General features: G+C 70.6%; 44 protein-coding genes. 12 read left to right on the top strand and 32 right to left on the bottom strand.

Going from position 1 to position 57,671, the window contains the following annotated elements; genetic code table 11:
• Nucleotides 1-51: 51 nt before the first annotated feature.
• The 16 genes from ACIOJD_RS11865 to ACIOJD_RS11790 all read right to left on the bottom strand — a co-directional run bounded on the left by ACIOJD_RS11865 (nucleotide 52) and on the right by ACIOJD_RS11790 (nucleotide 18,702).
• Nucleotides 52-894, bottom strand: coding sequence for a poly-gamma-glutamate hydrolase family protein (locus tag ACIOJD_RS11865; RefSeq protein WP_401911293.1), 843 nt, complete (start codon nucleotides 892-894; stop codon nucleotides 52-54).
• A 4-nt stretch (nucleotides 895-898) separates the two neighbouring features.
• Nucleotides 899-2,497 (bottom strand): PH domain-containing protein, encoded by a 1,599-nt coding sequence (locus ACIOJD_RS11860; protein WP_401911290.1) that lies wholly within the window; start codon nucleotides 2,495-2,497, stop codon nucleotides 899-901.
• Entirely contained in the window at nucleotides 2,494-2,991 is a 498-nt protein-coding gene (locus ACIOJD_RS11855; protein ID WP_401911287.1) for a PH domain-containing protein, read from the bottom strand. Before ACIOJD_RS11855 ends, ACIOJD_RS11860 begins: the two co-directional genes overlap by 4 nt.
• A 4-nt stretch (nucleotides 2,992-2,995) precedes the next feature.
• Complete coding sequence (pgi, locus tag ACIOJD_RS11850; RefSeq protein WP_401911284.1) at nucleotides 2,996-4,648, bottom strand: glucose-6-phosphate isomerase; 1,653 nt, start codon at nucleotides 4,646-4,648, stop codon at nucleotides 2,996-2,998.
• 211 nt (nucleotides 4,649-4,859) lie between these two features.
• Nucleotides 4,860-5,195: an RNA polymerase-binding protein RbpA gene (locus ACIOJD_RS11845; protein WP_161700453.1), complete on the bottom strand. Its 336-nt coding sequence runs from the start codon at nucleotides 5,193-5,195 to the stop codon at nucleotides 4,860-4,862.
• A gap of 171 nt (nucleotides 5,196-5,366) precedes the next feature.
• On the bottom strand, nucleotides 5,367-5,603 hold the full coding sequence (gene secG / locus ACIOJD_RS11840; protein WP_401885872.1) for a preprotein translocase subunit SecG: 237 nt from the start codon (nucleotides 5,601-5,603) through the stop codon (nucleotides 5,367-5,369).
• Between the two features lie 184 nt (nucleotides 5,604-5,787).
• A complete protein-coding gene (gene tpiA, locus ACIOJD_RS11835) occupies nucleotides 5,788-6,582 on the bottom strand; it encodes a triose-phosphate isomerase (RefSeq protein ID WP_401911280.1) in 795 nt (264 codons plus the stop codon).
• A 7-nt stretch (nucleotides 6,583-6,589) separates the two neighbouring features.
• Complete coding sequence (locus ACIOJD_RS11830) at nucleotides 6,590-7,801, bottom strand: phosphoglycerate kinase (RefSeq protein ID WP_401911277.1); 1,212 nt, start codon at nucleotides 7,799-7,801, stop codon at nucleotides 6,590-6,592.
• Nucleotides 7,802-7,926: 125 nt separating this feature from the next.
• On the bottom strand, nucleotides 7,927-8,931 hold the full coding sequence (gap, locus tag ACIOJD_RS11825; RefSeq protein ID WP_401911275.1) for a type I glyceraldehyde-3-phosphate dehydrogenase: 1,005 nt from the start codon (nucleotides 8,929-8,931) through the stop codon (nucleotides 7,927-7,929).
• Nucleotides 8,932-9,149: 218 nt separating this feature from the next.
• The gene (locus ACIOJD_RS11820) at nucleotides 9,150-12,140 is read right to left on the bottom strand and encodes a M14 family zinc carboxypeptidase (protein WP_401911272.1); all 2,991 of its coding nucleotides are present in this window, start codon (nucleotides 12,138-12,140) and stop codon (nucleotides 9,150-9,152) included.
• Nucleotides 12,141-12,398: 258 nt separating this feature from the next.
• Nucleotides 12,399-13,388: a DNA-binding protein WhiA gene (gene whiA / locus ACIOJD_RS11815; RefSeq protein WP_401911269.1), complete on the bottom strand. Its 990-nt coding sequence runs from the start codon at nucleotides 13,386-13,388 to the stop codon at nucleotides 12,399-12,401.
• Nucleotides 13,379-14,413: a uridine diphosphate-N-acetylglucosamine-binding protein YvcK gene (gene yvcK / locus ACIOJD_RS11810; protein ID WP_401911266.1), complete on the bottom strand. Its 1,035-nt coding sequence runs from the start codon at nucleotides 14,411-14,413 to the stop codon at nucleotides 13,379-13,381. The genes whiA and yvcK overlap by 10 nt, the downstream gene beginning before the upstream one ends.
• Entirely contained in the window at nucleotides 14,410-15,366 is a 957-nt protein-coding gene (rapZ, locus tag ACIOJD_RS11805; RefSeq protein ID WP_401885858.1) for an RNase adapter RapZ, read from the bottom strand. Before rapZ ends, yvcK begins: the two co-directional genes overlap by 4 nt.
• Nucleotides 15,359-17,431: an excinuclease ABC subunit UvrC gene (gene uvrC, locus ACIOJD_RS11800; protein WP_401911263.1), complete on the bottom strand. Its 2,073-nt coding sequence runs from the start codon at nucleotides 17,429-17,431 to the stop codon at nucleotides 15,359-15,361. Before uvrC ends, rapZ begins: the two co-directional genes overlap by 8 nt.
• A gap of 61 nt (nucleotides 17,432-17,492) precedes the next feature.
• Nucleotides 17,493-17,921 carry a Rieske (2Fe-2S) protein gene (locus tag ACIOJD_RS11795; RefSeq protein ID WP_401911261.1) on the bottom strand — a complete coding sequence of 143 codons (429 nt, stop codon included), beginning with the start codon at nucleotides 17,919-17,921 and terminating at the stop codon, nucleotides 17,493-17,495.
• Nucleotides 17,922-18,204: 283 nt separating this feature from the next.
• Entirely contained in the window at nucleotides 18,205-18,702 is a 498-nt protein-coding gene (locus tag ACIOJD_RS11790) for a MarR family winged helix-turn-helix transcriptional regulator (protein ID WP_401911258.1), read from the bottom strand.
• Between the two features lie 151 nt (nucleotides 18,703-18,853).
• On the opposite strand from ACIOJD_RS11790, the gene ACIOJD_RS11785 reads away from it, so the two are divergent.
• Both ACIOJD_RS11785 and ACIOJD_RS11780 read left to right on the top strand, forming a co-directional pair.
• A complete protein-coding gene (locus ACIOJD_RS11785; protein ID WP_401911257.1) occupies nucleotides 18,854-19,051 on the top strand; it encodes a ferredoxin in 198 nt (65 codons plus the stop codon).
• Nucleotides 19,052-19,097: 46 nt separating this feature from the next.
• Nucleotides 19,098-20,315: a cytochrome P450 gene (locus ACIOJD_RS11780; RefSeq protein ID WP_401911254.1), complete on the top strand. Its 1,218-nt coding sequence runs from the start codon at nucleotides 19,098-19,100 to the stop codon at nucleotides 20,313-20,315.
• Nucleotides 20,316-20,409: 94 nt separating this feature from the next.
• Here ACIOJD_RS11780 and ACIOJD_RS11775 read toward each other — a convergent pair whose 3' ends face one another.
• Together ACIOJD_RS11775 and uvrA are read right to left on the bottom strand one after the other, a co-directional pair.
• Nucleotides 20,410-21,294, bottom strand: coding sequence for an alpha/beta fold hydrolase (locus ACIOJD_RS11775; protein WP_401911251.1), 885 nt, complete (start codon nucleotides 21,292-21,294; stop codon nucleotides 20,410-20,412).
• 55 nt (nucleotides 21,295-21,349) lie between these two features.
• Nucleotides 21,350-24,337: an excinuclease ABC subunit UvrA gene (gene uvrA / locus ACIOJD_RS11770; RefSeq protein ID WP_401911248.1), complete on the bottom strand. Its 2,988-nt coding sequence runs from the start codon at nucleotides 24,335-24,337 to the stop codon at nucleotides 21,350-21,352.
• A gap of 229 nt (nucleotides 24,338-24,566) precedes the next feature.
• Between uvrA and ACIOJD_RS11765 the strand changes: the two genes are divergently transcribed.
• Complete coding sequence (locus ACIOJD_RS11765) at nucleotides 24,567-25,286, top strand: maleylpyruvate isomerase family mycothiol-dependent enzyme (protein WP_401911246.1); 720 nt, start codon at nucleotides 24,567-24,569, stop codon at nucleotides 25,284-25,286.
• A gap of 42 nt (nucleotides 25,287-25,328) precedes the next feature.
• On the top strand, nucleotides 25,329-25,982 hold the full coding sequence (locus ACIOJD_RS11760; RefSeq protein WP_401911243.1) for an MBL fold metallo-hydrolase: 654 nt from the start codon (nucleotides 25,329-25,331) through the stop codon (nucleotides 25,980-25,982).
• A 114-nt stretch (nucleotides 25,983-26,096) separates the two neighbouring features.
• On the opposite strand, the gene ACIOJD_RS11755 is transcribed toward ACIOJD_RS11760, so the two are convergent.
• The 5 genes from ACIOJD_RS11755 to ACIOJD_RS11735 all read right to left on the bottom strand — a co-directional run bounded on the left by ACIOJD_RS11755 (nucleotide 26,097) and on the right by ACIOJD_RS11735 (nucleotide 33,436).
• Nucleotides 26,097-27,083 (bottom strand): TerC family protein, encoded by a 987-nt coding sequence (locus tag ACIOJD_RS11755; protein ID WP_401911241.1) that lies wholly within the window; start codon nucleotides 27,081-27,083, stop codon nucleotides 26,097-26,099.
• Between the two features lie 222 nt (nucleotides 27,084-27,305).
• Nucleotides 27,306-29,276 (bottom strand): TerD family protein, encoded by a 1,971-nt coding sequence (locus ACIOJD_RS11750; RefSeq protein ID WP_401911238.1) that lies wholly within the window; start codon nucleotides 29,274-29,276, stop codon nucleotides 27,306-27,308.
• 265 nt (nucleotides 29,277-29,541) lie between these two features.
• A complete protein-coding gene (locus ACIOJD_RS11745) occupies nucleotides 29,542-30,156 on the bottom strand; it encodes a TerD family protein (RefSeq protein WP_401885832.1) in 615 nt (204 codons plus the stop codon).
• Between the two features lie 150 nt (nucleotides 30,157-30,306).
• Nucleotides 30,307-32,436 (bottom strand): excinuclease ABC subunit UvrB, encoded by a 2,130-nt coding sequence (gene uvrB / locus ACIOJD_RS11740; RefSeq protein ID WP_401911236.1) that lies wholly within the window; start codon nucleotides 32,434-32,436, stop codon nucleotides 30,307-30,309.
• 103 nt (nucleotides 32,437-32,539) lie between these two features.
• Nucleotides 32,540-33,436, bottom strand: coding sequence for an MHYT domain-containing protein (locus tag ACIOJD_RS11735; protein ID WP_401911233.1), 897 nt, complete (start codon nucleotides 33,434-33,436; stop codon nucleotides 32,540-32,542).
• A gap of 391 nt (nucleotides 33,437-33,827) precedes the next feature.
• On the opposite strand from ACIOJD_RS11735, the gene ACIOJD_RS11730 reads away from it, so the two are divergent.
• From ACIOJD_RS11730 to ACIOJD_RS11715, 4 genes are all read left to right on the top strand, one after another.
• Complete coding sequence (locus ACIOJD_RS11730; protein ID WP_401911760.1) at nucleotides 33,828-34,649, top strand: glycerophosphodiester phosphodiesterase; 822 nt, start codon at nucleotides 33,828-33,830, stop codon at nucleotides 34,647-34,649.
• A gap of 69 nt (nucleotides 34,650-34,718) precedes the next feature.
• Nucleotides 34,719-35,264, top strand: a complete 546-nt coding sequence (locus ACIOJD_RS11725; RefSeq protein ID WP_401911230.1) for a methylated-DNA--[protein]-cysteine S-methyltransferase — start codon at nucleotides 34,719-34,721, stop codon at nucleotides 35,262-35,264.
• 87 nt (nucleotides 35,265-35,351) lie between these two features.
• Nucleotides 35,352-36,296, top strand: a complete 945-nt coding sequence (locus tag ACIOJD_RS11720; RefSeq protein ID WP_401911227.1) for a pseudouridine-5'-phosphate glycosidase — start codon at nucleotides 35,352-35,354, stop codon at nucleotides 36,294-36,296.
• A complete protein-coding gene (locus tag ACIOJD_RS11715) occupies nucleotides 36,293-37,207 on the top strand; it encodes a carbohydrate kinase family protein (protein WP_401911224.1) in 915 nt (304 codons plus the stop codon). The genes ACIOJD_RS11720 and ACIOJD_RS11715 overlap by 4 nt, the downstream gene beginning before the upstream one ends.
• Before the next feature lie 528 nt (nucleotides 37,208-37,735).
• Here the strand turns inward: ACIOJD_RS11715 and ACIOJD_RS11710 are convergent.
• The 3 genes from ACIOJD_RS11710 to ACIOJD_RS11700 all read right to left on the bottom strand — a co-directional run bounded on the left by ACIOJD_RS11710 (nucleotide 37,736) and on the right by ACIOJD_RS11700 (nucleotide 42,117).
• Nucleotides 37,736-38,374 (bottom strand): uridine kinase, encoded by a 639-nt coding sequence (locus ACIOJD_RS11710; RefSeq protein ID WP_401911221.1) that lies wholly within the window; start codon nucleotides 38,372-38,374, stop codon nucleotides 37,736-37,738.
• A gap of 70 nt (nucleotides 38,375-38,444) precedes the next feature.
• Nucleotides 38,445-41,231 (bottom strand): SpoIIE family protein phosphatase, encoded by a 2,787-nt coding sequence (locus ACIOJD_RS11705; protein ID WP_401911219.1) that lies wholly within the window; start codon nucleotides 41,229-41,231, stop codon nucleotides 38,445-38,447.
• Nucleotides 41,232-41,445: 214 nt separating this feature from the next.
• Complete coding sequence (locus tag ACIOJD_RS11700) at nucleotides 41,446-42,117, bottom strand: winged helix-turn-helix transcriptional regulator (RefSeq protein WP_401911216.1); 672 nt, start codon at nucleotides 42,115-42,117, stop codon at nucleotides 41,446-41,448.
• 68 nt (nucleotides 42,118-42,185) lie between these two features.
• Between ACIOJD_RS11700 and ACIOJD_RS11695 the strand changes: the two genes are divergently transcribed.
• Entirely contained in the window at nucleotides 42,186-43,397 is a 1,212-nt protein-coding gene (locus ACIOJD_RS11695; protein ID WP_401911213.1) for a pyridoxal phosphate-dependent aminotransferase, read from the top strand.
• 578 nt (nucleotides 43,398-43,975) lie between these two features.
• Here the strand turns inward: ACIOJD_RS11695 and ACIOJD_RS11690 are convergent.
• Complete coding sequence (locus ACIOJD_RS11690) at nucleotides 43,976-44,707, bottom strand: hypothetical protein (protein ID WP_401911211.1); 732 nt, start codon at nucleotides 44,705-44,707, stop codon at nucleotides 43,976-43,978.
• Nucleotides 44,708-45,043: 336 nt separating this feature from the next.
• On the opposite strand from ACIOJD_RS11690, the gene ACIOJD_RS11685 reads away from it, so the two are divergent.
• Nucleotides 45,044-46,186: a S1 family peptidase gene (locus ACIOJD_RS11685; protein ID WP_401911208.1), complete on the top strand. Its 1,143-nt coding sequence runs from the start codon at nucleotides 45,044-45,046 to the stop codon at nucleotides 46,184-46,186.
• Between the two features lie 392 nt (nucleotides 46,187-46,578).
• Nucleotides 46,579-48,258, top strand: a complete 1,680-nt coding sequence (locus ACIOJD_RS11680) for a translation initiation factor 2 (protein ID WP_401911205.1) — start codon at nucleotides 46,579-46,581, stop codon at nucleotides 48,256-48,258.
• A gap of 17 nt (nucleotides 48,259-48,275) precedes the next feature.
• Here the strand turns inward: ACIOJD_RS11680 and ACIOJD_RS11675 are convergent, their stop codons facing one another.
• From ACIOJD_RS11675 to ACIOJD_RS11655, 5 genes are all read right to left on the bottom strand, one after another.
• Nucleotides 48,276-50,519, bottom strand: coding sequence for a tetratricopeptide repeat protein (locus tag ACIOJD_RS11675; protein WP_401911203.1), 2,244 nt, complete (start codon nucleotides 50,517-50,519; stop codon nucleotides 48,276-48,278).
• On the bottom strand, nucleotides 50,516-50,956 hold the full coding sequence (locus tag ACIOJD_RS11670; protein ID WP_401911200.1) for a hypothetical protein: 441 nt from the start codon (nucleotides 50,954-50,956) through the stop codon (nucleotides 50,516-50,518). Before ACIOJD_RS11670 ends, ACIOJD_RS11675 begins: the two co-directional genes overlap by 4 nt.
• Nucleotides 50,957-51,024: 68 nt before the next feature.
• Nucleotides 51,025-52,281 carry an SWIM zinc finger family protein gene (locus ACIOJD_RS11665; protein WP_401911197.1) on the bottom strand — a complete coding sequence of 419 codons (1,257 nt, stop codon included), beginning with the start codon at nucleotides 52,279-52,281 and terminating at the stop codon, nucleotides 51,025-51,027.
• Nucleotides 52,278-55,259, bottom strand: a complete 2,982-nt coding sequence (locus tag ACIOJD_RS11660) for a DEAD/DEAH box helicase (protein ID WP_401911759.1) — start codon at nucleotides 55,257-55,259, stop codon at nucleotides 52,278-52,280. The genes ACIOJD_RS11665 and ACIOJD_RS11660 overlap by 4 nt, the downstream gene beginning before the upstream one ends.
• A 476-nt stretch (nucleotides 55,260-55,735) precedes the next feature.
• The gene (locus ACIOJD_RS11655) at nucleotides 55,736-56,869 is read right to left on the bottom strand and encodes a slipin family protein (RefSeq protein ID WP_401911195.1); all 1,134 of its coding nucleotides are present in this window, start codon (nucleotides 56,867-56,869) and stop codon (nucleotides 55,736-55,738) included.
• A gap of 240 nt (nucleotides 56,870-57,109) precedes the next feature.
• On the opposite strand from ACIOJD_RS11655, the gene ACIOJD_RS11650 reads away from it, so the two are divergent.
• The gene (locus tag ACIOJD_RS11650; protein WP_401911192.1) at nucleotides 57,110-57,448 is read left to right on the top strand and encodes a hypothetical protein; all 339 of its coding nucleotides are present in this window, start codon (nucleotides 57,110-57,112) and stop codon (nucleotides 57,446-57,448) included.
• Nucleotides 57,449-57,671 lie beyond the last annotated feature (223 nt).

Below are 57,671 nucleotides of genomic sequence, written 5' to 3'. Positions count from 1 at the left end.
CCGGGCCTTCGGCCTCTCGGCCGGACCGGTAACCGGTCCCCTGCCAGAGGATCAGAGGATGATCTGACCGGCCTCGGCCTCCAGCCGCGCCACGGCCGAGCGGGCCGCCGCCACGAAGCGGTCGAAGACCTCGTTGGTGGAGACGGGACGCCCCGGCCGGGTGAACGTGCCGAACATGCTGCGGCGCAGCTCGGTGGTGATCTCCAGCTGGCCGCCCATGCCCAGCACCGTCCGGTTGGCGATGTTCTGGGGGTCGACTCCGGCGAGGTCGCGCAGGGCCGCGCCGTCGATCGTCTGGAAACCGGCCGCCGTGAACTCGCTGATCAGGTGCCGCTTGAACGTGTCGTTGCGGCCGCCCACGACAACGGCCTCGGGTCTCTGCGCGGGGGCGCCGGCCTGATCCGCCTTGCAGCCGTGCAGGGTCAGTACGTTGAGACTGCCGCCCGCCATGGACAGGGCGACCCGGTCGTCGCAGTGTGTCGCCGTGACATGCAGCTCGCCGTTGTCGATGGACCGCAGCCCCTCGAACATCCAGTAGTCGTACAGCGGGGCGTCCGCCGTACGAGGGGTCAGGGTGGCCGGGTGGTAGCCGGCGATCCCGAGGCACAGCTCCGAGGTCCCGGTCTCGATACCGCCCCCGTGCGGAGCCATGACGGTGGTGCGGTGGAACGGGTAGGCCGCCGTGATGCCGGCGTCGGCCTTCTCGTGTCTCTTGTAGCGGCGGGCAAAGTCGGTCCCCTCCCGCCCGGCGAGCTTGGTGTAGAGGTCCGTGTTGGACGCGTAGAGGTCATCGGCGGCGTGGGCGGGGGCGGCGCCGATACCCGTGAGGAGAGGACCGCTCACAGCGGTGGCGGCGAGGGCGGTGAGTACCGTACGACGGCTGGTGGTTGACATGCCGTCATACTCGTCCTGTTCCCGGTCCGCGACCAGGAGGTTCCTCCTCGTTCGTCAGGAACGGCTCCAGCAGACCGGGCACGGCCTGGGCCGCGAAGGCGAGCCCCTCGCCCTGGGCCGCGTCACGCACGTGGTACGCGCCCGAGCCCGCCGCGGTCGTCGCCGTCAGGGTCAGCAGGCCCGCGCGGCGCTGGAAGACGGACTGTTTGACCGTCCAGCCGATCACGCCGTCGCGCTGAAGGGCGGCCGTCGTGCGGCCCACGGAGCCCGAGCGGGTGACCAGGTACGCGCCGCTGAGACCATGGCCCAGGTTGCGGTAGGCGTCGAGCGCCAGCAGGACGGCCACCGGCAGCAGGACCAGGGCGCAGACCGCCGCGCACCACAGCAGAACCGTGCGCGCGGAGTCGGGCAGCAGCAGGCCGAGGACCGTGAGGACCAGGACCGGCGACAGGGCGCAGGCCACGGACCAGCGCAGTCGGCGTCCTCGGGCCGCGCGGGGATGCGGGGTCAGGGTGACCGCGTTCGTCGGCGACACGGACTCGCGCAGGACCTGGGCCGCCACTTCGTCCGCCACCGCGCGCGGCGCCACGGGCAGCAGGGTCTTGTTCTCGGTCCGCTCCTCGTCGTCGTGGGCGATGCCGGTGGCGATCGCGTCCACCCTGGCCGCGCCGGACAGCCGGACGCCGAGTGGCTCGACCACCTCCACGCCCCGCAGCCGGCGCTCCTCGACGGAGACCGAGCGGGAGGTGAACAGTCCGCGCCGGACCCGCAGGGTGCCGCCCGGCTCGCGCTCCAGCCGGTAGTTCCACCACATCTCGATCCACAGGCCGAGCGCGCCGACGACCCCGGCGAGCCCTGTCCCTCCCAGCAGGATCAGGACCGCCCAGAGGACCGAGGTGTCCCGGAAGAGGTCGGCCACCCAGCCGAACAGCCGTGCCTGCGCACCGAACCATTCGCTGACCTGTACCAGACCGCCGGCCGCCGCGCCGCCGAGCACCGGGGTGAGGAAGGAGACCGGCGCGTACCGGATCCAGCCGGGATCGAGAACGGCCAGTGTGCCTTCGCGGTACGCGCCCGGCGCCTCTGGGGCGCGGTCCAGCAGTTCCGTACGGAGGCGTTCCCCCTCGGCCCGGGTGACCGGGTCGAGTTCCAGTGTGGACTCGCCGCCGGACTGCTCTCCGGTTCCGATGCGCACCTTCACCAGGCCGAGGATCCGGAGCAGGAGGTGGGCTGTCAGGTCGACGCTGCGGATCCGCTCGCGGGCCAGCGACCGGCGTTTGACCAGGACCAGGCCCGTGTGCAGCTCGGCGCGCTCGGGCCCTATGCGGTAGCGGGTGCGGCGCCAGCGGACGTACTCCCCGCCCGTACCGCAGACGATCAGCAGCAGCGCCCCGGCCAGCACCCACGCGAGTGCCTGCCAGAGGGGCATGGCACCCGCCAGACCGAGGGTGGTCGGCACCCCGGCGCCCACGACGACCCCCGTCATGACCACCGCGGTGACCAGGAGGGTACGCCGGTCCAGCCGCCGCCACTCCCCCTCAGCTCCCGGCTCCTGGCGCCACTCCCGGGTCGAGGGGTCCGGGGCCACGGCGGGCTCGCTCATGTGGCGTCCCCCGGGGTGGCCTGGGTGATGTGCGTCAGCTGCCCGGCCAGCTCCGCCGCCAGCTCATGGTCGAGCCCCTTGATCCGTACCGCGCCCTTGGACGACGCGGTCGTGACGGTCACGGTGGAGAGCTTGAACATCTGCTCCAGCGGACCGCGCACGGTGTCCACGGTCTGGATGCGGGACATCGGCGCGATCCGCCACTCCTGCCAGAAGAAGCCGGTACGGACATAGACCGCCTCGTCCGTCACCTCCCAGCGGTGCACCCTGTACCACCACGCCGGTATCAGCGCCGTACAGGCCAGCCCGATGACCGCCAGCACGACGGCGGGGCCCAGCAGCCACAGCCGTGCCGGGGCTATGAGAGCCCCCAGCACGGCGAGCGGCACGACCGGAGCCGCCGTGAGCAGCAGCCATTGTGTGCGCCACCAGGTGGTGGCGCGTTCGTCCAGCGTGTTCTCCGGCGGCCGGAGCCGCCGTTCCCCCTGTGCCATCGGTTCAGCGTCCTCGCAGCGAGCGGTAGGCGGAGACCAGCGCCGCGGTCGATCCGTCCAGCTCGTCCCCCGCCTTGTCGCCGGTCAGGACGGGCTCGATCCTCTTGGCGAGGACCTTGCCGAGCTCGACGCCCCACTGGTCGAAGGAGTCGATGTTCCAGATGGCGCCCTGGACGAACACCTTGTGCTCGTACAGCGCGACCAGCTGACCCAGGACGGACGGGGTGAGCGTGGAGGCGAGGATCGTGGTGGTCGGGTGGTTGCCCTGGAACGTCTTGTGCGGCACCAGTTCTTCGGGCACGCCCTCGGCCCGTACCTCCTCCGGCGTCTTGCCGAAGGCGAGCGCCTGGGTCTGCGCGAAGAAGTTGGCCATGAGCAGGTCGTGCTGCGCGACGAGACCGGGCCGCAGGTCGTCGACCGGCCGGGCGAAGCCGATGAAGTCGGCCGGGATGACCTTGGTGCCCTGGTGGATCAGCTGATAGTAGGCGTGCTGGCCGTTGGTGCCCGGGGTGCCCCAGACCACGGGTCCGGTCTGCCAGTCCACCGGATTGCCGTCGCGGTCCACCGACTTGCCGTTGGACTCCATGTCCAGCTGCTGGAGGTACGCGGTGAACCTCGACAGGTAGTGGCTGTACGGCAGGACCGCGTGCGACTGGGCGTCGAAGAACGCCCCGTACCAGACCCCCAGCAGCCCGAGCAGCAGCGGCGCGTTGTCCTCCGGCGCCGCCGTGCGGAAGTGCTCGTCGACGAGGTGGAAACCGTCGAGCATCTCGCGGAACCGGCCGGGTCCGATCGCGATCATCAGCGAGAGGCCGATGGCCGAGTCGTACGAGTAGCGGCCGCCGACCCAGTCCCAGAACTCGAACATGTTGGCCGTGTCGATACCGAACTCGGAGACCTTCTCGCCATTCGTGGAGAGCGCCACGAAGTGCTTGGCGACAGCCTCCTGACCGGCCCCGAGCCCGGTCAGCAGCCAGTCGCGCGCGGACGTCGCATTGGTGACGGTCTCGATGGTGGTGAAGGTCTTGGACGCGATGACGAACAGCGTCTGGGCCGGGTCCAGGTCCCGTACGGCCTCGTGCAGATCGGCGCCGTCGACGTTGGAGACGAAACGGACCGTCAGCTCGCGGTCGGTGAAGGACCGGAGCGCCTCGTACGCCATCGCCGGGCCGAGGTCCGAGCCGCCGATGCCGATGTTGACCACGTTCTTGATGGGACGGCCGGTGTGGCCGGTCCACTCGCCGGACCTGACCTGGTCGGCGAAGGCGCTCATCTTGTCGAGGACGGCGTGCACCGCCGGTACGACGTTCTCCCCGTCGACCTCGATGACGGCGTCGCGCGGCGCGCGCAGCGCGGTGTGCAGTACCGCGCGGTCCTCGGTGGTGTTGATCTTCTCGCCGCGGAACATCGCGTCCCGCAGCTCCGCCACCCCGGCGGCGGCGGCCAGCTCGCGCAGCAGCGCCAGCGTCTCGTCGGTCACCAGGTGCTTGGAGTAGTCCAGGTAGAGGTCACCGACCTGGAGGGTGTAGCCGGTGCCGCGCGCCGGGTCGTCGGCGAACAGTTCCCGCAGACGCGTCTGCCCCAACTGCTCACGGTGCTTGCCCAGCGCGCTCCACTCAGGCATCCGGTTGAGCCTGGTACGGCTTGCTGCGTTCATTCGGAGATCAGCCCACTTCCACTCGTGCCTGCACGCATGCCCTGCTGCCTGTCCAACCTAATTGATCAGGGTGGCCGACGAGGCGGCGGCGAGCGCGAAGAGCCCGGCGGCCGGCGGGGCCGGGACGCTGAGCCCGGACACGGGAAATGGCGGAGACGCCACGGGCGGAAACGGTACGGCCGGACACCTGTCAGGTATCCGGCCGGAAGTTCTAGATCTCGCCGCGCAGCTTGGCGAGTGCTTCGGCGAGGATCGCCTCGCCGTCCGCGTCACTACGCCGCTCCCGCACATAGGCGAGATGGGTCTTGTACGGCTCGGTACGCGGCGGGTCCGGAGGGCTGTCCCGGTCCTGACCGGCCGGGAATCCGCAGCGTGGGCAGTCCCACGTGTCCGGAACCTGCGCGTCACTGGCGAAGCTCGGCACCGTCTCGTGCCCGTTCGAGCACCAGAAGGAAATGCGCAGGCGGGGCGCGGACTCGCCGCGCTCGGCCTCACCCATCGGCCCCGCTCCGACCCGGCTTCCCCGGATCGCGTTGCCACTTGCCACGGTCGTAACTCCCTGCGTGATGGTGCCGCAAAGCATCGATAGGCAGCTCCGCTGCCGGGCGCCCCAGTCTACGTAAGGCCCAACGCGCGTCCAGTGAAGGGAGTTACCCCCTGCCGCCCGGCGCGGACCCTCATGATAGGCCGCGCCCGCGGCGCCGTACCGTACGTACGATCAGCTGTCCAGCTTGAGCAGCAGACCCAGGACGACGATGCACGCGAACCACGACAGGCCGACAACCACGGTGATGCGGTCGAGGTTACGCTCGGCGACCGAGGAACCACCGACGGACGACTGCATTCCGCCACCGAACATGTCGGAGAGTCCGCCGCCCTTTCCCTTGTGCATCAGCACCAGCAGCATCAGCAGCAGGCTGAAGACGATAAGGGCGATCGAGAACCCCATAACCACGGCTGGACCAACTTCCTCGGACTGACAGAACCGACAGGACTGAAAACCGACAGGACTGAAACGGGACTGAGAACGGACAACGGGGGCCGGGCCACGTCCTCCGGAACACATGGTCACGCCATGCGTTCCCGGAACATGCTTCTCGGCCCCCGCCAGGGTACGACGGATCCGTGCTACCGCATACTCACTGGTCGCGGAACCGTACGATCTTGACGAACTCGTCGGCGTCCAGTGCCGCCCCGCCCACCAGTGCGCCGTCCACATCGGGCTGCGCCATGATCGCGGCGACGTTCCCGGACTTGACCGAGCCGCCGTACTGGATCCGGACCTTGTCGGCCAGTTCCTGGGAGTACAGCTCCGCCAGCCGTCCGCGGATCGCTCCGCAGACCTCCTGCGCGTCCTCCGGGGTGGCGACCTCGCCGGTGCCGATGGCCCACACCGGCTCGTAGGCGATCACGACGGATTCGGCCTGCTCGGCCGGGATGTCCGCGAGGCCGCCGTCGAGCTGGCTCAGCGTGTGGGAGACCTGCTCACCGGCCTTGCGGATGTCCAGGCCCTCGCCGATGCAGAGGATCGGGGTCAGACCGTGCCGGTAGGCGGCCTTCACCTTCGTGTTGCAGACCTCGTCGGTCTCGGCGTGGTACTGCCGGCGCTCGGAGTGTCCGATGGTCACGTACGTGCACTTGAGCTTGGCCAGCATGGGGCCGGAGATCTCACCGGTGTACGCGCCGGAGTCGTGCGCCGAGATGTCCTGGGCGCCGTACTTGATCTTGAGCTTGTCGCCGTCGACCAGGGTCTGGACGGACCGCAGGTCGGTGAAAGGCGCCAGCACGGCGACCTCGACGGCGTCGTAGTCCTTGTCGGCCAGGGCGAAGGCGAGCTTCTGGACGTGGGCGATGGCCTCGAGGTGGTTGAGGTTCATCTTCCAGTTGCCCGCCATCAGCGGGGTCCGGGCGGTGTTGTCGGATGAAGCGGTCATGGAAAGGTCAGTCCTCCAGTGCGGCGAGCCCGGGAAGCGTCTTGCCCTCGAGGTATTCGAGGCTCGCGCCGCCACCGGTCGAAATATGGCCGAATGCCTTCTCGTCGAAGCCCAGGATCCGGACGGCGGCGGCGGAGTCGCCACCGCCGACGACCGAGAAGCCCGAGGAGTCGACGAGCGCCTGGGCGACGGCCTTGGTGCCCTCGGCGTAGTCGGGGTGCTCGAAGACGCCCATGGGACCGTTCCAGAAGACGGTCTCGGCGTCGGCGAGCTTCGCGGCGTACAGGCGGCCGGTCTCGGGGCCGATGTCCAGGCCCATCTGTCCGGCCGGAATGGCGTTCGCGGCCACCGTGGTGGGGTGGGCCGGGGCCTTGGTCCTCAGGTCCGGGAACTCCGCCGCGACCAGCACGTCCACCGGCAGCACGAACTCCACGCCGATTTCCGTGGCGCGCTTCAGATACTCCTGGACGGCCGGGATCTGGTCCTCCTGGAGCAGCGAGGAGCCGATCTCGTGGCCCTGCGCCTTCAGGAAGGTGTAGACCATACCGCCGCCGATCAGGATGCGGTCGGCCTTGCCCAGCAGATGGTCGATGACACCGAGCTTGTCGGAGACCTTGGCGCCGCCGAGCACGACGGCGTACGGGCGCCGGACATCGTCCGTGAGCTTCTTCAGGACACCGACCTCGGTGGCGATCAGACCGCCTGCGGCGTGCGGCAGGCGGGCCGGCAGGTCGAAGACCGAGGCGTGCTTGCGGTGTACGGCGCCGAAGCCGTCGCCCACGTACACATCGGCCAACTCGGCGAGCCGGTCGGCGAACGCGCCGCGCTCGGCGTCGTCCTTCGAGGTCTCGCCGGCGTTGAAGCGGAGGTTCTCGATGACGGCGACCTGGCCATCGGCCAGGCCCGCGACCACGGACGTGGCGGAGTCGCCGACCGTGTCGGTCGCGAACGCCACGTCGGCACGGAGGAGTTCGCCGAGGCGGGCGGCGGCGGGCGCGAGCGAGAAGGCCGGGTCCGGGGCGCCCTTGGGGCGGCCCAGGTGGGAGGCGACGACCACGCGGGCGCCGGCCCCGGCGAGCCGGGCGACCGTCGGCTCGACGGCGCGGATGCGGCCGTCGTCGGTGATCGTGGTGCCGTCGAGCGGCACATTGAGGTCGGCGCGGACGAATACCCGCTTGCCGCCGACCCCTTCGGCGAGAAGTTCGTCGATCGTCTTCATCTGCTGCTGGACTCCTTGGGATGTCTGAACAGGCCAACAGGGCTCGAACAGCGCCACAGGTGCGCCGACCGAACCCTGTCACTCATATCGAGATGCCTACCGGCCCTGAATTCAGGGGCCTGGTCTCAGAGCCGGCCGCCGACGAAGACGGTCAGGTCGACCAGACGGTTGGAGTAGCCCCACTCGTTGTCGTACCAGCCGATGATCTTGACGCTCTTGCCCTGGACCATGGTCAGGGAGGAGTCGAAGGTGCAGGAGGCGGGCCAGTTGACGATGTCCGAGGAGACGATCGGGTCCTCGGTGTAGTCCAGGTAACCCTTGAGCTCGCCCTGTGCGGCCTTCTGGAACGCGGCGTTGACCTCTTCCTTGGTCACCACGCGCTCGGTCTCGACAACCAGGTCGGTGACGGACCCCGTCGGGACCGGGACGCGCATCGCCATGCCGTTGAGCTTGCCCGCCAGCTCCGGGATGACCAGGCCGAGGGCCTTGGCCGCACCGGTGCTCGCCGGAATGATGTTCTCGGCGGCGGCACGCGCGCGGCGCAGGTCCTTGTGCGGGAAGTCCTGAAGACGCTGGTCGCTGGTGTAGGCGTGGACCGTGGTCATCAGGCCCGAGACGACGCCGAAGTTCTCCAGGAGAACCTTGGCCATCGGCGCCACACAGTTGGTGGTGCAGGAGGCGTTGGAGATGATGTGGTGGTTGGCGGCGTCGTACTTGTCCTCGTTGACGCCCAGCACGATCGTGATGTCCTCGTCCGAGGCCGGAGCCGAGATGAGGACCTTCTTGGCGCCACCGGCGATGTGCTTCGCGGCGTCGGCCTTCTTGGTGAAGATGCCGGTCGACTCGATAACGATGTCGACGCCCAGCTCACCCCAGGGGATGTCGGCCGGGTCGCGCTCGGAGAGCACCTTGATGGTGTGGCCGTCGACCGTGATGGTGTCGGCGGTGTGTGACACCTCGGCCTTGAGGCGGCCGAGGATCGTGTCGTACTTCAGCAGATGCGCCGTGGTCGCAGTGTCACCCAGGTCGTTGACAGCCACGATCTCGATGTCTGCACCCTGCTCCAGCAGCGCGCGGAAGTAGTTACGACCGATGCGGCCAAAGCCGTTGATGCCTACGCGGATCGTCACGAACCGATCTCCTCGTTAGGTACGCCGGGTGTTCGACGCCGGCGAGTTGTATGGGATGTCCCCGACCGCTTATGACCCTACATCTCCACAGGCCACCCGGTGACATCGGCGGCAGTGCCCGCACAGGGCCGTCCGCACCGGCGGTCCGCACCCGCGGATACGGGTGCGGACCGCCGCGTCACCGGGGCGGGCGGGGCCCCTATACCAGACGTACGGGGTCAGCGCCGCAGGGCCCGCAGCGCCTTGCCGAGCAGCGCCGCGCGCTCCGCCGCGTCCGGCACATGTTCCAGGCCGAATCCGAGCAGCACGGTGTCGCGCGTGGCGACCGAGGCGTACGACGTGAACAGCTCCTGGGAGCGCGCCCAGTTCCCCGCCACGACGGGGCTTCCCTGCGGCGGTCCGGTGGTGGTCCAGGCTCCGAGCGAGGTCTCGAAGCCCTCGGACTCCTTGTCCGCGCCGCCCACCGCCAGCCGCGCGCTGTCCGCGAAGACACCGCGTCCGCCGGTGCCGGGATCGGTCATGTAGCTGAGCGACAGCTCCACCTTCGTGCCCGCGTAGTCGCTCAGGTCGAAGGCGAGCTGCTTCCAGCCGTCCGAGCTGCCGGTGAGGCTGTTCCAGGCGCCGCTGGTGCCGGTCGCGGCGCAGCCGTCGTTCCGGAGGGTCAGGTAGTGGCCGAGGAAGGGGTGGTCGTCGAGGAGGAACCCGGCCTCGCACTCGGTGGGGACGGTGGAAGCGCTCGCGCCACCGGCCTCGGGGAGCGTGGTCCAGTCCTCGGCCCCGGCTGTGTGGGCCTCCAGGACGGCGTGGTCGTAGCCCTGCTCGGTGTCCCAGTTCAGCGCGAGGCGGAGTTCGGGCCGTTCGGCCGCGCCGACACCCGTGAGGTCGACGGTGCGGGTGAGGCGGCGCCAGGCGTCGTCCTGGTGGACGGTGGCCGCCATCCACTGCCCCTCATAAGGGGAGTACGGATTGGCCGCGCCCGTGTAGGTGCCCGCCTCGGCGCTCTTGAACTGCGGATAGGTCGCCGGGTCCAGGGTGTCGGAGGTGACCGTGTAGGCACCCGCCGGGTTCAGCGGACTGCCGGGCGCCGCACCGAGCGCCCCGGCCGCGCCGGCGAGCGCTCCGGTGCCGGTGAAGCCGGTGGCGCCGGGGTGGGACGTACGCGTGTACGCACCCAGGTAGTACTGGCTGAAGTCATTGGTCAGCGCCCGGCCCACCTGGACGTTGCCGCCGGCCGGACGCCCCGCCTCGATCAGCTTGCCGCCCTCGTTGAGGAAGTCCCGCAGAGCGAGCTGGGTGGCGCCGCCCGGGGCCGTGGCGCCCGTGTAGTGGACCACGGTGGAGAAGTGGCCGAGGACCCCCAGCGGGTGCGGGGTGCCCCGGGTGGCGACGTCCCAGACTGCGGCGGTACGGCCCTGGGCGCGCAGGGCGTCGACGTACACCGCGGTCTGCCGGGCGGGTGCGCCTTCCTCGGCGATCACGAGGGTGTCGGCTCGGGGGCGCTGCGCCACGGTGTAGGTGAAGTGCTCGCTGGAGGTGGCCTTTTGGGACCTGGTCCGTGCGGTGAACCAGACCTCGACCGTGTCACCCGGACGAGTGTTCCCGATCTCCGCGCGGTACTGGTCGAAGTGCAGGTTGTCCTCGCCGCCGTAGGTCTCACCGCCCTTCCACGCCCGGAGGTCCTTCTTGTGCGGGCGCCCGCCGTTGACGCGGTAGTTGAGTTCCTTGTCGCGGAGCGCCTTACGGGCGGTTACGGAGACCTCCTGGTCCTCGCCGCGCGCGTACGAGGTGGTGAAGGGGTCGAGGGTGAAGTCGGGGGCGGTCAGACCGACCGAGGAGGACGGCCGGTCGGGGTGGGCGGCGGTCTCCGCGACGGACAGCGCGAAGGGGATGTTCTTGGCGAACTCGTCCTGGATGAGCTTCTCGTCGTCGGGGAAGTTGAAGCCGGACCGGCAGTCCCGGGCCTCCCACGCGTCGTCCGGGTCGAGGCCGGACGCGGTCTGGCAGGTGGTCATCTCCGGGGTGAACATCATCGTTCCGTTGACATTCGCCGCGTGCCCGTCGGCCTCACCGTTGGTGGTGTACAGCTCGGAGGAGACCTGCGGGTAGTAGCCGGGGATCGCGGATTTCCCGGGGGTGCCGGCGAGCGACTTGTAGAGCACGTCGTCGGGGGTCGGGGTGGCGACCTGCCAGCCCACTCCGTACAGCAGCAGCTCGGCGGCGGAGTGGTAGTTGATGCCGTAGTCGAAGCCGACGCGCTTCTGGAAACGGTCGATCGCCCGCGTCTCCGGCTCGGAGGCCGGGCCGGCGCCCCGGTAGGTCTCGCTGGTGGAACGAGGGGACGAACCCTCGTCGTCGTAGCCCCACTTGTAGCCGAAGTTGCGGTTGAGGTCCACGCCGTCGGCGGAGGTCAGCTTCCCGTCCCCGTCGACGTCCCGGACGTTCTTGCGCCAGAGCCGGGCGCTGTCCGCGCTGTGGGTGTAGTCGTAGCCGTCCGGGTTGGCGGACAGCACGAACCACAGTTCGGTGGAGTCGACGATCTTCGTGATCCGCCGGTCCTTGCCGTAGTTGTCCACGAAGTGGTGCATCAGCCGGCGGGTCATCTCGGGAGTGATCCACTCCCGGGCGTGCTGGTTGGACATGTACAGCACGGACGGCTTGGCCCCGTCCTCGGTCTTCCGCGCTCCCTTGCTGAGCTTGAGGGCCAGGATGTCCTGGCCCTTGACCGTCTTGCCGAGGGAGACGACCTTGGTGATACCGGGGTTGGCCTGCCCGGTGCTGACGATCTCCTCCTGGAGATTGCCCTTGCCGCTGTACGGGCGGAAGACGCCGTCGCCCGCCGCCCGCACCCGGGCCTGGGCCTGCGCGGAGATCTTCCGTTCGGTGACGTCGACGCCCTGCTTCGCCAGGGCGCGCGCCTGGGCGTCGGTGAGGAACAGCTCGACCTTGGCGGGCCTCTTCTCCGAGGCCCGTTCGGTCAGTTCATGGGCGTCCTGACCGGCCGCGAGGAGCAGCGGTACCTGCTCCTTGACGACCTCCGCGTCGAAGACCTTCACCGCGTCCGCGCCCGGTCCCGCCTCGGGCCGGGGCGCCTGGGTCCCGCTCTCCCGCGTCTGGGCGTCCAGCCCTCTCGCCTGGGCGGCGGGCGCCGCCGTCATCGCGCCCAGCAGTAACGCGCCCGCCGCGAGGATCGATCCCGTTCTTCGTCTCATGTGCGCCCCATGCTGTTGTCTGTCATGGCCGTGGACAGACGCCAGGCTCACCACCCTTCATGACCGTGTCAAGGGCGACTCAAGGCCACGCGAACTGCCTGCTGCCGACACCTTTCAGGGGTCGGCAGCAGGCAGTGGAGCGCGGGGCGCGGGGGTCCGGGAGGGAGCCGTGCGCGAAGGAGCGGTACGGGTCGGCCCAGCGGTACGGACCGGGGAAGCGGACGGGTGTCCGTGCGCGGTACGGGGCGGGGCGCCCGCTCAGCCGACGAGACCGTCCGCCAGCTCCTCGCTGAGATTGGACTCCGTACCCGGAATGCCGAGATCCTGCGCCCGCTTGTCGGCCATGGCCAGCAGCCGGCGGATGCGGCCCGCGACCGCGTCCTTGGTGAGCGGCGGGTCGGCGAGCGCGCCCAGCTCCTCCAGCGAGGCCTGCTTGTGCTCCATGCGCAGCCGTCCCGCGGCGGCGAGATGCTCGGGCACCTCCTCGCCGAGGATCTCCAGCGCGCGCTGCACCCGGGCACCGGCGGCGACCGCGGCGCGGGCGGAGCGGCGCAGGTTCGCGTCGTCGAAGTTGGCGAGGCGGTTGGCCGTGGCGCGGACCTCGCGGCGCATCCGCCGCTCCTCCCAGGCCAGCACCGAATCGTGCGCGCCGAGCCGGGTCAGCAGCGCGCCGATGGCGTCCCCGTCCCGTACGACCACGCGGTCCACCCCGCGCACCTCACGGGCCTTGGCGGCGATCTGGAGTCTGCGGGCCGCGCCGACCAGGGCGAGGGCCGCCTCGGGACCCGGGCAGGTCACCTCCAGCGAGGAGGACCGGCCGGGCTCGGTGAGCGAGCCGTGCGACAGGAACGCGCCGCGCCAGGCGGCCTCCGCGTCGCAGGTGGCACCGGAGACGACCTGCGGGGGCAGGCCGCGGATCGGGCGCCCCCGGCCGTCGACCAGACCGGTCTGCCGGGCCAGCTGATCGCCGCCGGTAATCACCCGTACGACGTAACGGCTGCCGCGGCGCAGCCCGCCGGGGGCCATCACCACCAGCTCCGAGTTGTGCCCGAAGATCTCCAGGATGTCCTTGCGAAGCCGGCGCGCGGCGACGCTGGTGTCCAGCTCCGCCTCGATCACGATGCGGCCGCTGACCAGGTGCAGCCCGCCCGCGAACCGGAGAATCGCCGAGACCTCGGCCTTCCTGCAGCACGTCCGGGTGACGGGGAGGCGGGCGATCTCGTCCTTCACCGCTGGCGTCATCGCCATGGGCCGATCCTTCCATGCATCCGAAAAATACGGTCGTACGCGGCTGCCAACAGCTCCGGATCATGGACCGGGGAACTGTCGGGCGCTGCCACCGGCGCCAGCTCGACCGCGGCACCGAACCGCTTGGCGGCATCGGCGAGTGACTCGCTGTCGGGCACGGCGGCCTCATCGGCCAGCACCACGTCCAGGGCGAGTTTAGGGGCGTGTCGCCTCAAAACCTCCAAATGACGCTGCGGTGAGAAGCCACTGGTTTCGCCGGGTTGCGGCGCGAGGTTCAGGGAGAGGACCCGGCGGGCCTTGGTCTGGAGGAGCGCGTCGAGCAGTTCGGGCACCAGCAGATGCGGGATCACGGAGGAGAACCAGGAGCCGGGGCCGAGCACCACCCAGTCGGCGTCCAGCACGGCGGCGACGGCTTCGGGGACCGCCGGCGGGTCGTTCGGCACGAGATGCACGGACCGCACCTCGCCCCGGGTGAGCGCGACCGTAGCCTGGCCGCGCACCGTCTCCACCTCGTCGGGGCGCGCCGGGTCATGGCCCCGTACGAGCGCCTGGAGCTCCAGCGGTACGGCGGACATGGGCAGCACCCGGCCGTGTGCGCCGAGGAGCTTGCCGACCAGGTCGAGGGCCTGGACGTGGTCGCCGAGCTGCTCCCACAGGGCGACGATCAGCAGATTGCCGACCGCGTGCTCGTGGAGCTCGCCCTGGGACTGGAACCGGTGCTGGATCACCCGGGCCCAGGTCTGCCCCCAGTCGTCGTCGCCGCAGAGCGCCGCCAGGGCCTTGCGCAGATCGCCGGGCGGCAGCACGCCGAGTTCGTCCCGGAGCCGGCCGCTGGAGCCGCCGTCGTCGGCGACGGTGACCACGGCGGTCAGATCCCCGGTGATCCGGCGCAGCGCCGTGAGGGAGGCGGACAGCCCCATGCCGCCGCCGAGGGCGACGACCTTCGGCTGGGCGCCGCGACCCCGCGCCGACAGTACGGGGCCGCCCCGGCGCAGCCGGCGCATACGGAAGGTGCGTCCGGTCACTCGCGCCCCATGTCCCGGTGGACGATGACGGTCTCGATGCCCGCGGCGGCGAGGCGCGCGGTGAGCTTCTCGGACATGGCGACCGAGCGGTGCTTGCCTCCCGTGCAGCCGACGGCGACCGTGACGTAGCGCTTGCCCTCGCGGCGGTATCCGGCGGCGATCAGCTGGAGCAGCTCGGTGTAGCGGTCGAGGAACTCCTTGGCGCCCGGCTGGTTGAAGACGTACGCCGACACCTCCTCGTTGAGCCCGGTGAAGGGGCGCAGCTCCGGGACCCAGTGCGGGTTGGGCAGGAAGCGGCAGTCCACGACCAGGTCGGCGTCGACCGGCAGGCCGTACTTGTAGCCGAAGGACATGACCGTGGCCCGCAGCTCCGGCTTCTCGTCGCCGGCGAACTGGGCGTCCATCTTGGCGCGCAGCTCATGGACGTTGAGGCTGGAGGTGTCGATCACCAGATCGGCGTCGCCGCGCAGCTCGCGCAGCAGATCGCGCTCGGCCTCGATGCCGTCGACGATGCGGCCGTCGCCCTGGAGCGGGTGCGGGCGCCGGACGGACTCGAACCGGCGGACCAGTGCCTCGTCGGAGGACTCCAGGAAGACGATCCGCCGGGTGACCTGCTTGGCGTCGAGGTCGGCGAGGGACTCGCGGAGGTTGTCGAAGAACCGCCGGCCTCGCACGTCGACCACGACGGCGATCCGCGCCACATTGCCCTGCGAGCGGGCGCCGAGCTCCACCATGGTGGGGATCAGCGCGGGCGGCAGGTTGTCCACGACGAACCAGCCGAGGTCCTCCAGGCACTTCGCCGCCGTACTGCGGCCCGCGCCCGACATGCCGGAGATGATCACCAGCTCGGGGATGGCCGCCTCGCCGGTCTCACCGGCCTCACCGGTCTCCTTGGTGGTGCCCGTACTGCCCGTACTCACGTGCCCTGCTCCGTCCCGGTCGTGCTCAGTCATGCCTGGTGCCCCCGTTGTCTTCCATGATCTCTCCTGTTGCCGTGTTCACGGCGGGTGCGGCCGGGGCCGCCTGGGTCAGGGCCACGACGACGGACTCGGCCGTCTTGCGGCCCAGGCCCGGAACCTCGCAGATCTGCTCGATTGTCGCCTGCCGCAGCCGCTTCACCGAGCCGAAATGCTTGATGAGTGCCTGTTTCCGGGTCTCGCCGAGCCCGGGGACCTCGTCCAGTGGGCTGCTCCTGACGCGCTTGGCCCGCTTGGAGCGCTGATAGGTGATGGCGAAGCGGTGCGCCTCGTCGCGTACGCGCTGGAGGAGGTAGAGGCCCTCGCTGGAGCGGGGCAGGACCACCGGGTCGTCGTCCTCGGGCAGCCAGACCTCTTCGAGGCGCTTGGCGAGACCGCAGACAGCGACATCGTCTATGCCCAGTTCGTCGAGAGCGCGCTTGGCGGCCGCGACCTGGGGCTGCCCGCCGTCCACGACGACCAGCTGGGGCGGGTAGGCGAAGCGCTTGGGCCGGCCGTCGTCCTCCTGGGGGGACTCGCCGGGGAGCGGCGGGGGTGGCTGTTCCGGATGTTCCGGTTGTCGCCGCGCCTCCCGCTGGTCCGGTCCTTCCCGCTGGTCCGCTCCTTGCGGCTGGTCCTGCTCCGACCACTCCCCGGTGTTCTCCTTCTCCTGGAGATAGCGCCGGAAGCGTCGGGTGATCACCTCGTGCATCGACCGTACGTCGTCCTGACCCTGGAAGGTCTTGATCTGGAAGCGGCGGTATTCGCTCTTGCGGGCGAGGCCGTCCTCGAAGACCACCATGGACGCCACGACGTCGTCGCCCTGGAGGTGCGAGATGTCGAAGCACTCGATCCGCAGCGGCGCGCTGTCCAGGCCGAGGGCCTGCGCGATCTCCTCCAGCGCGCGGGAGCGGGTGGTGAGATCGCTGGCGCGCCTGGTCTTGTGCAGGACCAGGGACTGCTGGGCGTTGCGCCCGACCGTCGCCATCAGGTCCTTCTTGTCGCCGCGCTGCGGAATCCGCAGGGAGACCTGGGAGCCGCGGCGCTCGCTCAGCCACTGCGTGACGGCGTCCGTGTCCTCCGGCAGGGCGGGGACGAGCACCTCTTTGGGGACGGCGTCGCCGCGCTCCTCCCCGTACAGCTGCTGGAGCGCGTGCTCGACCAGGCCCGCCGTCTCCACGGCCTCGACCTTGTCGGTGACCCAGCCGCGCTGGCCGCGGACCCGGCCGCCGCGGACATGGAAGATCTGTACGGCGGCCTCCAACTCGTCCTCGGCGACGGCGATCAGGTCGGCGTCGGTGGCGTCGGCGAGCACGACGGCGTTCTTCTCCATCGCGCGGCGCAACGCGCCTATGTCGTCACGCAGCCGGCCCGCCTTCTCGTACTCCATCTCCTCGGCCGCCGCCGTCATCTCCCGCTCCAGGCGCCGGATGTACGTGCCGGTGCGGCCGGCCATGAAGTCGCAGAATTCCTCGGCCAGTTCGCGGTGCTCCTCCGGGGTGACCCGGCCGACGCAGGGCGCCGAGCACTTGCCGATGTAACCGAGGAGGCAGGGACGGCCCGTCCGCACCGCGTTCTTGAACACCCCGGCGGAGCACGTCCGTACGGGAAACACACGGAGCATCAGATCGACGGTCTCGCGGATGGCCCAGGCGTGTCCGTACGGGCCGAAGTAGCGCACGCCCTTCTTCTTGGCGCCGCGCATGACCTGGACGCGCGGGAACTCCTCGTTCATCGTCACCGCGAGCGACGGATAGCTCTTGTCGTCGCGGTACTTGACGTTGAAGCGGGGGTCGAACTCCTTGATCCAGGAATACTCCAGCTGGAGCGCCTCGACCTCGGTGGAGACGACGGTCCACTCGACGGAGGCCGCCGTGGTGACCATGGAGCGGGTACGCGGATGCAGACCCGCGAGGTCCTGGAAGTAGTTGGCGAGCCGCTGGCGCAGGCTTTTCGCCTTTCCGACGTAGATCACCCGGCGGTGATCGTCGCGGAACTTGTAGACCCCCGGCGAGTCGGGGATCTGTCCCGGCTTGGGGCGGTAACTGGAGGGGTCGGCCATGCCGTCCACCCTACTGTCGGGGACCGACAGTGCGGCCCCGCGGATCCCGCCCCTCAGGCCCTCAGGCCTTGGGCCCCGCGACGAGCTTGCCGCCCTCGGCGGTGACCGGTACCTCGGGCAGCGGGACGGTGGCCGGGCCGTGGAGCGCCTTGCCGGTGGTGACGTCGAACGTGCTGCCGTGACACGGGCAGTCACCCACGGTGCCCTCCAGCTTCTCCAGGAGACAACCCGCGTGGGTGCACTGCGCGCTGAATGCCTTGTACTCCCCCTTCGCCGGGCAGCTCACCACCAGGCGCTGTTCCCGGTAAAGCTTGGCGCCGCCTACCGGGACGGCGTCCGCGGGACCGAGGTCGACCGGGGCGGTCGGTGTGGGGGTGTCGGCATGACCCAGCTTGGAGTCGGTGGAGCAGGCCGCCGCTCCCAGTCCTGCCGCACCGGCGAGCGCGGCACCCTTCAGCACGGTGCGGCGAGGGGCGGACGGACCGGGCATGGTGTCTCCACGGGTCAGAGGTGTCGCTGGAGCGTCGGTGACATACGTGACGATACCGGGGCCGTTCCGGCGACCGCTCGGCGGCCTCCCGCGGCCCGCCGAGAGCGCCGGAAGGCATTCGAGGCCCCCGCCGGAGGCTTCCGGGTGCTGCCACCGCAGGGGGCGCGGAGCCCTTGGCGGCCCACCGGACGGACCGCCCGGTCCACCGCCCGATCTACTGCCCGGTACACCGCACGGCCCTCCACCGGCATCAGCCCGCCGGACACCGGATCAGCCCACCGGATCAGTCCACCGGATCAGCCCTCCGAATCCCCGGCCTGCTTCCTTGACGATGGCCGGAGATCCGGCGCAGCACCTCGACCGCGTCGCCGATCTGATGCGCGGTCACCCCGGCGAGGCTCTCCGTGAGCATGGCCTGGGCAGCCCGGTCGAACCGCGCGAGGGTGTCGAGCCCCCGGACCGTCGGGGTGATCCGTTGCGCCCTCCGGTCCGCCGCCTCCTCTACGCGGACGACGAGGCCCTGCCGTTCGAGCTCCCTGACCTGTCGCGTGACGTGCGGGGTACGGACCCCCAGTCGCTCCGCGATCCGCCCGATACGCATCGGCTCGCCCTCTTCCACCAGCACGCGCAACAGGGCGAGCCCCGCGCGGTCGACGGGCACCCCGGCCATCGCGACGAGCAGTTCATGGGACCGGGGCCGGGTGAGGTCATAGGCGAGCGCGCTCAGCAGGGCCTGCAATGCGGCGATGCCGTCGGCTTCGCGCACAGGTGAATCGTCCACCGGCCCATCATGCCCGACCGCTCCCCCGGCCCCTCGGCCGCGGCGGCGAGATGGCCGAAGAAGTACTTGCTCCATACACCCACCCAGGGCTAGAAAGTACTTAAGGTAACTAACATCATCACACGGGGACCGATCCCGTTGGGAGAGCTCTATGCGTATCGCGATCGACGAGGACAAGTGCTGCGGAGCCGGACAGTGCGTGCTGGCGGCCGACGATCTTTTCGACCAGCGGGACGAGGACGGCGTCGTCGTCCTGCTCGACGCCACACCGCCCGCCGACGCCCTGGACCGCGCGCGAGAGGCCGCCGCCCTCTGCCCCGCGGCGGCGATCGACGTGCACGACGTCTGACCCGCGCGACCACACCCCACCCCCGCCGCTGCCTGGAGGACGCGTCATGACCGAGACGGCCATCCCCACCTTTCCCCTCAGCCGCGCATCCGGCTGTCCCTTCGACCCGCCACCGCAGTACGCGACGATGCGCGAGGAAGCACCGGTCTCGCCGGTCCGGCTGTGGAACGGGCAGATCGCCTGGATCCTCACCCGGTACGAGGACCAGCGCGCCGTGCTCGCCGACCCGCGGTTCAGCTCCGACGCCACCCGCCCCGGCCATCCCAGCCAGAGTCCGGGGATCAGCGCGCGGCGGCACACCGCCACTCCGCCCTTCATCGTGCAGGACGACCCCGATCACAACCGCAACCGCCGCATGTTCACCGCCCACTTCACGGTCAAACGCATCGCGGCGATGAAGCCCCGCATCCAGCACATCATCGACACCCTCCTCGACGGCATGGAAGCGGCCGGACCCCCGGCCGACCTGGTCCGGGCCTTCGCCCTGCCCATGCCCTCGCTCGTCATCAGCGAACTCCTCGGAGTCCCCCAGAAGGACCATGGCCTCTTCCAGCGCGCCGCCCGCGCGCTGGTCACCCTGGACAGCACCCCGGAGCAGAGCAGGAACGCCGCCGGAGAACTGGCCGACTACCTCAGCACCCTGATCACCGTCAAGGACAGCGATCCGGCCGACGACCTGCTCAGCGCGCTGGTCGTGGAACGTATGCGCACCGGCGAACTCAGCCGCGGGCAACTGGTGGAGAACGCGGTCCTACTGCTCGTCGCGGGACACGAGACCACCGCGAACATGACCACCCTGGGCACCCTCGCCCTGCTGCACCACCCTGAGCAGCTCGCCGTCGTCCGCGACAGCGACGACCCCGCGCGCATCGCCACCGCCGTGGAGGAGTTGCTGCGCTATCTCACCATCACCCACAGCGGGCGCCGCCGGGTGGCCGTCGAGGACGTCGAGATAGCGGGAACCGTCATCCACGCGGGTGAGGGGGTCATCCTGCCCAACGACTCGGCGAACCGCGACGAAAGCGTCTTCACCGACCCCGACCGTCTCGACATCGACCGGCCCGGGGTACGGCGCCATATGGCTTTCGGCCACGGAACCCACCAGTGCCTGGGCCAGAATCTGGCCCGCGCCGAGCTGCAACTCGCCTATCCGGCCCTGCTGCGCCGCTTCCCGAAGCTGCACACCACGGTCCCGGACGACCAACTGCGCTTCAAGGAGGACATGCTCGTCTACGGCGTCCACGAACTGCCCGTCGCCTGGTAGCCGCGGCACATCGCGGTCACGGCGCCGGATCCGGTGCGGTGGGAGACGGCCGGCACCCGTTTCCCGCCGCACCGCCCCCCTGAGGCGTGGAGCATCAGGACAGCAGAAAAGCGCGGGTCGCCGCACGGAAGCCTTCCGGATTCTCCGTCCACGGCATGTGCCCGGCGCCGGGCAGCGTCGTCCTGGTCACGTCGGGGAGCGCCCTCTCCAGCGAGTCCACCGCCCACCGGGGCCGGATGTCACGCTCCCCGTCCACGATCAGTACGGGTACGCGCAGTGCCGCGCACCGGTCGTGCAGCCCGTCGGCGGCGGGGCTCCGCCTCAGCTCCGCGCCGATGGTGGCGTTGCACTCGTGGTTGACGCCGAACCACGGGGTCGCCATGGCCTGCGCGTACTCCAGAGCCCGGTCCCGGTCGGCGAAATCCACCGACCACTGAAGGACAGCCAGCTCCCGGTCCTCCGCTTGCCGACGGTCGCCACCCCGGGCACGAAGTTCCTCCCAGCGCTCGCAGTGGCCGCCCAGTTGCCGCAGGAAGGCGTCCTTGTACGCCGGGTGCCAGGTGGAGTCCGCGTCGATTCCGGTGCCGGAGACATAGATCAGCCGGCTGACGCGGCCGGGATGGGCCAGGGCATAGCTCAGGGCCAGCCGCGCGCCCCAGGAGTGGCCGAGCAGCGCCATCCGCTCCACGCCGAAGTGATGCCGTACGGCGTCGAGGTCGGCCACCGAGCGCTCGGTGCGGTACGGCCCCGAGCGCTGGGAACGGCCGCAGCCGCGCTGGTCCCAGCGGAACACCTGACCGCCCGGCAGCAATGCGGCCGGCTCCTCCAGGGTGTCCCAGAGGCCCGGCCCGCCGTGGCAGAAGATCACGGGCTCGCCCGCGCCCACGGCCGTCCGGGCGGCCCAGAGCCGTATCCCGTCGTCCGTCAGCACCGTCTCGGCCGTCGCACCCGTCCTTCCCGCCTCGGCTGTCTCGTCCATCCCGGAATTGTGCCGGGTCCGGGACGGACGGGACAGCCCCCGACGGGGCGTCGGCTCAGGAGCGGCGCGCCGCTGTCTTCGCCGCTGTCTTCGCCACGGTCTTCTTCACGGCCGTCTTCGAAGCGGCCGTCGTGGCCGCCTTCTTGGCCGCCGTCTTCCGGGTCGTGGCCTTCTTCGCCGGCGTCGCGTCGCTGATCCGCTCGACGTCGAGAATGTCCCGCAGGAACTTCCCGGTGTGGCTGGCCGGGACCCCGGCGACCTGCTCCGGGGTGCCTTCCGCGATGACCAGACCGCCGCCGTTACCCCCCTCGGGACCCATGTCGATCACCCAGTCCGCCGTCTTGATGACGTCCAGGTTGTGCTCGATAACGATCACCGTGTTGCCCTTTTCGACCAGGCCCGACAGCACGTTGATCAGCTTGCTGATGTCCTCGAAGTGGAGACCGGTCGTGGGCTCGTCCAGGACGTAGACCGTACGGCCCGTGGAGCGCTTCTGGAGTTCGCTCGACAGCTTCACGCGCTGCGCCTCGCCGCCCGAGAGGGTCGGTGCCGACTGACCGAGCCGGACATACCCCAGGCCGACCTCGTTGAGGGTCTTGAGGTGGCGCGAGATCGTCGGGACGGCCTCGAAGAAGTCCAGGGCCTCCTCGATCGGCATGTCCAGCACCTCGGCGATGGACTTGCCCTTGTAGTGGACCTCCAGGGTCTCCCGGTTGTAGCGCGCTCCGTGGCAGACCTCGCACGGGACGTAGACGTCCGGCAGGAAGTTCATCTCGATCTTGATGGTGCCGTCGCCCGAGCAGTTCTCGCAGCGGCCGCCCTTGACGTTGAAGGAGAAGCGCCCGGGGAGGTAGCCGCGAACCTTGGCCTCCATCGTCTCGGCGAAGAGCCGGCGGACATGGTCGAAGACCCCGGTGTACGTGGCCGGGTTGGACCGGGGCGTACGGCCGATGGGCGACTGGTCGACATGGACCACCTTGTCGACCAGGTCGTCGCCGTCGACCCGGGTGTGCCGGCCGGGCACCGACTTCGCGCCGTTCAGCTCGCGCGCCAGGTGTGTGTAGAGGATGTCGTTGACCAGCGTCGACTTGCCGGAACCCGAGACGCCCGTGATCGCCGTGAACACACCCAGCGGGAACGACACGTCGATGTCGCGCAGGTTGTTCTCCCGGGCGCCGTGCACGGTGAGCTGCCGTCCCGGGTTGGCGGGCCGACGGATGTCCGGGGTCGGGATGTTCCTCTTGCCGGCGAGGTACTGGCCGGTCAGCGATTCCTTGTTGGCCAGCAGGCCCTTCAGGGGGCCGGAGTGCACGACCTTGCCGCCGTGCTCGCCCGCGCCGGGGCCGATGTCGACCACCCAGTCGGCCACCTTGATGGTGTCCTCGTCGTGCTCCACGACGATCAGGGTGTTGCCCATGTCCCGCAGCCGGACCAGGGTCTCGATGAGCCGGTGGTTGTCCCGCTGGTGCAGGCCGATGGACGGCTCGTCCAGGACGTACAGCACACCGACCAGGCCCGAGCCGATCTGGGTGGCGAGCCGGATGCGCTGCGCCTCACCGCCGGAGAGGGTGCCCGCCGCGCGGTTCAGCGACAGGTAGTCCAGGCCGACGTCGACCAGGAACTTCAGTCGCTCGTTGACCTCCTTGAGGACCCGCTCGGCGATCTTCTTGTCCCGGTCGTTCAGCCGGAGTTCGGCGAGGTAGTCCGCGCAGTCGCTGATGGACATCGCGGAGACCTCGGCGATGGACTTCTCCATGACCGTGACCGCGAGGACGATCGGCTTGAGGCGGGTGCCCTCACAGGTCGGGCAGGGCACCTCACGCATATAGCCCTCGAAGCGCTCCCTGCTGGCGTCGCTCTCGGCCTCCGTGTGCCGCCGCTTGACGAAGGAGACGGCTCCCTCGAAGGCGGGGGTGGTGTAGGCGCGCTCCCGCCCGTACCTGTTCCGGTAGCGGACCTCGACCTGGGTCTTGTGGCCGTGGAGCAGTGCCTTCTTGGCGCGCTGCGGCAGCCCGGCCCAGGGGATGTCGGTACGGAACCCGAGGGCCTGGGCGAGGCCGCCGATCAGCCGTCCGAAGTACTCCTTGGTGTGGCCGTGGGACCAGGGGTGGATCGCGCCTTCGTCCAGGGACTTCTCCTCGTCCGGAACGATCAGCTCCGGGTCGACCTCCATGCGCGTACCGATACCCGTGCAGTCGGGGCAGGCGCCGAAGGGTGAGTTGAAGGAGAAGGAACGGGGCTCCAGCTCCTCGAAGGAGAGGTCGTCGTACGGGCAGTACAGATGCTCCGAGTACATCCGCTCGCGCTCGGGGTCGTCCTCGGGGAGATCTACGAAGTCGAGCACCACCATGCCGCCGGAGAGACCCAGAGCCGTCTCGACCGAGTCGGTCAGCCGGCGCTTGGCGCTGTCCTTGACCGTGAGGCGGTCGACCACCACCTCGATGGTGTGCTTCTCCTGCTTCTTGAGCGTGGGCGGCTCGCTGAGCTGGATGGTCTGCCCGTCGACCCTCGCCCTGCTGTAGCCCTTGGTCTGAAGATCGGAGAAGAGGTCGACGAACTCCCCCTTGCGCTCGCGGACCAGCGGCGAGAGGACCTGGAAGCGGCTGCCCTCGGGCAGATCCAGCACCTTGTCGACGATGGCCTGCGGCGACTGCCGGGAGATCGGCCTGCCGCACTCGGGGCAGTGGGGCTTGCCGATCCGGGCGAAGAGCAGCCGGAGGTAGTCGTACACCTCGGTGATCGTGCCGACCGTCGAGCGCGGGTTGCGCGAGGTCGACTTCTGGTCGATGGAGACAGCCGGGGAGAGACCTTCGATGAAGTCGACGTCAGGCTTGTCCATCTGGCCGAGGAACTGCCGGGCGTACGAGGAGAGCGACTCCACGTACCGGCGCTGGCCCTCGGCGAAGATCGTGTCGAACGCGAGAGAGGACTTGCCCGACCCGGAAAGCCCGGTGAAGACGATGAGGGAGTCACGGGGGAGGTCGAGCGAGACGTTCTTGAGATTGTGCTCGCGCGCGCCACGGACGATGAGACGGTCGGCCACGCCGGTCCGCACCTTTCTGAAGAGAAGCAGGGGCGGAGCCCCCTTCACCAGACTAGGGGGGTCGCCAGAGCGATGGATTGCCAAGCGGTGGATTGCCCGGCTCGGTCTTGCCGGGCTGGTTCTGCCTACATGCCAGGATGCCTCTCCCGAGCCTATAGCACGCACATTCGATTTACGGGGGCCCTCGGCTTCCTTCACCCGAACGAGTGGCGGGGCTATCGTCGGCGTCATGATCGACCATGTGCACGACCTGGCATCCGTACGTGAGGCGACGGATCGGCTCCTCGGCGCGGCCACCCTGCTGGACAACGCGGCCGTCGCCGCGCCGTCACGGCTTCCGGGCTGGAGCAGGGGCCATGTGCTGGCCCATATCGCCCGGAACGCGGACGCTCTGGTCAATGTCCTCGAAGGCCGACCGATGTATCCGGACGCCAGGACCCGCGACGCCGACATCGAGCGGGACGCTCCCCGCGCCCTCGATGCCCACCTCGCCGATGTACGTAACACCGCCGACCGCTTCCAGCATTCCGCGGCCGTGCCCGCCGACTGGAACCGCGTCGTCACGATGCGCAACGGCGTCACGGATATGGCGGCACGGCTTCCGTTCCGGCGGCTGATCGAGGTCGAGCTGCACCATGTCGATCTGGGACTCGACCGTGATCTCGAGGATCTGTCCGAGGAGTTCACGCTCCGCGAGATCGCCTTCCTCGCGGAGCGCTTCTCCGGCAACCCCGACATCCCGCCGCTGGCCCTCGGCACACCGGGCGGAGGACCGGACGGACACGTGTGGCACACCGGTCGCACGGAAGGCGCGGAGGACGCCGAAGGCACACGGCTCTCCGTCACGGGCCCGGCGGCGGACCTGATGGGGTGGCTCGCGGGCCGCCGCGACGGGGCCGCCCTGGAGTGCTCCGGCGGCGGCCGGCTGCCCGTACTGCCCCCGCTCTAGCCGTACGCCGGCCCGTACCGCCCCGGCTATAGGCTGAGCCGCATGACGTACAGCGGAGCGGTGAAGGTCGACGGACCGGCGGATGTGCACGAGCTACCCGCCCTGATGATCTCCAAGGTCGCCGTCGGACCGATGGAGAACAACGCCTACTTGCTGCGCTGCCGGGTCACCGGCGAGCAGCTGCTGATCGACGCGGCGAACGACGCCGCGACCCTGCTGACCCTGGTCGGTGACGACGGCCTCGCATCCGTCGTCACCACCCACCGGCACGGCGACCACTGGCAGGCCCTGGCCGAGGTCGTGGCCGCCACCGGCGCCCGTACGTACGCGGGCCGGTACGACGCCGAGGGCATCCCCGTCCCGACCGATGTCCTGGTCGAGGACGGGGACGTCGTCCGGGTCGGCGAGATCGAGCTCACCGCCCTGCACCTGGTGGGCCACACCCCGGGCTCGATCGCCCTGGTCTACGAGGACCCGCACGACCACGCGCATGTCTTCACCGGCGACTGCCTCTTCCCCGGCGGCCCCGGGAAGACGGCGGGCCCGGCGGACTTCGCCAGCCTGATGGACGGACTCGAAACCAAGATCTTCGGGGCTCTGCCGGACGAGACCTGGATCTATCCGGGCCACGGCAACGACTCCACCATCGGCGCCGAGCGCCCGCACCTCGCGGAGTGGCGCGCCCGAGGCTGGTGACCGTACGCCCCTCTCGCCTCGTACAGACGGCCGAAGCGGGCGCTCGGGGGCCGGACACACGTACGGGGCGGGTGGCCACGCTGCCACTCGCCCCGCACGCGGGTACCGCTCGGATCAGGCTTCGATGCTGCTCTTGTCGTCCTTCTCGGCCGCCTCGCGCTCCGCCTGCTTCTTGGACGCGATCAGGCTGGTGATCGTGGTGACGATCAGGACGCCGCAGATGACCGCGAGCGAGACCGGAATCGAGATCACGGGCACGTGCACTCCGGTCTCGTGCAGCGCGTGGAGCACCAGCTTCACTCCGATGAAGCCCAGGATGACCGACAGGCCATAGCTGAGGTGCACCAGCTTCTTCAGCAGTCCGCCGATGAGGAAGTAGAGCTGCCGCAGACCCATCAGGGCGAAGGCGTTGGCGGTGAAGACGATGTACGGGTCCTGGGTCAGGCCGAAGATCGCGGGGATGGAGTCCAGCGCGAACAGCACATCGGTCGTGCCGATGGCGATCATGACCACCATGAGCGGGGTCAGGATCCGCTTGCCGTTCTCACGGATGAAGAGCTTGGTGCCGTGGTACTTGTCGGCGACGCCGAAGCGCTCCTCGACGGACTTGAGCAGACGGTCCTTCTCCCACTCCTCCTCGTCGCCCGCGCGCGCCTCCTGGATGAGCTTCCAGGCGGTGTAGATCAGGAACGCGCCGAAGATGAAGAAGACCCACGAGAAGCTGGAGATGATCGCGGCGCCGGCCGCGATGAAGGCCGCGCGGAGCACCAGGGCTATCAGCACACCGATGAGCAGCACGCGCTGCTGGAGGTGCGAGGGCACCGAGAACTTCGCCATGATCAGGATGAAGACGAAGAGATTGTCGACACTGAGCGACTTCTCGGTGACGAAGCCGGCGAAGAACTCGCCGGACGCCTGGCCCGACCCGAACAGCATCAGGCCGAGGCCGAACAGCGCGGCGAGGGCGATCCAGACGACCGTCCAGATGCCGGCTTCTTTCGTCGACACATCATGGGGCTTGCGCCCTATGAAGAAGTCGACGGCGATGAGGGCGCTGAGACCAAGAATGGTCAGCACCCACAGGTTCAAGGAGACGTCCACTGTTCCTCCGGCTTCGTACGGCTACTGATCAGCGTCGTCGCTGCCGGAGGTCTCCTCCACCCGGGCGGCTGCGCCGCTCACGGGCCGACGCCCCGGGACCGATGGCGGTCCGTATTGACGGGCACGTCGCGATGTGGGAGTACTCCCCTCCGCTAAAAGGAACAGTACAGGAAACACCAAAGGAAGGTAAAGAACGAGGTAAAGCGCTGCCGAGTGTGCGGGTCAGCGTCGCCAGGAGCGGCGGGCGGACGCCGCCCGCTCCAGGACCTGGCGCAGCACCCGGCTGCCCGGCGGCACCCTCGGGGGCTCGTACGTCCAGAGATGGCCGACCCAGGGATCGGCCAGATGATCGTCCGGGACCGGAGTGATACGCAGCAGGGACCGCCAGAGCGGGTCCAGCACCGGTCCGTACGCGCGCGCGTCCTCGCGGTCGGCGACCATCAGCAGGTGCACGCCGACCGCCGGGCCCTCGTCGGCGAGGTAGCGCAGCTGTGTCACCGCGCGGTCGTCGAAGCCGTGCGGGAAGTCGTTGACGATCAGCAGCTGCTCGGCGATGTCCAGATCCGGCGGAAGCGATTCGGGTGCGCCGCCGCGCACCGCCATCTGCACCAGATCCACCCGCCGGGTGAGCTTCGCGAGGACGGCCGCCACTCCCCCGGCGCCGGACGCGGGCGGTTCGTCGAGCATTCCGGACGCGGTCAGCGGCGCCAGTGCGGCGGCCGCGGAACCGGCCGGGTCGATCACCTGGACGGTGAACTCCCCGGGCGGATGGACGGCGAGGAGGCGCCCGGCGTGAGCCACGGCGGTGTCCATGGCCAGTGCGCGCAGCTGATCGTCGTCCGTCATCAGGGCGTCCTCGGAGCCTGACCGGCCGCTGTCGACCCACAACCCGCGCTCCAGCGGCAGCCGTACCAGCATCGGGATCCGCAGATCCGGGCGCTCGGGGAGATGGACGTCACCGAGGCGCAGCGCCATCGGGGCCTCCCCGGGGACACGGTAGTCGTGCCAGACGGGGTGGTCCCAGCGGGCGAAGGCGGGCGGCAGAGCGGGCTCGACGACCTCGGACTCGGCCAGGAGCTGCGCGAGGTCACGGTCGAGGACCTCGCGGGCCCGGCCGAGGAGTTGGTCGTGCTTGGCGCGGGCCGCCTCACGGGCGGCGTCGCCCGCCCCGCCGAGGCGGTTACGGGGATCGGAGAGGACCTGGTCCAGCTCCTGATCCATCCGGGACTCGGCGAAGTCCTTCGCGCTGCGGTACGCCGCGACGCTGCGGGCCAGGTCCTCGAACATGCCCCAGACCTGGTTGTAGAGGCGCTCCTCCATGGACCAGCCCGTGGCGTCGCCGGCTACCGGACGGGTCGGCTCGCCCGGCAGGCCGGGTGGTGTGGCCGGGGGCGGTGTCGGAGGTGCGGAGGTCCGCCGGCCCGGGTGCGTGTAGTCGACCGCGCCTCGGGGCCCGTCGGCCGGCCGCGCTACGGATACGGCGTCGGCGGGTTCCGGTTCGGGAGACCGTGACTGCGGGACGGGGCCGACGGTGGCGGCGGTGGCCGGTGTGGGGGCGGTGGCGGCGGACGGCGGGAGTCCGTCGGGCCTGCCGGGCGCGCTGTCCGGCAGGCCCGGCAGGGGCGTCTGCGCCGTACCGGCCGGGTGACGGATCACCGCCTCGTGGACAGCGGCGGCCAGAGCGCGGGCCTGCGGCAGGCCCTGGTCGCCGAACAGCTCCGCGAGACCGCCCGCGTAGCCCTGGCCGACGGCCCTGACCTTCCAGCCGCCCCGGCGGCGGTACAGCTCCAGCGCGATGACGGCGGACTCGGCGTCCAGACCGGTGAGGGTGAAGCCGGCGACCTCCGTGCCGTCGGTGGAGGTGACGGCCGCGAAGGGGGCCGCGGTGGTGCCGAAGCGCTCGGGCCCGCCGCCCCCCTCCGGGAGGGCGAGCAGCACGTGCACCAGATGCACCTGGTCGGGCAGGGCGTCCAGATCGACATGGAAGCGCAGACCGACCGCGGCCCGGCGGGACACCTCGATGCCCGGGAGGGTGGGAGCGCCGGGGTGGGCGATCCACTCGGTGCCGCGCACGATGCCCTGCTCGTCGCCGAGCGTGGCACAGGCCATGACCGGCGTCCCGGCCGTCACCCGGATCTCCAGTCGGGTCCGGGGCAAGGGGTGGTTCTGCCCCCGGACCAGCTCGGCCGTCATCGCCTCTGTCCCCCTCGTCGGTCAAGCGTGTGTCGGTGTGCGGATGCCGGTGGAGCCTCGGGCCGGGAGCCAAGGCCGGGATGCGGTGACGTCATGGCCCGGACGGGCGACGACGCGGCGGTACGGCTCCCGGCGGGCCCGACCGGCCCTGGCCGGGCCCAGAAGGCCAGAGGGTCCGGAAGCCCGGCCAAGGCCTGACACGGCCGTGTCAGGCCTCCGGGAGCCGCGGGCACCGCGAAAACACCGCGACGACGAAACGCCTTCTCTACAGCTGCGGCAGGATCGACGGCATCAGGTCCTGGAACGTACGGCCGTTGGCCGGGTTGCCCAGAGCCGTCATCTGCCAGCCCGCCCCCGCCCGGTGCACCTTCGCCATGATCTGCGCCGTGTACTGGCCGCCGCCGTCGAGCGTGTAGCGCGCCAGCTCCTGGCTGTTGGTCTCGTCCACGATGCGGCAGAAGGCGTTCTGCACCTCCTGGAACGTCTGGCCGGTGAACGAGTTCACCGTGAAGACGATCTGGTCGATATGGACCGGGACCCGCTGGAGATCGACGAGGATCGCCTCGTCGTCGCCGCCCTGCCCCACGCCGCCCACCAGGTTGTCGCCGGTGTGCCGCACCGAGCCGTCGTCGCTGACGAGGTGGCGGAAGAAGACGACGTCGACCGGCTGCTTGTCGGCGAACAGCACCGCCGAGGCGTCCAGGTCGATCTCACGGGTGCGGGAGCCGAACAGACCTCGACGCGGCGCGGCCTGCCAGCCGAGCCCCATGCGCACCGCGGTCAGAGTGCCGCCGTCCTTCTTCTCCAGGCTGATGGCCTGTCCCTTGGTCAGATTGACCCCAGGGCCCCCGGGCGTACTGCCCTTGGATACGTCCGCCACGCGCTGTCCCCTCTCGAATGGTTCCCCCGCAACCGTCCGTACGCGGTTGCGCAATGCGGTTGCGCAGTACCCTACGCAGTCGCGCCGACGGCGCAGGAGGGTACGCCCGTTTTTGTGTCGGTCCTGCAACACACCGGATGCCCCGGTGTGTCAGGCGAGTCCCGCCTCCCTCATCTGCCGCAATTCCTTCTTCAACTCGCTCACTTCGTCGCGCAGCCGCGCGGCCACCTCGAACTGGAGCTCCGCGGCGGCGGCCCGCATCCGGTCGGTCATCTCCTCGATGATTCCGGCCAGTTCGGCGGCGGGACGGTCGGTGAGGACCGCGCCCTTCGCGCCCGCCTTGCCGGCCTTCGGAGCCTTCCCCCCGAGCGCGGGCACCGGGGCCTTGGCCGACTTGCCGTCCTTCGTCTGCCGGTAGCCCGTACCGAGCAGGGCTTCGGTGTCGACCTCCTCGCGCGCGATGGTCGCGACGATGTCGTTGATCTTCTTACGGAGCGGCTGCGGATCGATTCCGCGCTCGGTGTTGTACGCGATCTGCTTCTCCCGGCGGCGGTTCGTCTCGTCGATGGCCTTCTCCATCGCCGGCGTGACCGTGTCCGCGTACATGTGGACCTGGCCCGACACGTTGCGCGCGGCCCGGCCGATGGTCTGGATCAGTGACGTCCCGGAACGCAGGAAGCCCTGCTTGTCCGCGTCGAGGATCGCCACCAGCGAGACCTCCGGGAGGTCCAGGCCCTCACGCAGCAGGTTGATGCCGACGAGAACGTCGTACTCCCCGGCGCGCAGTTCGCGCAGCAGCTCGACACGGCGCAGGGTGTCCACGTCGCTGTGCAGATAGCGCACCTGGATGCCCAGCTCCAGGAAGTAGTCGGTGAGGTCCTCGGCCATCTTCTTGGTGAGCGTGGTGACCAGGACGCGCTCGTCCTTCTCGGTGCGCTCGCGGATCTCGTGCACCAGGTCGTCGATCTGGCCCTCCGTGGGCTTGACGACGACCTCTGGGTCGATGAGGCCGGTGGGGCGGATGATCTGCTCCACGAAGCCGTCGGAGCGGGAGAGTTCGTAGTTGCCCGGGGTGGCGGAGAGGTAGACGGTCTGGCCGATACGTCCCTGGAACTCCTCCCATTTCAGCGGGCGGTTGTCGAGCGCGGACGGCAGCCGGAAGCCGTGGTCGACCAGAGTCCGCTTGCGGGACGCGTCGCCCTCGTACATCGCGCCGATCTGCGGCACCGTGACATGCGACTCGTCGATGACCAGCAGAAAGTCCTCGGGGAAGTAGTCCAGGAGGGTGTTGGGGGCGGAGCCGGGGTCACGGTCGTCGAAGTGCATCGAGTAGTTCTCGATACCGGAGCAGGAGCCGATCTGGCGCATCATCTCGATGTCGTACGTCGTGCGCATGCGCAGCCGCTGGGACTCCAGCAGCTTGCCCTGCTTGTCGAGTTCGGCCAGGCGGGCCTCCAGCTCCCGCTCGATGCCGTTGACCGCCTTCTCCATGCGCTCGGGGCCGGCCACGTAGTGGCTGGCCGGGAAGATGTAGAGCGCCTGGTCGTCGCTGATGACCTCGCCGGTGAGCGGGTGCAGTGTGGAGAGGGCCTCGATCTCGTCGCCGAACATCTCGATGCGGACGGCCAGCTCCTCGTAGACCGGGAAGATCTCGATGGTGTCGCCCCGGACGCGGAAGGTGCCCCGCGCGAACGCCACGTCGTTGCGCGTGTACTGGATGTCGACGAAACGGCGCAGCAGCTGGTCCCGGTCCATCTCCGCGCCGACCTTCAGCGGGACCATCCGGTCCACGTACTCCTGCGGCGTACCGAGACCGTAGATGCAGGACACCGAGGCGACCACGACCACGTCGCGGCGGGTCAGGAGCGAGTTCGTCGCGGAGTGCCGCAGCCGCTCGACCTCGTCGTTGACCGAGGAGTCCTTCTCGATGTAGGTGTCCGACTGAGGGACATACGCCTCGGGCTGGTAGTAGTCGTAGTACGAGACGAAGTACTCGACGGCGTTGTTGGGCAGCAGCTCGCGGAATTCGTTCGCCAGCTGGGCGGCGAGCGTCTTGTTCGGAGCCATGACCAGGGTGGGGCGCTGGAGCTTCTCGATCATCCAGGCGGTCGTCGCCGACTTTCCCGTGCCGGTGGCCCCCAGCAGGACGACGTCCTTCTCACCCGCGCGGACACGCCGCTCGAGGTCGGCGATGGCCGTCGGCTGGTCGCCGCTGGGCTGGTAGGAGCTGACGACCTCGAAAGGCGCCACCGTACGTTCGATCTTGGAAACGGGCCGCATGGATCCACCGTACGACCCCGCACTGACAACCGGGCCGTGAGCGGTGTCGGATCACCGGTCGCGGATCACCCTTGACGGATCACCGGCCACGGATCACCGGTCGTCACCAGTCGTGGAGATCGGTGGAACCCTGGCGCGAGGACCTGGCGGCCGTACGGTCCGCGGTCTGCCGGTCGGCCGGCCTCCGGAGCGAACGCGGCCGTATCCGCTGGGCGGGCACCCCGGAACGGCCGCACGGGACGGCCCCCGGCCCTACGGGCCGCCCGCCGTCCTTCACCAGCAGCGGATCGAAGAGCACGGCCGCGCCCGCCAGCAACAGGAAGACGGCCGGGCCGATCAGCATCGGGACGAGCAGCTCGGTGGCCGGTGCGCCGCCCGCGGCGCCGGCGGGGTCCTCCAGATGGACATGGACCGCGGCCATCCCCGTGTAGTGCATACCGGTCGCCGCGAAGCCCATCACCAGGCTCGCGCCCACGCTGGCCAGCAGACCGCGGTGCGAGACCACCGCCCACAGCGCGGTGGTCGCCGCGACGACGCCGATCACGACGGAGAGGATGACGGTCCCGGTCTCGTAGTCGACCCGCCCGTTCAGCCGCATGCCGGCCATCCCGAGGTAGTGCATGGTGGCGATGCCGAGGCCGGTGATGGTGCCCCCGTTGACCAGGGTGACCACCGGTGTCGTACGGCGGTACCCCACGATGAGGATGCCGACACCGACCATGACGATCGCCACCACGAGGCTGGCGAACGTCGTCAGCCTGTCGTAGCCGATCGGCACCTCGTTGACGGAGAACCCCATCATCGCGATGAAGTGCATGGTCCAGATGCCTGAGCCGATGGAGGCCGCGCCGAGCACCAGCCCGCCGGGCTTCCAGGAGCCCCGGGCGCGCAGGGATCTCGCGGTGCAGCGCAGGCCGAGCGCCCCGCCGAGGCAGGCCATGAGAAAGGCCGCCACGGGTGTGACCAGACCGTAGCTGAATCCGTCGATTGTGCCCTGCACGGCGATATGCCCTCACCCCTTGTGTTGCGTGTACGGAAGTGCCGGTTCGGGGCGAGGGTAGGACGGCCGGCCCTCGAAGCAAACAAGGGGGTGGCGATTTATCGACCTGGAAAGCCATAAATGCGTGCTCCGGCACGGCTTCCCCATCACCGCTTCACGTTATGCCTTCATATTGTTGCCTCTTGTTGCTTCATACCGCGGCTTCATGTTGTGGCCAACCTTCGCCTGTCCGTTGTTGGTCGGAGGCTGCCACCCTCGGGCCGACCGTCAACTCACGACGCGAGGAGTCCACGTGTACGCACGCACCTCAGTGACAACGGCCGCCGCACTGCTGGCAGTCACGGCGGTGGCGCTTCCGGGCACCGCCACCGCGACCACGCCGGCGGCCCCGATGGCCACGACGGCCGCGGGATCCGTCACCGGGAAGACCGCCGGGACGGGTAGCCCGCTCGTCATCGCGCACCGGGGCGCCTCGGCGTACGCACCTGAGAACACCCTGGCGGCCGTCGACGCGGCCGCCGACCTGGGCATCGACTGGGTCGAGAACGACGTCCAGCGCACCAAGGACGGCCGGCTGGTCGTGATCCACGACGACAGTCTCGAGCGGACCACGGACGTGGAGCAGGTCTTCCCGGACCGGGCGCCCTGGAAGGTCAAGGACTTCACCGCGGCGGAGATCGCCCGGCTGGACGCGGGCAGTTGGTTCGGCGAACGATGGGCGGGTGCCCGCGTACCGACGCTCGGGCAGTACCTGCACACCGTCGAGGCCAACCGGCAGAAGCTGCTGCTGGAGATCAAGGCGCCCGAGCTGTACCCGGGCATCGAGAAGGAGATCCTGCGGGTGCTGCGCGAGGAGGGCTGGCTGGACCGGGCGCACGTACGGCAGAAGCTGGTCCTCCAGAGCTTCGGCGCGGACAGTATCCGTACGGTGCACGAGCAGCGCCCCGACGTCACCACGGGCTTCCTCGGTACGCCCGCCGTGGCCGATCTGCCCTCGTACGCGGCGTTCACCGACCAGATCAACCCCGCGTACACCTCGCTCACCGGCGACTACGTGGCGGCGGTGCACGCGCTGAAGGGGCCGCACGGCAAGCCGCTCACGGTCAGCACGTGGACGGTCAACAACGCCGCGGACGCGGTGCGCGCCGATGCTCTCGGCGTGGACGGGATCATCACCAACAACCCCGACGTGGTGCGGGACGCGGTGGGCTGAGACCCGCTTCCGGCTCTCCGCGGGTCCGTTTCCGGTCCGTTGTCAGTGGCGGCCCGTACCGTGGACGGCATGAACGACTTCGGGCAGTCGCGGGTGGAGTGGGCCGTGGTGAGCAGCGACATCGGGCCGCTGCTGCTCGCCGCGACCGCCCACGGGCTGGTGAACGTCGTCTTCCACGCCGACGGTCCGGTGCGGGAGAAGGCGCTCGGGCAGCTCGGGGACCGGCTCGGCGCCGAGCTCGTCGAGTCCGCGTCGGGCCGGCTGGCCGAGCCGATACGGGCGCTGACGACGTATTTCGCGGGCGAGCTGCGGGAGTTCGGGCTGCCGCTGGACTGGTCGCTCTGCGCGGGCTTCAACCGCCAGGTGCTGCGCGAGCTGGCGACGGGGGTCCCGTACGGCACGGTGGCCGGTTACGGCGATCTGGCCGGGCGAGTGGGACAGCCGCGGGCGGCGCAGGCGGTCGGCGCTGCGATGGGCGCCAACCCGCTGCCGGTGATCGTGCCGTGCCACCGGGTGGTGGAGAGCGACGGCGGGCTCGGCGGCTTCGGCGGCGGGCTGGAGACGAAGCGCCGCCTGCTGGCCCTGGAGGGGGTGCTCCCGGAGCCGCTGTTCTGAGCGGCGGGCGCGACAGCGCGGGCAGGGGCCGGGTCCCGCTCCCCGGCTGACGTTTGCGCGGGCCCCGGGCGCGCCAGGGATGGGGACATGTCAGACACCACACTGCACCTGTCCCCCGAGGTACGAGAAGCGCTGGCCGCGCGCCGTCCCGTGGTCGCCCTGGAATCGACGATCATCGCGCACGGACTGCCACGCCCGCGCAATCTGGCGGTCGCGGAGGAGCTGGAGGCGCTCGTACGGTCCACCGGCGCCGTGCCCGCCACGGTGGCCGTGCTGGACGGCCGGCCCCATGTGGGGCTGGTCAAGGACCAGTTGGAGCGGGTGGCCCAGGACGAGTCCTTGGCGAAGCTGGGCCACCGTGACCTGGCGCCCGCGCTCGCGGCGGGTGCGAGCGGGGCGACGACCGTGTCCGGAACTGCGTTCCTGGCGGCGCGGGCCGGGATCCGGGTGTTCGCGACGGGCGGCCTGGGCGGCGTCCACCGCGGCTGGACCGAGACCCAGGACGAGTCGGCCGATCTGCGGCTGCTGGCCAGGACCCGGATCACGGTCGTCTGCGCGGGCGTCAAGTCGATCCTCGACGTACCGGCGACGCTCCAGCGGCTGGAGACGCTGGGCGTGGGCGTCCTCGGCTACGGGACGGAGCGTTTCCCCGGCTTCTACCTGTCCTCGTCCGGCGAGCGCGTCGACTGGACGGTCCGTACGCCCGAGGAGGTGGCGGCCGTGATGGGCGCCCAGGACGCGCTCGGCGGCCCGGAGGCGGCGCTGGTCGTCGCCCATCCCGTACCGGAGGCGGAGCAATTGGATCCGGTGCTGCACGACCGGGTCCTCGCGGAGGTGCTCGTCGAGTGCCGGGAGCGCGGGATCCACGGCCAGGCCGTGACTCCGTTCCTGCTGGACCAGTTGATGCGCCGGACCGGCGGCGCGTCGCTGGAGGCCAACCTCGCGGCGGTACGCGGCAATGTGCGGCTCGCCGCACGCATCGCGATCGCGGCGGCGCGGACCGATGCGGCACCGACCGCGGCGGATCTGTGAGTGGCGCAGCCGCCCCGGGCCGTGGCGCGCTGCTGGTGGTCGGGGACGTGGTCACCGATGTGGTGGCGCGGTACCGCACACCGCTGGCACACGGTACGGACACGGCCGCCGAGATCCGTACGCTGCCGGGCGGCGCCGGGGCCAACGCGGCCTGCTGGGCGGCCCACACCGGCTGTGCGGACGTACGGCTGCTGGCCCGGGTGGGAACGGACGCCCATGACTGGCACGGGGAACGGCTGCGGCAGGCAGGGGTACAGGCTCATCTCGTCGTCGACGAGAAGATGCCGACCGGCACGGTGATATGCCTGGTCGACGCCTCCGCCGAGCGCACCTTCCTCACCAACAGCAGCGCCAGTCTCTGCCTTTCGGCCGCCGACTGGTCTCCGTCCCTGCTGGACGGAGTCGGCCGAATGCACCTCTCCGGCTACCTCTTCGTCACCGACACGAGCCGCGGACTGGCTGTGGCGGCGATGAGGGCGGCGCGGGAAAGCGGGGTTCCGGTGAGTGTGGATCCCGCCTCCGCGGGCTTTCTCAGGGAACTGGGCGTGGACCGGTTCCTGGCGGCGGTCGCGAGCACGGAGACACTGCTTCCCAACGCGGACGAGGCGCGCTTCCTCACCGGTCTGACGGACCTGGCGAGCGCCGCCGCCGAGCTGAGCCGACGGGTGCCGGTGGCGGTGGTGACCGCCGGAGGCGAGGGGGCTCTGGTGGCGGAGGCGGGCGCCGTGACGGCTCGTGTCCCGGCGTTCCCGGCGCACGCGGTGGACTCGACGGGGGCGGGCGACGCCTTCACCGGCGCGTTCCTCGCGGCACGGCTGGCGGGGGCGGACCCGGTGGAGGCCGCGAGAGAGGGCTGCCGGGCGGGAGCGCGGGCGGTGACGACAGCGGGCGGGCGGCCGGAGCCGGGCTAGCGGGATGGGGGGGGGTAGATGTCGTGGAGGGGGAAGACCGCACGGGGCGCCGGCCAGCCGGCCAGTAGGGCGTGCGCGGCCCTGGCGTGCGCGGCCCTGGCGTGCGCGGCCCTGGCGTGCGCGGCCCTGGCGTGCGCGGCCCTGGCGTGCGCGGCCCTGGCGTGCGCCCTACTGCGCGGGGCCCTGGCGTGCGCCCGCACTGGGGCCCGCACCCCCTGGCGTACGCCACCCGTCGTGATCCGCACGCGCACTCGGGCCCGCACTCCCTTGGCGTGCGCGGCGCGTCGTGGCTCGTACGGCCCCTGGCGTACGCCACACGTCGTGATCCACACGCACACTCGGGCCCGCACTCCCTTGGCGTACGAGCCACGACGTGATCCGCACGACCCTCCGGCGTGTGCCACACGACCTGGCCCACGCGGTCCCTGGCATGTGCCCGCGCGACGTGGCCCGCACGTCTCCTGGCGCGCGGGCCACGTCGCGGCGCCCCTCGGCCAAGCCCCTCGGCCAAGCCTGTCAGGCAAGCCGTCAGGCAAATCCGCTCCAGGCCGGATGGCGCGGGTCGTCGGCGCGTACGACCACGTCGGCGGCCTCGGACGGGGCGACCTCGTCCTCGTACCGCTCGAAGGCGGGGAGCGTCCAGCGTTCGCTCTCCTCGGTACGGCGCCGGAGCGCCCCCGGCGACAGCCTCAGATGCACCGTGAGGTCGAACGGGAACCAGTGCCCGAGCAACAGCGGCCCGTGCAGCACCAGCACACCGCCGGGCGGGAGTCGGCCACGCGGGCTGCGCGTCGCCCGGTCGGTGGCGGGGTCCCAGAGATCGGGCAGCACCCGACCCGTACCGCCGGGCTCCAGCGGCCCGAAGACCTCCCGCCACAGCGCCCCTGTGTCGAACCAGCCGCTGTAGTACGTCTCGGGGTCCTCGCGCCCGTACTCGTACCGCAGCGAGGCCGGCCGCAGAAACCCCTCGGTGCCGACGACCAGCGCTGACCGGCCGCGTACCCGCAGCTCCTCGGCGAGCGCGGCGGCCCGCTCTCCCGGCCGGGCGGCACCCGCTCCGTCGAAGGCGACGCGCAGCCAGGGTCCGCCGTCCGCCGCGCCGGTCTCCAGCACCCGGTCGGCGAGGGCCTCGGTCAGCCGGTCCCAGGTGATCGCTTCGAGTCGCACCCGTCCATCTCGCACCCGTCCATCATCGTCCAGCCGCTCAGCCGCAAAGGGGACAGGCCCCGGCCCGGACTCACAGACCCGCCACCGGAAGGGTCTGCTCCGCCCAGATGGTCTTGCCGCCCGTGCCCTGACGGGTGCCCCAGCTCTGGGTGAGCTGAGCCACCAGCAGGAGGCCGCGCCCCCCTTCGTCGAATACGCGGGCCCGGCGCAGATGCGGTGCGGTGTTGCTGCCGTCGGAGACCTCGCAGATCAGGCTGCGGTCATGGATGAGGCGCAGCTGGATGGGCGCCTGGGCGTACCGGATGGCGTTGGTGACCAGTTCGCTGACCACCAGTTCCGTGGTGAATACGGCGTCCTCCAGCCCCCACGCAGTCAGCTGGGCGGAGGCGTCCTTGCGGGCCTGGCCCACGACCGCCGGGTCGCAGGGCAGGTCCCAGGTGACCACCTGGCTCGTGTCGAGCGCCCGGGTACGGGCGAGGAGCAGGGCGACATCGTCGGCGGGGTGGGCGGGGAGCAGCGTCTTGAGCACGGTGTCGCAGGTGTCTTCGAGAGGCGCGGCGGGCTGGGCGAGGGCCGTACGGAGCGCGGTCAGCGTGTCGTCGATGCCGCGCTCGCGGGACTCGATGAGTCCGTTGGTGTAGAGGGCGAGCAGGCTGCCCTCCGGCAGCTCCACCTCGACGGCCTCGAAGGGCAGATTGCCGAGGCCGAGCGGCGGGCCGGCGGGCAGGTCGAGGAATTCGACGCCCCCGTCCGGGCCGACCAGTACAGGCTGGGGGTGTCCGGCGCGGGCGAGGGAACAGCGGCGCGAGACCGGGTCGTAGACCGCGTACAGGCAGGTGGCGCCGACGTCCCCGGTGGTTTCGGCCGCCGTGCCGGGACTCTGCCCGCTCGCGGCCTCGGCGGCCAGGTGGTTGACGAGGTCGTCGAGGTGGGTGAGCAGTTCGTCGGGGGGCAGGTCGACATCGGCCAGGGTGCGCACCGCCGTACGGAGCCGGCCCATCGTGGCCGACGCCTGGACTCCGTGGCCGACCACGTCGCCCACGACCAGGGCGACCCGGGAGCTGGACAGCGGGATCACATCGAACCAGTCGCCTCCCACCCCGGCTCCCGTATCGGCGGGGAGGTAGCGGAAGGCGAACTCGATCGCCGCGTGCTCGGGCAGCTTCTTCGGCAGCAGGCTGCGCTGAAGCGTCAGGGCCGTATCGCGCTCGCGGGTGAAACGGCGTGCGTTGTCGACGCAGACGGCCGCCCTGGCCGTGATCTCCTCGGCCAGCAGCAGATCGTCCCGCTCGAACGGCTCGGGGCGCCGGTGACGGGAGAAGGTGGCCACACCGAGGATGGTGCCGCGAGCGCGCATGGGAATGGCCATCGTCGAGTGGAACCCGAATTCGCGAATCTTCGAGGCCCGGTCCGGGGCCTGTGTCGCCCAGCGGGCCACGCTGGGGTCCGAGACGTTGTTCAGGATCCCCCGCTCGGTGAGCAGAGACTCGGCGGCGGGGGAGAAGTCGGGGTAGAAGGCGGTGTCACCGATGTCGATCACGGCCTCGGGAGCCCCCTCCAGGACCGACCGGCAGGCGACGCGCCGCAGCATGACGTGGCCGGTCAGCGGGCCGGCCGGTGGCTCGCCGCCGGAGCTGACGGAGGGGAGCAGATCGACCGTGACGAAGTCGGCGAGAGTCGGGACGGACACGTCGGCCAGTTCCTGCGCCGTACGCACGATGTCGAGGGTGCTGCCGATCCGGTTGCTGGCCTCGTTGACCAGAAGCAGCCGCTGCTGGGCGGTGAACTGCGTCGTCACATTGTGCGCGGCCGAGATCACGCCGCGTATCCTGCCGTCGCGGTCCCGCAGCGGAGCGGCGGAGAGCGACCAGACGAACTCGTGCTCGTGGCCCACCAGATGGATGGCGAACTCGATGTGCTGCGGCTCGCCGGTCTCCAGCACCATCCGCAGCCGCTGCTCCGTCCTGTCGCTCTCAGGGCCGGGCACGACCTCCGGAACGCGCAGGCCTCGTACGTCGTCCTCCGTGAGGTCCAGCAGGCGCTCGAAATTCTGGCTGACGCGCCGCAGCCGCAGGTGTGTGTCGTAGATCGCCGTCGTGCACGGGGAATGAAGGAAGGACTGCTCGATCAGCTCCTCGTCCTTCCGGTACCGCGAGGCCCGGGGCAGAGGGGAGACGACGAGCCAGTCGGTGGATCCGTCCTCCGCCCTGCGGGGATGTGCCAGGAGGGGTACCTCCCGGTGGCTACCGTCCCGGTGCAGGAGCGTTACCGTGCCGTTCCACCTGCCGACTCGCTCCCCGGAGCGGACGGACTCCGCGAGTGGGGCGTTCGGGGCGAGGGGCTCCCGGGGCGGGTCGCCCGGCTCGCTCGGCGCGGAGGTTTCCGGGGACGGCTCGCTCGGCGCGGAGGTTTCCGGGGACGGCTCGCTCGGCGCGGGGGTGTCCGGGGACGGCTCGCTCGGCGCGGAGGTTTCCGGGGACGGCTCGCTCGGCGCGGGGGTGTCCAGGGACGGCTCGCTCGGCGCGGAGGTTTCCAGGGACGGCTCGCTCGGCTCGGGGGTGTCCGGGGACGGCTCGCTCGGCGCGGGGGTGTCCGGGGGCGGGGATTTCCGAGCCGCCAGGGGTGAGGCGAGCAGTTCCACGGCTGGGCGCCCCACGATCTCGGCGGGCGGGTGACCGAGGAGCCTGCGGGCCCCCTCACTCCACTCCGTCACGATGCCCCGGGAATCGATGGTGGCCCTGGCCGTGGACGCCTCGTCAAAGGGGTCGTTCGCCTCGTCGGAGACGTCGTCCGACTCGCCGGAGAGGTCGTTCGACCGGACGGACTGATCGTCCCGCGCGGTGTCCGGTCGCCTCATCGTCGCTCATCTCACCCTGCCTGGACTCGACCGCCCACCCACGAGGCCGTGGCATCGTGGGACCGCCAGTGGATACTGACGCCTTCAAGTATGGCATCAGTGATGAATGGGGCCATTTCTGGCATACGGCAACCAGGCACCGCATGCGGCAGCCGGGCACCAGGGACGGCGGTACGCACAGGGGCGCGCGAGCCGGCCGGTCTCCGGCGCCCCCTCACTCCCCCCGCAGCACCTTTGCCAGCACCCCCTCGCCCGATACCTCGATACGCCCCTTCCGCACGCCCTCCCCGACCGTCAGCGCGCCCTCGCTCAGCGCGCGGCAGGTGTCGGCGTCGAGGACGAGGCGCGCGTCGGGGCTCTGCGCCGGCCCGTCCCCGTAGACCGGCCCGTCGGCACCGAGCCGTACATGAAACGCCCCCTCGTCCAGCCGGACCTCCACCACACCGCGCTCCTGGACATCACCCGCGGGACCGGACAGCAGCCCGTCCAGCACGGGCAGCAGCGGTACGGCGAACCAGTGCGCCCGTACGGCATCGGTCGGCCGGCGCTCGTCCAGCGCCGGGGCGCCCCACCGCGCCAGGGCCGTGAGGACGGGGAGCAGTCCCCGCCCCCGCTCGGTGAGTTCGTACACGTACGCGGCGGCCGGCGGGGGGAGCCTGCGGCGTGTGGCCAGTTCGTCGCGCTCCATGTCCTTGAGCCGGGACGCGAGCACATCCGTGCTCACGCCGGGCAGATCGGCGTGCAGGTCGGTGTAGCGGCGGGGACCCGCGAGCAACTCCCGGACGATCAGCAGTGTCCAGCGGTCGCCCACGGCGTCCAGGGCACGGGCGGCGGCGCAGTACTGGTCGTAGCTTCGGCGGCGTGGCATGCGACGCAGTCTAGACATGTTGTTGGACTTTCCAAGCTCACACTTGGTAAAACCAAGTATCGCAACAAGGTCTGGGAGGCCACCGAATGGAATTCCGGCAGTCGAGCAAGCTCAGCGAGGTCTGCTACGAGATCCGCGGCCCGGTGATCGAGCAAGCCAACGCGTTGGAGGAGGCGGGCCACAGCGTCCTGCGCCTCAACACCGGCAACCCCGCGCTCTTCGGGTTCGAGGCACCGGAGGAGATCCTCCAGGACATGATCCGGATGCTGCCGCAGGCACACGGGTACTCGGACTCGCGCGGCATCCTCTCCGCGCGCCGCGCCGTCGCCCAGCGCTACCAGACCATGGGGCTGCCCGACGTCACCGTCGATGACGTCTATCTCGGCAACGGCGTCTCCGAGCTGATCTCGATGGCCGTACAGGCACTGCTGGAGAACGGCGACGAAGTCCTGATCCCGGCGCCCGACTTCCCGCTCTGGACCGCCGTCACCACACTGGCGGGCGGCCGTCCCGTGCACTACCTGTGCGACGAGTCCGCCAACTGGTATCCGGACCTGGACGACATGGCGTCGAAGATCACCGACCGTACGAAGGCCGTCGTGATCATCAACCCCAACAACCCCACGGGAGCGGTATATCCACGCGAGATCGTCGAAGGCATCCTCGATCTCGCCCGCCGCCACCAGCTCATGGTGTTCGCCGACGAGATCTACGACCAGATCGTCTACGACGACGCGGTCCACCACACCGCCGCGGCCCTCGCTCCCGACCTGGTCGTTCTCACCTTCAGCGGGCTCTCGAAGACGTACCGGGTCGCCGGTTTCCGGTCCGGCTGGCTCGTCGTCACCGGCCCCCGGCAGCACGCGCGCAGCTATCTGGAGGGCCTGACGATGCTCGCCTCGATGCGCCTGTGCCCCAACGCGCCCGCGCAGTACGCCATTCAGGCCGCACTCGGTGGCCGTCAGTCCATCCGGGAACTCACCGCGCCCGGCGGCAGGCTGTACGAACAGCGCGACCGCGCCTGGGAGAAGCTCAACGAGATCCCCGGCGTGTCCTGTGTGAAACCGAAGGGCGCGCTGTACGCCTTCCCCCGGATCGACCCGAAGGTGCACAAGATCCACGACGATGAGCGGTTCGTACTGGACCTGCTGCTCCGGGAGAAGATCCAGGTCGTCCAGGGAACGGGCTTCAACTGGCCGCGCCCGGACCACTTCCGGATCCTGACCCTGCCGTACGCGGACGATCTCGACGCGGCCATCAGCCGTATCGGCCGCTTCCTCAGCGGCTACCGCCAGTAGGGCCGCGGGAGCCTCTGTCGGCAAACGGAGCTTCTACCGACAAGGGACAAGGAGGCAGGCGGGACCAGGCGGGACGGAGGGGGAGGAGGCGGGACGGAGAAGGGACGGAGGAGGAGCGGACCCGAGGGCGTAGCCGGCCCCCGGGCCCTTTGATGCCACCCATGTCGCACGCCGGCACACTTGAGGACCCAGGTCAGTCTTTATGTCGCCGCGTCCTGCCTTTGGACCACCGCGCATCGAGCTGCGCAGGCCGGACTTGAACCGGCATTTCGACGTACGGGGCCTGGGCCCGTTCGATCCGGCGATCGGCGGCGAATGCTGAGTCTGGAGCAATAGTCTGAGATTGATCGCGGTCTGCCTCTGCCCGTTGGGCTACCGCGGCCCGTCCACCCTCCCGGACGCCTCCGGATCTCCCGGATGCCTCCGATACACCCGGACCTCCCGGATGCTTCCTGGTGTGCCGCGAGGAGGACTCGAACCTCCACTGGAACCGCGCCGTTTCACGACAAGCCTCAGTTTCAGCTTGCGCTCCTCGCGCACCCCGGCCACACGAAACGGCGGTCGGGGAATCATTGAGGCTACCCGAACAGGTAGCCGAACACCGCGTCACCCACCCGCTGGTCGGTGACCTCGGCGCCGTTGGCCTCCTCACGGGCGAACTTCACGGCCTGCTGGAGCTTCTCGACCCGGTCGAGCAGCTCGTTCACTCGCCGGGCCGGCAGCGCGCCACTGAACTTCACCGTCGTCCAGTAACCGACGGGGATGTCCTCGTAGTACACCTCGACCTGCGCCGGGTGCTTCTCCGTGGCCTCGGCCTTCACGTGGTTGCGGGGCACCTTCTTCGTACGGAGCGTCCGTACCGCCTCCGTCTTCCACGCGTCCGTCGACGGGTCCTGGCTCCAGGACTCCGACGCGTCCAGCACCGGAAGCTTGCGCACAAAGGTGTTGAGGTCCGTCAACTGCTTCTCCAGGAAAAGCAGATACGCCACCGGCACGTCGCTCACCAGCACCCGCCCGTCGACGGTGACATCGGCGCGCGCGGCGCAGTTCGCCCAGTCCTTGGTGGCGGTCACATCGAACAGCCTCGTCAGGGTCTTCGCGGTCTCGCGCAGTACGTCCTCGGCCTTGACCTGCACCCGGGTCGACTCGGGCGGGAGCTGCTCGCCCTCCTCGTCCTTCGTCTGGTACGTACGGGAGATTCCGGCCAGCAACGCCGGCTTCTGCAGGCCGTGATGGGCCACCGTCAGGTCCTGGTGCGCCTTGGACTTGACGCCTTTCTCGACTGCGATGATCTGATTGAGTTTCGCCACGTCACCGACGCTATCAAGGCCGCACAGCGGTAATCGAACGAATTCCTGGACGCGCGACGGCGGCAGGACCGCGGCGGCAGGACCGAGGGCGCGGGACTCGTGGGGTGCACAAAGGGTCCGACGGCCCCTCATGTTCAGCTCCCATGTCCAGCTCCCATGTCCGGCCCTCATGTCCGGACCGCGCGTCCGCTGGATCCCGGCCGGATCGACGAGAGTTGATTGTTGGTATGGACCTGCCAATAACCCTCCGCTACGCTCCGGCTGGCAGCGTCTGAGAGCGCTCTCACCCCTTGCACGTTCCCCCCCCCGTCGCTGGAACACAGAAGGGCCACCCCCTTGAGACGTACGACCGTGATACGTACCGGCCTGTCCGCACTCCTCCTCCTCGGCACCTGGGCAACCGCAGGCATCGCCCCGGCGACCGCGGCCGCTCCCGCCGCCGAAGCACCGGCCTCCGCCGGACTGCTCTCCGCGATGCAGAAGGACCTCGGCCTGACGGAGAGCGAGGCCACGGCGCGACTGGCCGCCGAGAAGACGGCGACAGCCGTCGAAGGAAAGGCGCGCAAGGCGGCGGGCTCGACGTACGGCGGCTCCTGGTTCACCCCGGACACCGGCAAGCTGACCGTCGCCGTCACCAGCGACCGGAACGCCGACGCCGTACGGGCGACCGGCGCGACCGTACGCCTGGTGAAGAACAGCGCCCGGCAGCTGGACACGGTCAAGGAGCGTCTCGACGCGCTCGACGCGCCCACCGGCGTCAGCGGCTGGCGCGTCGACCCCAAGAGCAACCAGGTCGTGGTGAGCGTCGTCGCCGCGCAGAAGAAGGACAACGATGTCCGCGACTTCGTGACCCGCGCCCTGAAGACCGGCCCGGTCACGGTCGAGGAGATCGCCGAGGCACCGCGGACGACCGCCGCCGGAACCGTCGGTGGCGACCCGTACTACACGGGCAACGTCCGCTGTTCCATCGGCTTCTCCGTGCACGGCGGCTTCGTCACCGCCGGCCACTGCGGCCAGACCGGAGCGGCCGTACGCGGCTGGGACAACTCGGCCATCGGCAACTTCCAGGGATCGTCCTTCCCCGGCAATGACTACGCATGGGTCAACGTCGCCAACGGCTGGTGGACCGTCCCGGTGGTCATCGGCTGGGGCACCGTCTCCGACCAGCTGGTCCGCGGCTCCAACGAGGCCCCGGTCGGCGCCTCCATCTGCCGCTCCGGCTCCACCACGCACTGGCACTGCGGCAACGTCCAGGCCAAGAACGTCACAGTCAATTACGCCCAGGGCACCGTCTACTCGCTGACCCAGACGAGCGCCTGCGTCGAGGGCGGCGACTCCGGCGGCGCCTACATCAGCGGCGACCAGGCCCAGGGAGTGACCTCGGGCGGCTCGGGCAACTGCACCGCCGGAGGCCAGTCCATCTACCAGCCGATCAAGCCGATCCTGAGCCGGTACGGCTTGACGCTCCACACGGCCTGACCCTCCGAACGGTCTGACCGGCCAGGCGGCCGCCCGACCTGGGCGACGGCCTGACCGGACGGCCGGAAGCCGCTATCGGCCCGACGCGGCAAGCGGCGCCCACCGAAGCCGGGAGTACGGCACGACTACGCGAGCAGTACGGCGTAGTCCCCGTGCTCCCGGCTTCGGCCGTCCGCGCACCATCCGCGTACGATCTCCGACATGTCGCCGGAACCACCCCACGAGACCTGTGCTGCCGCAGCGGTTGAGGGAAACGGCACACCCAGCCGGACGGAACAAAGTAGAATCAACCATCAAAAAGCGGGCAGCGGGCAGCGGGCAGCGGGCAGCGGGCAGCGGGCAGCGGGCAGCGGGCAGCGGGCAGCGGGCTGACGGCTCGGGCCCGGCGGACCGTGCTGTATGCCGTACGGTCCGCCACCGCACTGAACCGGCTGCTCGACACCCTCCCCGTCTTCGCCGGTGATCATCGTGTCCGGCCCGTCTTCACCCTCGTTCCCGGGTCCGACTTCAGTACGGACGCGCTCGCCGCGCTCGACGGAGCGGGTGCCCGTACGATCCCCTGGCCCGACGCCGTGCGCGGCGGGCACGATCTCGTGGTGGCGGCCAGTCCGAACGGGCCGCTGCATGAGCTGACCGGGCCGCTCGTGCTCCTGCCGCACGGGGCCGGTTTCAACAAGCGGCTCCCCCAGGCGTCCACCGACGACTCCGCGTCCGGGCTGCATCCGCGGCAGCTCCTGCGTGACGGGGTCCCGCTGGCGGCGCTGCACGCGCTCGCGCATCCCGATCAACTGGTCCGGCTCGCCGCGCGGTCGCCGGCCGTGGCGGAGCGCGCCGCGGTCGTGGGGGATCCGACGCTGGACCGGATGCTGGCGTCCCGTACGCGGCGGGAGCGGTACCGGGACGCGCTGGGAACCGGTGGGCGGCGGCTGGTGGCCGTCGTGTCCACGTGGGGGCCCGAATCGCTGCTGGAGCGCAGGCCGGAGCTGCCCCGGCGGCTGATCGCCGAACTGCCCTACGACGCCTATCAGGTGGCGCTCGTACTGCACCCCAACGTCCACAGCGAACTCGGCGCCTTCACGCTGCGGCAGCACCTGGAGCCCGCGTTCGCCGCCGGGCTGCTGCTGGCGCGACCGTACGAGGAGTGGGCGGCGGTCCTCGGCGCGGCCGATTGTGTGCTGACCGACCATGGGTCCACCGCGCTGTATCCGGCGGCCCTGGACCGGCCCCTGATCGGCTGCCACGAGGGCGGTACGGAACTGATTCCGGGCAGCCCGATGGCCGAACTCCTCTCGCGCGTACCGCGCTTGACGGCCGACGACCCTCTGGCCACGCAGTTGGACGCCGCCGTCGCGGGCCATCGGCCGGGCGCCACCAGCGCCCTCGCCGCCGCGGCCTTCGCCGAGCAGGGGCGCTCGCTGGAGCATCTGCGTACTCGCTGCTACCGGCTGCTCGGGCTCGAACCGTATCCCGGTCCGGTCGCCGTCCGGCCGTTGCCCGTCCCCCGGATCTCGGGGCAGCGGCCGACCGCGCTCGCGGCACGCGTCGAGGTACGCGGGGGGACGGTCACGGTGGCGCGGTATCCGCTGGACGGGGGCCCGCACGGCGGCCACGTGGTCGCGGAGGACGGGTTCTCGACGCTGGACGAGATGCGAAGCGCCGGGCTCATCCACCGGCGCTCGCGGTCCGCATCACGCGAGTCCGACACGGTGTGGCCGCATGCGACGTGGACCGCGGGCGACTGGACGGATCACATCCTGGACACCTATCCCGGCTGCCGGACGGCGGTCGCCGTTCTCGGGCACGACCACTGCGTGTTCCGACGTCGTGAGCCGGGACCGTACGGGCGTCCGCTCCTCTCCGCGCGCATCATGACCGAGGTCTCCCGGGGCGAACCCTGGACACGGCCCGACCCGGCGGCGGTGCTCTCCGGCGTCCACGGCCGGCTGGAGGAGAGCGGATGCCCCCCGCTGCCCGCGACCATCGACTGTGTGGTGGGCGGCCGACGGTCAACGGTCCGGCTGGCGTACGTGACGGACGGGGAGGCGGACGGCGACGCCTACGCCGAGTTGTGACCGTCGTCGCCCCCGGCTCAAGTCCCGATCTCCACCCCTGGCCCCACGCCGGCCTCAATGCGCAGCTCGCGGGCGCGCGCACGGTGGCTCTCCGCGGATTCCGTGTCGCCGGTCGCTTCGATCAACGCGGCGAGTTCTTCGTGGAGTTGTGTCTGGTCGTACGTGGACCCCCGCGCCTGCTCCTGGGCCAGCGCCTCCTCGTACACGGCAATGGCCTGTTCCGGCCGGGCCAGTTCGCGGTGCGTACGGCCCAGCTCGGCCGCCGACCGGCCGATCATGCGCTCGTGCTCCTGTTCCCGGGCCAGTCCGAGGGCGGTCGTCAGCTCGGTCTCCGCCTCGGGCAAGCGGCCAGCCGCTCGGAGTGTGCGGCCGAGCAGGAAGCTCTGCAGCAGGATGCCGTAGGCGTTCTCGATCGTGCGGTGAATCGCACGCGACCGCTCGAAGTACTCGACGGCCCGGTCCGGTTCGCCGTTCCACGCGAAGTACTTTCCCCGGAACTCCAGGGCCGAGGCATGCAGTCTCTCCCCGGGCACGACCGACTCGGCCGATCGCACCGCCTGCTGTGTCTCCGTGTCCGCGTCACCCGCCCGGCCGGCCTTCCACTGGGCCTGGGCAAGCTGACAGCGCATCCGGATCAGGGCCCGGACGGCCCCGGCGCGCTGTGCGGCGTCCTTGCCGACCTGGAAAGCGCGGATCGCGTCCGTGTGGTTGTGGTGGTCCTCGTAGTGCTTCCACAGTGGCTCGCAGAGGGACCAGGCATGCGTGTCCTCACCCAGATCGCTCGCGGTCCGCACCAGTCCGTAGAGCGCCTTGCGCTCGGTGTCGAGCCATGTCCGGGCCTCCGCCGCGCTCGCGAACGGAACGTCGGGGGCGTCCGGAAGCCCGGGAGCCGCCGACCGCTCGGGAGCGTCTGACGGCTCGGGGACCGGTTCGGCCACACGCGGCCGGCGGGGATCGATCGCCCGGTCGGCCCGCTCCGCCTGCCTGCGGTACCAGACCAGGAGCCTGCGCAGGCCTTCTTCCGTCTCGGCCGGGTCGGTGTGCCGGTTCGCGCAGCGTGTGGCATGGGCGCGCAGCAGGTCGTGCAGCTGGTTCCGGCCGGGGCGTGGGGAGAGCGCCAGCAGGCCCGCGTCCGTCAGGGCGTCGAGCGCGTCCTCCGCGTCGTCGAGACCGGTGCCGAGCAGGGCCGTGGCCGCTTCGAGCGCGATGTCGTAACCGGGGTGCTGGGGCAGCAAACGGTAGAGCCGCTGGGCGGCAGGGACCGAGAGCGCGTCGTAGGCGGCGTTCCAGACTGCCTCCACCACGGACAGCCCCTTCTCGTAGAGGTCCTTGGTGAGGTCCGCGACGATCCGTTCCGTTCGCCTGCTGGGGTGCTCGCACAGCAGCCTGCCGGCTGCGTGCAGGGCGATGGGGAAACCCGCGCAGAGCCGCGCGAGTTGCTCCAGAACCCGCGGCGGCACATCGCGCTCCGCCCCCGCGACGATCTTGTGGAGCACGGCCGAGGCGTGCTCCTCCGCCAGCGGGTCCAGTGCGATGCTGATCGCCCCGCGCGCTTCCAGCGGGCGCAGCCGCTCCTGGCTCACGACCAGGACCACCGACTCGGCCGAGACCGGCAACAGCGTGGAGATTTCGTCGGCGGACCAGACGTTGTCGATGACGAGCGCCACGCGCGCCCCGTGGGTCTTCCTCTCGTACAGTCGTACTTGTTCGCGGTAATCCGCCGTCAACCAGCTCTCCTCCGCGCCGAGCCAGCGGAGCAGGTGCTTCAACAGGGCCTGGAGGTCGATCGAGCCGGCCGTGCGCCATTCGTCCAGATCGACATACGCCGCTGTGAAACGGCTCTTCAGTTCATGGCTCAGGCGGACGGCCAGCGCGGTCTTGCCGATGCCGCCCACCCCGCTGATGACCGCTGTCAGCGGGCGTACGGGACGAGGCGACCGCTGCCGCTCGTCGAGCGCCTCCCATACCTTGCCGCGGTCGAGGTCCCTGTTCTCGAACACGTCATTGTCCAAGGGGAGTTGATGCCCCATGGGCGAGGGGGACGAGTGGGAGGGAGGAGAGCCGGGCGAGCCAGGTGGGCCGGAAGCGTCACCCGCTCCGTGACCGTGGAAGTGCAGATGCTGCGTGTAGGTGCCGATCTCGCCCGCCTGGACCAGGCCGTGCTGGCTACCGCCGTTGACGCTGTTTCCTCCGGCGCCTCGTCCGGCGCCTCGCCGGACGTCCGGCCCGTCGCTTCCCCCGTCGCCCGTCACGGCGCTCATTCCCCTCCGCCGGTGCCGAAACGCAGGCTGCCGATCGTGCCGGTCTGGACGACCGGGCCGTGCTGGGTGCCGCCGCTGATCGTGTTGTGGACTTCACCGACCTGCTGGGCCGGGATCCCGGGGTTCAACTCGTCCAGCAGCACGCGCAGTTCGGAGGCCGCTTCCGGGTCATCGCGGAGCGAGCGGCGCACGCGGTTGCGCCATTCCGCGCGGACGTCGGCGGCGGCCTCCTCGTCGTCCTCCTGCTGGGCGGTGGTCAGTTCGGCCTGTGACCTGTCCAGGTCGGACGCGATGTCCTCCGGGGAGGGGGACGCCGCGCCCCGGTTCGCGAAGAAACTCACCACCCGGTCGCGTGCGCGAATCCAGCCGTCTGTCGCCATCTGCTGGACGATCGCTGTCGCGCTCGCTGTCGCGAGTGCCACCAACTCGGCTTCCACCAGGCCCCCTTAGACCGCTGATTGAACCGCTGATCCGTACGCGGGACACGAGCCTACCGGCCGCCCCGTCACCTGCCGAGCAGGGCAGTCAGCGCGCCCACCGGATCGGTGTCGGGCGTGCCGCGCGGCCACCAGTCCTCGCGGTCGCGGTCCGATTCATAGCCGTACCAGACACCGTCCCGGCCGAACCGGAGCTGGAGGGAGGACGTGGACAGCCGGTTGCGCCAGGGACGGAACGACGGGAAGTCGGCGGCGGCGAGACCGGGGCGCGCCCGGTCGAAGGGGCCCGCGGGCGGGTCCCAGGGCTCTTCCAGCACGGCGAGTCCGGCGAGTCCGCCCTGCCGCCAGGCGGCGACGGCGCGGGCCAGGTCGGTGGGGGTGCGGCCGAGGGCGGACGCGAGGGCGCGGTAGAGGGCACGGGTGGAGGCTGTCAGCCCGGATCCGGGGTGGGCGGCGGCCAGGCGTACGGCGTCCTGCCAGGGAGTGAGAGCGCCGATGGGGTCGAGTCCGGTGGTGAGGAACATGTGCGCGCGGGCCGCCGCCTCGGTGGCGAGGAGGTCGAGCGCGAGCGGGTCGGGTGCGCCGGGGGCCTGTGGATAGACGGGGGGCCGGCCGGGCTGCGCCGGTACGGGGAACGGCGGTGGAAGCTCCGGGAGCGTACGCGGCGCCAGAGCGGCGAGGGCCGCCACGGAGGGCATGAGCGGTGGCGCCGTGGCCCGTTCGGCCGCCGAGCGGGTGGCGTTGCGCCGGGTCAGGTCGGCGAGGATCTCGTTCTCACCGCGTCCGCGCATCAGGAACAGGACGAACGGATCCTCGTCGAGAAGTCTGGCCGTCTGGTAGCAGAGCGCGGCGGCGTGCTTGCAGGGGTAACCGTCGTCCGGGCAGGAGCAGTCGGGGGTGAGGTCTCCCACGGTGGGCAGGAGGTCGGCCGATGCCGCGAGCGCGTGCGGCATGTCCTTGTCCAGGAGCGCCGCGATGTGGTCGGGACGGGCCGCCGCGGTGTCGAGCAGCTCTTCCCAGTCGGTCTCGGCGAGGGTGCGGAGGCGGATTTCCGTGCGGTACGGGCGAGGCCTGGAGCCGTGGACGTACGCCATGACCCGGCCCGGGGTGATGGTGATCGCGTCCACCTGGCCGCGGCCCGCGTAGGCGCGGCCGCGCTGGAGGCGGGCCACGTCGAGGGCGGTGTCCTCCATGGACTCCACCCAGGCGTTCCCCCACCAGGTGGCGGCGAAGTCACCTTCCCCGCTCTGTGCCCCCGGTCTGGGGGACAGAGCGGGGAAGGTGCGGCGTCGGTCGTCGTGCCGGGGAGCGCGCGCAGTCGTCATGAGAGCCTCCGCAGGGAGACCAGATCGGCCAGTTCGCGGTCGGTCAGCTCGGTCAGCGCCGCCTCGCCCGAGCCGAGGACGGCATCGGCCAGCGCTCGCTTGGACGCGAGCATCTCCGCGATCCGGTCCTCGACCGTGCCTTCCGCGATCAGCCGGTGGACCTGTACGGGCTGGGTCTGGCCGATGCGGTAGGCGCGGTCCGTCGCCTGCTCCTCCACGGCCGGATTCCACCATCGGTCGAAGTGGACGACATGGCCGGCCCTGGTCAGGTTGAGGCCGGTGCCCGCGGCCTTCAGCGAGAGGACGAAGACCGGTGTCTCGCCGGACTGGAACCGGTCCACCATGCGCTCGCGCTCCGCGACCGGTGTACCGCCGTGCAGCAACTGGGACGGAATCGCACGGGTCGTGAGGTGGGCGGAGAGCAGCCGCGCCATCGAGACGTACTGGGTGAAGATCAGGACCGAGCCGTCCTCCGCGAGGATCGTGTCGAGAAGCTCTTCGAGGAGGGCGAGCTTGCCGGAACGGCCGGTGAGCCGGGCCCCGTCCTCCTTCAGATACTGCGCCGGGTGGTTGCAGATCTGCTTGAGGGAGGTGAGCAGCTTCATGACGAGGCCGCGGCGCGCGATGCCTTCGGCGTCCTCGATGGCGGCCATCGTCTCGCGGACAACCGCCTCGTAGAGGGAGGCCTGTTCACGGGTGAGAGCGACGGGATGATCGCTCTCGGTCTTGGGCGGCAGCTCGGGCACGATGCCCGGGTCGGACTTCTTCCTGCGCAGCAGGAACGGCCGGACCAGCCGGGACAGCCGCTCCACCGCCTGCGCGTTTTCCGCGTCCTTGACGTCGGCGCTCTTGGCGTTCTCCACGTTCTCCACGATCCGGGCGTGGCGGGAGCGGAACGCCTTGAGCGGGCCGAGCAGACCGGGGGTGGTCCAGTCGAGCAGGGCCCACAGCTCGGAGAGGTTGTTCTCCACGGGGGTGCCGGTCAGCGCGATCCTGGCGGGCGCCGGGATCGTTCGGAGCGCCTTGGCGGTCGACGAGAAGGGGTTTTTGACGTGCTGGGCCTCGTCGGCCACCACCATGCCCCACCTGTACGCGGCCAGGGTGTCGGCGCTGCCGCGCATCGTGCCGTAGGTGGTGAGGACGAAGCCGTCCGTCACATCGTCCAGGCTGCGCCCGGCGCCATGGAAGCGGTGGACGGGTACTCCGGGCGCGAAGCGGGTGATCTCGCGCTGCCAGTTGCCGAGGAGGGAGGCGGGGCAGATGACGAGCGTCGGTTCCGTACGGGCCCGGTGCAGGTGGAGGGCGATGACCGTGATCGTCTTGCCGAGGCCCATGTCATCCGCGAGGCAGCCGCCCAGACCGAGTGAGGTCATCATGTCCAGCCAGGCGAGACCGCGCAGTTGGTAGTCGCGCAGCGTGGCGGCCAGGGCCGGTGGCTGGGGGACCGTGTCCTGGCCGGAGGTCAGGCGGTCACGCAGCGACGCCAGCGCGCCGGTCGGGACCGCTTCGACCGTCTCACCGTCGATCTCGGCGGTCCCGGTGAGGGCGACGGCCAGCGCGTCAGCCGGCTCCAGCAGGCCCAACTCCCTTTTGCGCGCCTTGCGGACGAGAGCAGGGTCGACCACCACCCACTGGTCGCGCAGCCGAACGATCGGGCGGTGCGACTCGGCGAGCGCGTCCATCTCCTGCTCGGTGAGGGGTTCGCCGTTGAGCGCCAACTGCCAGTTGAACTTGAGCAGTTCCTCGCTGTCGAAGAAGGGTGTGCCGTCCGTGGCCGAACCGGGCGCGGGACGGACGACCGCGGCGGCGGTGAGCGTACGGGCCAGCTCCCTGGGCCAGTGGACGGCGACGCCCGCCGCCGAGAGGCGGGCCGCCCCCGGGCCGAGCAGTTCGTACAGTTCGTCCTCGGAGAGGGGCAGCGCGTCGGGGACATCGCGCTCCAGCAGCCGGGCGAGCGGGGTCCACACGCGCGCCGCGCGGCGCAGGGCGAGCATCGCATCGATTCGGGCGCGCGGACCGAAGCTCTCGTCGCCGTGGCCCGCCCAGAGCCCGGCCGCGTCGATGACCAGGGTGGGGTCCGCCAGGCTGTGGATCTGGACGAGAGCGGCGCCGGCCCGGCGCGGGACATCCGCCTCGCCGGAGCGGGCGTGGGAGGCGGTGCCCGAGAGCGCGTCGGAGCCCGCGTCCTCGCCCCCGTCCGCCTCGGCCGCCTGGTCGAACAGGTCGTACGCGGACAGGTCCAGGCGCAGTGAGACCCGCACCCCCGCGTCCATACCGGCAGCCGCCTCCGCCGCCCAGTCCCTGGCACCCGGCAGATGCTGCGGGGCACGTGCGGCGAATGGCGCCCCCGCCGCGTACGCTGCCGCCGGGGTACGGGGCAGGGAGTCGGCCACGGCGTCGAGGAACGCCCTCACCAGGGCTTCGGGCTCGGGCAGTTGGAGCGGGCGCAGGTCCGGGAGCGGCACGGCATGTGCCTCGGGTGGCATGGCCGCGGCGATGGCCCGCAACTGCGCGATGTCGTCGGCGTCGAGCGGCCCTGCCCGCCAGGCGTCGTGGTCGGACGCGGTGAGGCCGGGAAGCAGCCTGCCACGCGCGGTCAACTGGAGGGCATGCAGCGCGGCGGCGCCCCAGCAGGCCGCCGAGGGATGCGCCGCTTCGTCCCGCCTGGCACGAACCAGCAGCGGGACGGCATCGGCGACGGGCAGCAGCACAGCGGGCACCGCGCGCGTACGGACTCCGGCGCCGTGGCGCCGTACGACCGTCAGCTCCCCCCGGCCCGGACCTGCGGCGTCCGGCTCGCCCGGCCCAGCCGGGTCGGCGGACCCGTATTCCTCCGTCGCGAGGGGCAGCTTTCCTTCCGGGGCCCAGAAGGCGATCCGCCCCTCGCGCGGCAGAGCGGCGGGCAGAAAAACGGCGGCGCAGCGCGCGAGCCCCGCGCTCAGGGACGCGGACAGGGCCACCGAAGCGGACTCGGACACGGACACGGACGGATCCACGCGTGAAGCAGGGGATGCGGGTGCGGAGACGGACGCGGGCGATGCGGAGGTGCGTCCTGGCGCGGATCCTGGTGTGGGTTCCGGTGCGGATCCCGCTGTGGTTGCTGACGTGGGTGTGAGTGCTGATGCCGGTGCTGCGAGCTGGTCGGTCGCCGGGACACGCGCGGTCGGCTGTGCGCGGGTATGCGCCAATCGCGCCATGGCCACCGACTCCCTCCCACCTCGAGATCTGATTACCTCTGCGAGTCTAGGCGGGGGGTCTGACAGTCGGTCCCTGAACCGCGTTTGCGCAGCTCAGCGCCGCCCTACCAGCAAAAAGCACCCCTCGCTCCAGAACGCACGCCCCGCTTCCCGCGGCCCTGCGCCACAAGGTCGGGGAGGCGGGGCAGCACCGGGGAAGCGGGGCGAGTGTGCGGGCAGCTGGCAGATGGACGGGACGCCGGGTGGATCAGGGTGGATCAGACACGGGGGCGGGGCGGCTCGGATGTCTGACGCGGTGCGGACGGACGCGGCGCGGACGGCGCGGCCGCCCCGCCGGATCCGGCCGTAGTTCCGAAGGACCGGACAGGATCGGGGTCGGGCTCAAGCTCGGACCCCGACCCCGACCCGGACTCGGACTCGGACTCGGACTCGGGCCGCGATACGGGGTCGGCGGAGGCAGCGGGCGCGGCCCCGGCCGGTGTCCCCGGTACAGCAGTCGACGTCTCCGGTGTCTCCTGCGTCTCCTGTACGGACGACGGGGAGGGCGTGAACGGCTCGGAGGCCCCGGTCTGCGCTCCCGGAACCGCCGCCGCGGCACCCGAGACGCTCCGTACCGCCTGGACGGCCTCGGCCGGCGTCGCCCGTTCGAGGAAGCGGAGCAGTTCGACGGGGAAGGGCAGGACGAGTGTGGAGTTCTTCTCCGCGGCCACGGCCACCACGGTCTGGAGCAGCCGCAACTGGAGCGCGGCGGGCTGCCCGGACATCTGCTCTGCCGCCTCGGCGAGCTTCTTCGACGCCTGCAACTCCGCGTCGGCGTTGATCACCCGCGCGCGCCGCTCCCGGTCCGCCTCCGCCTGGCGAGCCATCGAACGCTTCATCGTCTCCGGCAACGACACGTCCTTGATCTCGACACGGTCGATCTGGACGCCCCAGCCGATCGACGGACTGTCGATCATCAACTCCAGGCCCTGATTCAGCTTCTCGCGGTTCGAGAGCAGATCATCCAGATCGCTCTTTCCGATGATCGACCGCAGTGAGGTCTGCGCCATCTGCGACACCGCGAACCGGTAGTCCTCGACCCGGATCACCGCGTCCGCCGGGTCCACCACCTTGAAATAGATCACGGCGTCCACGCGCACAGTGACGTTGTCACGCGTGATGCCGTCCTGCGCGGGCACGGGCATCGTCACGATCTGCATGTTGACTTTGCGCAGCTTGTCCACGAACGGAATGATCGTCGTGAATCCGGGCCCTCTGATGCCGTCGCGCAGCCGCCCGAGGCGCAGCACCACGCCCCGCTCGTACTGCTTGACGACCCGGGCGGCGGCCAGTGCGTACAGCCCGCACGCGCATATCGCCGCTATAACAGCTACAACCAGTTCCTCGACCATCATGGGCTCCCTAGACGCCGGACCGAGGTGCTAATCACCACGGTATGCCCTGTATGACCCATGGGTCGAGATGTGCGAACGAGATGCGCGAAGAGGGAAACGAGGAGAGAACCTACGGGCCCGTAGCCCGGCCGGACGCGCATCTGGTGCCGCCGCACCCGTGATCCTGCAATGTGACCAGCAGCGGCCTGTCCGTACAGCACAAGCGGCCTGTCCGTACAGCACAGACGAGGAGCGCCCATGTCCGTGACCGATCACCGGCGCCTCGGCGTCGCCGCCGCGGCAGTGCTCCTGACCCTCGCCACCGCGGGCTGTTCCGGTCTCGGCCGGACCGCGGTCGGCACCATCACGTACGACACCGAGCAGAAGCAGCACGTCAAAGTATCCAGCCCCTTGGTCACGGGCTGTCACCGGCTCGGACCGGGCGCCGTCGAGGTCACGAACCGCACGCTGGTCGACCTCGTGATGTACCGGACGCCCGACTGCACCGGCGAGAAGACGGCGTACATCGCCACCACGCTCTCCGACGTGATCACGCCCGGCAAGGGCCCCTGGCGCAGCTACACCATCGTGCACTGAACCCGGCGGCGCCACGCGACGGCTGGATCAACACAGGGCTGCCGTCGGCGACATGCTCACGGCAGGTGTGCGCAACATGCCGTCGCACACTGTGTTCGCCCCCATGCACCGGGTACGACGCGAGCATCACCGCATCGAACGTCCCGTCCGGCTCGCGCGACTCGACCGGGCTCCGTACCGTACGGGCGCCACGGATCCGCTCCGACGAGTCGGACCCCGCCTC

The sequence above is a fragment of the Streptomyces sp. NPDC088116 genome (genome assembly GCF_044741745.1).
In the GTDB taxonomy this organism is placed as follows: Bacteria; Actinomycetota; Actinomycetes; order Streptomycetales; family Streptomycetaceae; genus Streptomyces.
Note: the sequence above shows the minus strand (reverse complement) of the source record. Positions and strands in the feature narration are given on the sequence as shown.

Coding starts and splice junctions, on each gene's coding strand:
- ACIOJD_RS11865 (WP_401911293.1), bottom strand. CDS start 894: ATGTCAACCACCAGCCGTCGTACGGTACTCACCGCCCTCGCCGCCACC.
- ACIOJD_RS11860 (WP_401911290.1), bottom strand. CDS start 2,497: ATGAGCGAGCCCGCCGTGGCCCCGGACCCCTCGACCCGGGAGTGGCGC.
- ACIOJD_RS11855 (WP_401911287.1), bottom strand. CDS start 2,991: ATGGCACAGGGGGAACGGCGGCTCCGGCCGCCGGAGAACACGCTGGAC.
- pgi (WP_401911284.1), bottom strand. CDS start 4,648: ATGAACGCAGCAAGCCGTACCAGGCTCAACCGGATGCCTGAGTGGAGC.
- tpiA (WP_401911280.1), bottom strand. CDS start 6,582: ATGACCGCTTCATCCGACAACACCGCCCGGACCCCGCTGATGGCGGGC.
- ACIOJD_RS11830 (WP_401911277.1), bottom strand. CDS start 7,801: ATGAAGACGATCGACGAACTTCTCGCCGAAGGGGTCGGCGGCAAGCGG.
- ACIOJD_RS11820 (WP_401911272.1), bottom strand. CDS start 12,140: ATGAGACGAAGAACGGGATCGATCCTCGCGGCGGGCGCGTTACTGCTG.
- whiA (WP_401911269.1), bottom strand. CDS start 13,388: ATGGCGATGACGCCAGCGGTGAAGGACGAGATCGCCCGCCTCCCCGTC.
- rapZ (WP_401885858.1), bottom strand. CDS start 15,366: ATGACTGAGCACGACCGGGACGGAGCAGGGCACGTGAGTACGGGCAGT.
- uvrC (WP_401911263.1), bottom strand. CDS start 17,431: ATGGCCGACCCCTCCAGTTACCGCCCCAAGCCGGGACAGATCCCCGAC.
- ACIOJD_RS11795 (WP_401911261.1), bottom strand. CDS start 17,921: ATGCCCGGTCCGTCCGCCCCTCGCCGCACCGTGCTGAAGGGTGCCGCG.
- ACIOJD_RS11785 (WP_401911257.1), top strand. CDS start 18,854: ATGCGTATCGCGATCGACGAGGACAAGTGCTGCGGAGCCGGACAGTGC.
- ACIOJD_RS11780 (WP_401911254.1), top strand. CDS start 19,098: ATGACCGAGACGGCCATCCCCACCTTTCCCCTCAGCCGCGCATCCGGC.
- ACIOJD_RS11775 (WP_401911251.1), bottom strand. CDS start 21,294: ATGGACGAGACAGCCGAGGCGGGAAGGACGGGTGCGACGGCCGAGACG.
- ACIOJD_RS11765 (WP_401911246.1), top strand. CDS start 24,567: ATGATCGACCATGTGCACGACCTGGCATCCGTACGTGAGGCGACGGAT.
- ACIOJD_RS11760 (WP_401911243.1), top strand. CDS start 25,329: ATGACGTACAGCGGAGCGGTGAAGGTCGACGGACCGGCGGATGTGCAC.
- ACIOJD_RS11750 (WP_401911238.1), bottom strand. CDS start 29,276: ATGACGGCCGAGCTGGTCCGGGGGCAGAACCACCCCTTGCCCCGGACC.
- uvrB (WP_401911236.1), bottom strand. CDS start 32,436: ATGCGGCCCGTTTCCAAGATCGAACGTACGGTGGCGCCTTTCGAGGTC.
- ACIOJD_RS11730 (WP_401911760.1), top strand. CDS start 33,828: ATGGCCACGACGGCCGCGGGATCCGTCACCGGGAAGACCGCCGGGACG.
- ACIOJD_RS11725 (WP_401911230.1), top strand. CDS start 34,719: ATGAACGACTTCGGGCAGTCGCGGGTGGAGTGGGCCGTGGTGAGCAGC.
- ACIOJD_RS11720 (WP_401911227.1), top strand. CDS start 35,352: ATGTCAGACACCACACTGCACCTGTCCCCCGAGGTACGAGAAGCGCTG.
- ACIOJD_RS11705 (WP_401911219.1), bottom strand. CDS start 41,231: ATGAGGCGACCGGACACCGCGCGGGACGATCAGTCCGTCCGGTCGAAC.
- ACIOJD_RS11700 (WP_401911216.1), bottom strand. CDS start 42,117: ATGTCTAGACTGCGTCGCATGCCACGCCGCCGAAGCTACGACCAGTAC.
- ACIOJD_RS11695 (WP_401911213.1), top strand. CDS start 42,186: ATGGAATTCCGGCAGTCGAGCAAGCTCAGCGAGGTCTGCTACGAGATC.
- ACIOJD_RS11675 (WP_401911203.1), bottom strand. CDS start 50,519: ATGAGCGCCGTGACGGGCGACGGGGGAAGCGACGGGCCGGACGTCCGG.
- ACIOJD_RS11665 (WP_401911197.1), bottom strand. CDS start 52,281: ATGACGACTGCGCGCGCTCCCCGGCACGACGACCGACGCCGCACCTTC.
- ACIOJD_RS11655 (WP_401911195.1), bottom strand. CDS start 56,869: ATGGTCGAGGAACTGGTTGTAGCTGTTATAGCGGCGATATGCGCGTGC.
- ACIOJD_RS11650 (WP_401911192.1), top strand. CDS start 57,110: ATGTCCGTGACCGATCACCGGCGCCTCGGCGTCGCCGCCGCGGCAGTG.